Genomic DNA, 57182 nt, shown 5'->3' on the forward strand with positions numbered 1-57182 from the left:
CCTCGCCAATGAATGGGCCCCGCGTGCGCAAGAGCGCATGAAGCTGTTTGCAGACGCCGACCCACGCCATCCACTGGCCGTGACCGCAGCCAACGAGCACTTCACCGCGCTGCTGGCCGAATGGCTGCTGGCCCACCCCGAGGTGCTGCAGGGCGCCGAGCCACGCCTGGCCACGATGTGGCAGTGGCACTGCGCCGAAGAGTCCGAGCACAAGAACACCGCCTTCGACCTCTACCAGGCGCTGGGCGGCAACCATGAGTGGCGCATCACCTGGTTCCGCCGCATCACGGTGGTCTTCCTCGGCGATGTGCTGCGCCAGACGGTGCTGAACCTGCGCCGCGATGGCTCGCTGTGGAAATGGAGCACCTGGACTAGCGCCGCACGCACGCTGTTCGGCAAGGGCGGCCTGGTGCGTGAGACCTGGCGCCCCTGGCGCGAATACCTGCGCCCCGACTTTCACCCCAGCCAGCACGGCACCGACCTGTCGGCACGCTGGCTGGCAGAGCACAGCAACGCCTACACCCCCGTGGGTGCGCGCTGACAACCACGACCTGACACCATGACCCATCCCACCACGCCCCGGCACACAGGCCGGGCAGGCGCGGCTTTGCTCTGCCTGCTTGCATCGACCGCCTTGGCCCCCTTGACCCTGCTGCCCCTGCAGGCCCACGCTGGTCCCCTGGCATTTGATGCCGCTCTGCAGCAGCTGCAGCAGCGCTCCGACCAGCTGGCCGCATCGCGCAACGCCGTCGAAAGCGCCCAGCTGCGCCGCGACGCCATGCAGCGCCTGGGCGGCCCGGTGGTCAACCTGAGCGGCGCCGCTTACACCTACAACGCCAACCTGGACGTGGACCTGAACCCGCTGAACCGCGCCCTGCCCGGCGTGCTGTCGCAGCTGCCACCCCCGCTGGCGGGCTCGCTGGCCCAGTTGCCCCACCTGCCGTCCAGCTACACGCTCAACCGCAGCAAGAGCGACACCACGGCCTCGGTCTCCGCCATCTGGCCCCTCTACATGGGCGGGGCCAGCAATGCCGCCCGGGGCCTGCTGGATGCCCAGGCGCAAGAGGCCCAGGCCGACGCCGCCAAAACCAGCCACGAGGCCACCACCTTGCTGGTGCAGCGCTACTTTGGCGCCCAGCTCGCGCAGCGCGCTGCCGTGCTGCGTGAATCGGCCCTGGCGACCATCGAACAGCACGACGCTGCCGCGCAGAAGATGCTGGACGCCGGTGTGATCGCGCGCGTCGAACGCCTGCAGGCCCGCTCCGCCCTGGAAGAGGCCCGCCGCAATGCCCGCAAGGCCCGCGACGATGCCGAGCTGGCCGCCACGGCGCTGACCCGCACCCTGAAGGCGTCCGACCCTGTCACGCCCACCAGCCCCCTGTTTGTGCTGAGCCAGCCGGTCGAGCCCCTGCCCCACTTCATCGACACCGCTTTGGCCCATCACCCCGGCTTGGACAAGGTGGCCGCCAAGAAAGAACAAGCCACGCAACTGCACGCCGCCCAGGAGGCACTGCGCAAGCCCCAGGTGTTCGCGTTTGGCCAGCGCCAGCTCAAGACCGGCCGCGATGCCGACTGGGTGGCCGGCGTGGGCGTGCGCTGGACGCTGTGGGACTCCATCGACCGCAACGCGCTGGCCGAGTCGTCCAACCGCCAGATCGAGCAGGCCGAGCGCACCGGTGCGCAGGCGCAGAACGACATTGCCCTGCTGGTGGAAAAGCGCTGGCTGGCCCTGGAGCAGGCGCGCCGCGCCTACTTTGCGCTGCAGCCAGGGCTGGAGCTGGCCGACGAAGTGCTGCGCCTGCGCATCTCGGGCCTGAAGGCGGGCACCAGCACCACGCTGGACCTGATCGACGCCCAGGTCAACCAGGCCAAGGCCCAGACCGAACGCGCCCAGGCCGCCCACGACTACGTGAAGGCGCTGGCCGACCTGCTGGAGGCCTGCGGCCTGTCGGAAGACTTTGGCAAATACATGGCGCGCGCTGATGTGCTGAAAGTGGAGTGAAATCACTTGGAACACCCCCCTGAGCCGCCTCGCGGCTTCCCCCCGCTCTCGAACTGCTGCGCAGTTCGGGCAGGGGAACGCAGCCAGCGCGGCGGGGCGGCCCTTGCGCGGCTGCCCGCGCTGGGGTCGCGCCGGTTTCACACACTACAGCCACGAATCACTGAGAAGAGAGAGCAAACACCATGAGTAGCAAGACAACAAAAATCGCGGTCGGCACCGTGGCCTTTGTGGCCGTGGCAGGGTTTGTGGGCTTTGGCCTGTGGAAGGCCTCGCAGCCCGCGCCCGAAGTCTTTCAGGGCCAGATCGAAGCGCAAGAGGCCGACATCGCCCCCAAGGTCACCGCGCGCATTGCGCAGATCCTGGTGAAGGAAGGCGACCAGATCGCCGTGGGCGCGCCCCTGATCCGCATGGACAGCCCCGAGGTCAAGGCCAAGCTGGCACAGGCCACCGCCGCCCAGGAGGCCGCCCAGGCCGTGGCCGCCAAGGCCGAGAGCGGCGCCCGCCCGCAAGAGGTGGAGATGGCCCGCCTGAACTGGCAGCGCGCTGTGGCCGCTGCCGACCTGGCCGAGTCGTCCTTCAAACGCGTCGATGGCCTGGCCCGCGAGGGCCTGGTGGCGGCGCAAAAACGCGACGAGGCCGAGGCCAACTTCAAGGCCTCACGCGACCAGGCACTGGCCGCCAAGGCCCAGTACGACCTGGCCCGCGCCGGTGCGCGCAGCGAAGACCGATCCGCCGCCAGCGCCCAGGCGCGCCAGGTGGCGGGCGTGGTGGCCGAGGTGCAGGCCGCCCAGGCCGAGACCGAACTCAAGAGCCCCGTCGCCGGCGAAGTGGCCAAGGTGCTGGCCCGCACCGGCGAGCTGTCGCCCCAGGGCGTGGCCGTGGTCACGGTGGTGGATCTCAAAGACCAGTGGGTCGTGCTGAACGTGCGCGAAGACCGCCTGCAACGCTTTGCCATCGGCAACGAGTTCGACGCCACGCTGCCCGCGCTGGGCGGCAAAACCGTGAAGTTCAAGGTCTACCACACGGCTGCGCTGCCGGACTTTGCCACCTGGCGCGCCACGCGCGCAGGCCAGGGCTTTGACGCCCGCACGTTTGAAGTGCGCGCGCGCCCGGCGGCCCCCATCGAAGGAGCACGCCCCGGTATGACGGTGCTGGTGAACTGAAATGCGACACCCCCCTGAGCGCCTTCGGCGCTTCCCCCCGCTCTCGCAACGCTATGCGTTGCGGGCAGGGGGACGCAGCCCTCGCTGCGGGGCGGCCCTTGCTCGGCTGCCCTCGCCGGGCCGCGCCTGTTCCGAATTCCGCGACGGGAGTGGAGCGCGATGGAAAACAGATCCAAAAAAGTGCCTCCAGCGCTTATCTTACAAGCGCAAACAGCTATGAATTCAATAGCAAACAGCCTTCGCCGCGAGGCCCGCCGTCTGACAGCCGACCCGTGGGACCTGGCCATGGTCACTTGGGTGCCGCTGCTGGGCGTGGCGCTCTTGTGGTGGATCTTTTCGGCCGGCCTGCCGCGCCACTTGGCGGTGGGCGTGGTGGACGACGACCACTCCAGCCTGTCGCGCCAGCTGGTGCGCATGCTGGACGCCACGCCGGGCGTGCAGATCACCCAGCACTTCACCAACGCGGCCGAGGCCGAACGCGCGCTGCGGGCGGTGGACGTGTACGCCGTGGTCTCCATCCCGCGCGACTTTGCGCGCACCGTGAAGGAAGGCCGCGCCGCGCAGGTCACGCTGCTGCACAACGCGCAGATGTCCACCCACTCCGGACTGCTGCAGCGCGATGTGCGCACGGCCGTGGGCACCTTGTCGGCGGGTATCGAGATGGCCGCACGCAACAAGCGCGGCGAAAGCGCCCAGGCCGTGCATGTGAGCATGGAGCCCATCCATACGCAGATGGTGGCGCTGTTCAATGTGTCCAGCAACTACGAGCAGTTTCTGGGCGCGGCGCTGATCCCCGCCCTGCTGCACATCCTGGCCATGACGGCCGGCGCCTGGACGGTGGGCCGCGAACTGCGTGACCGCACGCTGGGCGAATGGCTGGGCGCGGGGGGCTGGGTGCGCACGGCAGGCGCGCTGGCCGGCAAGCTCGCCCTGCCCTGGGTGTCTCTCACGCTGGTGGGCCTGCTGGCGCTGGTGGGCATCACCTGGGGCCGGGGCTGGCACCCGCCGGGCAACCTGTGGTGGGTGGCTGCGGCGCTTGCGCTGCTGATGGCCGTGTCGATCACCGCTGGCGCTGCGCTGGCGGGTATCACGCGGTCGCTGCGCACCGCGTTGTCGGGTGCGGGCTTTTTTGCGGCACCGGCGTTTGCGTTCAGCGGCGTGGCCTTCCCACTCGCGGGCATGCCCGGCAGCGCCCGCGCCTGGGCCGAGGCCATGCCGTTCACGCACTACATCCGCCTGCAGATCGAGCAGTTGCAAATGGGGGCGCCCGTGGCCACCAGCGTATCGACCGTCGTGGCGCTGATCCTCGCCACCGCCGTGCTGTGGCTGCTGGGTGCCACCGCGCTCACGCTGGCGCACCAGCGCCCCGACACGTGGGGAGGCCGCTGATGAACACGACAACACAACCCGTGCCCGTGGCAACTCCCTCGCAGCAAGGCCTGCTGGGCGCTTGGCTGCACGCGCTGGCCACCGTGGTGCGCGACAAGGGCGTGCTGCTGCTGTTGGTGGGCGCACCCGTGCTCTACGGCTTTTTCTATCCCTGGTTCTATGCCGACGAGGTGCTGACCCGCGTCCCCGTGGCCGTCGTGGACTTGGACCACACCAGCCTGTCGCGCCAGATCACCCGCTTTGCCGACGCCGACCCGCGCATCGAGGTGCATCTGGTCACCGGTAGCGAGCGCGAGGCGCAGGAGGCCCTGTGGCGTGGCGAGATCGAGGGCTATGCGGTGATCCCAGCCGGGCTCAAGCGCAACGTGGTGCGCGGCGAAAACGCGGTGGTCAGCATCGAGGCCAACGGCGCCTACGCGCTGCTGAACAAGGCGGTGCAATACGGCTTTGCGGAAGCCGTCGGCACGGTGTCTGCCGGGGTTGAGATCCGCAAGCTGCAGGCCGGCGGCCAAAGCGCCCCACAGGCCCGCGCCAGCCGCGCGCCGGTGCAGCTGCAGATGGTGGCGCTGTTCAACCCTACCGAGGGCTACGGCAGCTTTGTGGTGCCCGCGGTGGCGCTGCTCATCCTGCAGCAGACCCTGCTGATGGGCGCTGCGATGCTCACCGGCACCTGGGTCGAAAGCGGCCAGCACCGCGCCCGCGCCACCACCTGGCTGGGCCGCCTGCTGGCGCTGTGCACGCTGGGCTGGGCCAGTGGGCTGTTCTACTTCGGGTGGATCTTTGTGCTGCACGACTACCCGCGCGGCGGCAACCCGCTGGGGGCGCTGGCGTTGTTGGCCTGCTACATCCCGGCCATCGCTGCCCTCGGCGCTTTGCTGGGCCTTTGGTTTGGCAACCGCGAACGCGCGCTGCAGGTGCTGCTGTTCACCACGCTGCCCATCGCGTTCGTCGCAGGCTTCTCGTGGCCGGTGGAGGCCCTGCCCGAGCCGCTGCAGTGGCTGCACTGGCTGCTGCCCAGCACCTCGGGTGTGCAGGCGTCGCTGCGGCTGAACCAGCTGGGCGCGCCGCTGTCCACCGCGCTGCCTTACCTGTGTGCATTGGTGGCGCTGGGTGCGGTGTGCACGGCCACCGTGTTGTACAAGGCAAGGCCTGCGCGCACGGCCCGGGCCGTCTGATGCAGCGCACGGCTCATCGCACTAAGAGCGGCTAACAAAACTCAGCGAAGCGGTTCTGGCTAGGCGCTGTGTCGCAGGCAGTACGAGCAGTACGACAAGACACAGCAACGACGCCAGAAGAGTTTTGTTAGCCGCTCTAAAGGCGCGCGGGCAGCCCGGCCCACACATCCATGGCCTGCCACTCCAGCGGCAGGCGCACCTCCACCCCGTCGCGCGCGCCACGGTCACGCAGAAATGCCATGGACGCGTCAAAGTCATCCAGCGGTGGTGGCATGGGCTGCATGGGCTGACCGGGCGGCTGCCAAAAGTCATCCCAGTGAATGGGGATGACGCGCCGGGCGCCCACAGTGGCGACCACTTCGGTCCACAGCGCGTCGCGGTAGCTTTCGGGCCGGGGGCCCAGCGCACCGATGCCCTGCAACACCACATCGGCCTGCACTCCGCGCAATGCCCCGGGTTCAAACCCCGCACTGCCTACGATGAGCAAGGTGCGGCCGCCATGCGCCACATGCAGTGCGTAGCTCTGGCCTTCTTTGTATTCGCTGGCACGTACGGGTGGGCGCAGCGGTTCAGTGATCTCGCCGCCGGTGAAACCCGTGGGCGCGTGGCGGCTGGGGTGCAGCGTGACGGTAAAGCGTCCAAACCGCATGGGCTCGCCCAGCTTCGCCACGCGGATCTGCGATTCGGCCAGCCCCAGGCCGCGCCCCACGTTGGCGGTGGACTCCGACCCCAGTAGCAGCGCACCGGTGCGGCGAGCCACTTCGGGCGCGTCCATGGCATGGTCGTAGTGCGAATGCACAGGAATCACGGCCGCAAGCCGACCTGCAGCGCCGGGCAAACCAGCGCGCTGCAGCCCCAGCGCAATGGCCTGCACATCGGGCTCAACCTTGCCCAGAAAAGCCTGCAGTTTTCCGGGTCGCGAGAAGAATCCGTCGGTCATCACGGCCGTCTCACCGTCGTCCAGCAAGACCGTGGAAACGCCCATGAACGTGACCTTGAGCGGCACCTGCCCCGCCCCGGCACCACTCGCTGGCGGCTGCCAGCGCAGGTCAGCGTACGGCTGCAGCGAAGGATGCTGCTGCAGCGCCCACACCAGCACGCCCAATGCCGCCAAAGCCAAGACCAGCAATGCCTGCAGCGTGCGCCGTAGCAGCCGAGAGCGCCTCACGCCGCCTTCCTCGTCTGCGCCATACCGTTGGGAGAGTTTGGGGTCTTCATGCAGTCGCCTGACCGGTACGCAGGCGCACCGGGCCGCTGCGCGCTTCCACCGCCGCCTGCACTTCCTTGCGCAGGCCCAGGGCAAACGCCCACTCCGCCACCACAAACAGCGGGCCCACGATCAGGCCGACCAGGTCGTCCACAAACGCGGGCTTGCGGCCTTCGTAGTAGTGGCCCACGAACTGGATCACCCAGCCCACCGCAAACAGGCCAATGCCCGTGGCCAGCCACACGGCCAGGGTCTGGGCGGCCACCCATTGCCCGCCCACCAGCATGGCCGCCAGCAGCGCGGCCATGGCCAGGCCAAAGCGCATGTCCAGGCGGAAGTAGAAAACACTGGCCGCCAGCGCAGCCAGCAGCGCCGGGCTTACCGGCACCGCCCCCACCATCCAGGTCGGGCGCGACAGCAGGATGACGACGGCAAACATGATCATGGGCACGCCCACAAAATGGGTGTGGATGTTGCGCGGGTCGCGGTGGTAGTCGGCGTATTGGGAGAGGTGGTCGATCAGGGTTTTCATGGGTGTCTCCGGCATGTGTTTTGCGCAGCATCAATACTCGCTCTCGGGCTGCGCCAGCGTCTGTCGTGCAGACGACAAAACCCCCGCCGCCCTCCTGCCCCGTTCACTCGCATCCCATGTCCACCCCTTCTGCCTATTTACCCGTCCTCCAGACTGGCCGCTGGTTTGCCCACCTGCCGCCCGACTTTGCCCAGCCGCTGATTGCCATGGCGCAGTTGCGCCATTTGGCGACGGGTGAGGTGCTGTTCCGGCGTGGTGATGCGCCCTGTGGCCTGTATGCGGTGGTGCGCGGCGCGGTCAGCATCTCGGGCACCCGGGGGCGGGCCGATGAGGCGCGTGCGGCACTGCTCATCCGCCTGGAGCCGCCGCACTGGTTTGGCGAGATCTCGGTGTTTGACAACTCGGCCCGCACGCACGATGCGCAGGCCACCGAACCCACGACCCTGGTGCACATCCCGCACGAGCGGCTGCAGCACTGGCTGCAGGCCCACCCGCAGCACTGGCATGCGCTGGCTTTGTTGATGACCGACAAGCTGCGCTCGGCCTTTGTGGCGATGGAAGAGCTTGCGCTGTTGCCCGCCCCGCAGCGCCTGGCACGGCGCCTGGTGATGATGGCCGAGGGCTACGGGCAGTGGACGGCCGAAGGACAGTCGCGGCGGGTGATCGAGATCTCGCAAGAGCAGCTGTCGTTGATGCTGGCGATCTCGCGCCAGACCACCAACCAGATCCTCAAGGACCTGGAGTCGCGCCAGCTGGTGCGCGTGCAGCGCGGCGAGGTGGAGATTCTGGACCTGGCCGGCCTGCGGGGCGTTTGCGCCTGATTACTATCGAATCAATAGCATCCAAGGCATGATGTACTAGCGCATCGGCCGGTTTTTACACAAATACTAAGCACACATTCCATTTCCGGGCAAAATGGCGGCCATGCAACTCAACTACATCGCCAACGCCTCGGTGCCCTCGTCCTCGGGCCGCACGATCCCTGTGATCGACCCGTCCGACGGCCAGCCCTTCGACGAGATCCAGCGCAGCAACGCCGACGACATCGACGCGGCGGTGCATGCAGCCCGCCAGTGCTACCACGCGGTGTGGCAGAAGCTGGCCCCGGTGGAACGCGGCCGCCTGCTGCAAAAGCTCTCGGCCAAGATCCTGGAGCATGCAGACGAGCTGACGGCGCTGGAGCAGCGCGACTGCGGCAAGCCCACCAAACAGGCACGGGCCGACGCCATTGCGCTGGCACGCTACTTCGAGTTCTACGCCGGTGCGTGCGACAAGTTCCACGGCGAGACCATTCCCTACCCTGACGGCTACAGCGTGCTCACCTGGCGCGAGCCCCACGGCGTCACGGGCCATGTGATCCCCTGGAACTACCCCATGCAGATCTTCGGCCGCAGCGTGGGCGGCGCGCTGGCGGCGGGCAATGTGTGCGTGGTCAAGCCGGCCGAAGACGCGTGCCTCTCGCTGATCCGTGTGGCGCAACTCGCGGCCGAGGTGGGCTTCCCCGCCGGCGCGCTCAACATCGTCACCGGCTACGGCCATGAAGTGGGCGACGCGCTGGCGCGCCACCCCGGCATCGACCACATCAGCTTCACCGGCAGCCCCAAGATCGGCACGCTGATCCAGCAAGTGGCTGCCGAGCGCCACTGCCCCGTCACGCTGGAGCTGGGTGGCAAGAGCCCGCAGATCATCTTTGCGGATGCCGACCTGGACGCCGCCATCCCCGTGGTCATCAACGCCATCGTGCAGAACGCCGGGCAGACCTGCTCGGCCGGCTCGCGCGTGCTGATCGACTCGCTGATCTACGAACCCCTGCTGGAGCGCCTGGGCAAGGCGTTTGAAAAGCTGCGCGTCGGCCCCGCCGCCATGGACCTGGACGTGGGCCCACTGATTCGCCAGACGCAACAGCAGCGCGTGTGGGATTTCCTCTCCGACGCGCAAGTGGCTGGCATCCCCATGGTGGCCCAGGGCGTGGTGGTGGACGAAGCCCCCGAGACCGGCTACTACCAGGCCCCCACCTTGCTGCGCGATGTGCCCGTGGGCCATCGCCTGGCGCAAGAAGAGGTCTTCGGTCCCGTGCTGTCTGCCATGGCCTTTCAGGACGAAGACCACGCCGTGGAACTGGCCAACGCCACGCAGTTTGGCTTGGTTGCGGGCATCTGGACGCGCGACGGCGCGCGCCAGTTCCGCATGGCCAAGCGTGTGCACAGCGGGCAGGTGTTCATCAACAACTACGGCGCTGCGGGCGGTGTGGAGCTGCCCTTTGGCGGCGTCAAATCCAGCGGCTATGGGCGCGAAAAGGGCTTTGAGGCGCTGTACGGCTTCACCACTCTGAAAACCGTTGCCATCAAGTACGGTTGAAGAGGCATTGCAGGGTGTCTCGCCTGCGCACGACAGTGCAGGCAGGCCCCAGTAGCCTTGGCCGCTTCTGCACGACGATTTTTCTTTTTCCATGCCGCTGAGTCCCCCCGCCCCCCGCACCCTGAAACATGTCCGCCGGGTGAACTACCAGGGCTTTGAACGCGACGATGGCCTGTGGGACATCGAAGGCGAGCTGCACGACAGCAAGGCCTACGACGCCACCTCCTTTCGCGACCCTACCAAGCAACGCCTGGCAGGCGAGGCCATCCACCACATGTGGCTGCGCGTGACCGTGAACCGCCAGCTGGTGGTGCAGGCGGTGGATGTGTCCATGGATTCGCATCCGCTCAAAGGCTGCACCGAGGCCCAGGCAGCGCTGCAGCGCATGGTGGGCTGCAGCATGGCACGCGGCTGGCGCCAGGCCATCCAGAAGCACCTGGGCGGCGTGGAAAGCTGCACACACCTGCGCGAGCTGCTGTTCAACCTGGCCACGGCAGCGTTCCAGTCAGTGCCTGCGGTGTTTTCGTCCAGCGATCCTGCCGAGCCGCCGCGCCACCTGGGCCAGTGCACGGGATGGGACTTCAATGGCCAAGGCGTGAAAGAGTTTTTCCCCCAGTTCTATGGCCGGCAGCCCAAGGCACCCGCCCCGGCTCCCTCTACGGCCGATACGGTTTCGGCCACTGAAATTTCAGCCCCATCGGGCGCTAGCGCTGTTTGAATATGCGCTGGTAGCTATCAATTTTGATATATCACCACAACCCATCGGAGACACCCATGCGTGTGCAGAACAAATCCATCATCGTCACCGGCGCTGGCAACGGCATTGGCGAAGGCATCGCCAAGCGCCTGGCCGCTGAAGGCGGCAAGGTCATCGTCAACGACATCAACGAGGTGGGCGGCCAGCGTGTGGTGGCCGAGATCACGGCCGCCGGTGGCACCGCCGCCTTCTTCAAGGCCGACGTGACGAAGTCCGCCGAAGTGAAGGCCATGGTCGACGAAGCCGTGCGCCTGTACGGCCGCCTGGACGTGGTGGTGAACAACGCGGGCTGGACGCACCGCAACCGCCCCATGCTCGAAGTGAGCGAGGAAGAGTTCGACAAGGTCTATGCCATCAACATGAAGAGCATCTACCTGAGCGCCATCCACGCCGTGCCTGCATTGCGCCAGGCAGGTGGCGGCAGCATCATCAACATCGCCTCCACCGCCGGGCTGCGCCCCCGCCCGGGCCTCACCTGGTACAACGGCTCTAAGGGCGCGGTGATCATCACCAGCAAGTCCATGGCGGCCGAGCTGGGCCCGGACAACATCCGCGTGAACTGCATCAACCCCGTGTTCAACCCCGACACGGGCCTGGCTGCCGAGTTTGCAGGCGGCCCGGTGGACGATGCGCGCCGCGCCAAGTTCCTGGCCACCATTCCGCTGGGCCGCTTCTCCACCGCGCTCGATGTGGCCAATGCGGCGCTGTACCTGGCGAGCGAAGAGGCATCGTTCATCAGCGGCGTGTGCATTGAGGTCGACGGCGGGCGCTGCGTTTAAGCAAGCACGCCAACAGGCGTCCTGGCATGCCCTGAAGCAGCCACTACGCCCCTTTTTTGAGCGCCCCAATCCGCACTAGGACAGTGCGGATTGATTTGACGGTGGTGGCCCTGCTGCCTATAGTGCCGCCGATGTTTGCGAGCCAGCCCCACACCCCAGCTGCCAGCGCCACCGCGCCGCTGCGCCGTGGCGCGCGCTCGCAGGCCACGCTCCAGGCCGGTGACCGCGCTCTCTGCACCTTCGCTGCAGATTCCTGAGCCCGGCGACACCCCTCCCCTCCGCATTCTTTTCGCGCACCTCCTGTCGCCGGGCCCCACGCCCAGCGCCAGCTTGCGCCTTGGCCACGGCCGGGGCGCGGACGTCAGGAGTGTCCATGCCCCCGTTCCCTTCGGGCGAGATTTCGCTCGCCCCATGCGCGCCCGCGCACCCACTTGCTGCCCCTGCGCTCGCGCGCGAGGGTGCTGTCGATCAGGCCATAACCCACGCAGCAGCCGCCGACATCACCCGCCAGTTCATCCGTGCCAAGCAGCCCTGCGCCGACGGCTACCGCTGGTACCTGCGTCGCCATGAGGGCGCCAGCAACTACCAGGCGTTGCTGGACGACCTGGTGCGCGAGGGCCGCGTGGAGGACGCGTGCTGGATGCTGGACCAGTTCGGCCCCACCAACGATGTGCTGGAGGTGGACCACCTGGAGGCTGACGCGCTGGTGTTTGCCGGCAGCGTGCGCTGCCGGGGCCATGCCGACGTAGAAGGTGTGCTGCGCACGGGCCGCAGCCTGAGCGTGCTGGGCGGCCTGCGGGTGGGCGGTGCACTGCGCGTGGGCGAAGACCTGCGCGTGGCGGGCGCGGTGCGCTGCGAGGGCAGCGCACGGCTGCAGGGCGATATGCGCGTGGGCTGGTCGCTGACCGTGGCGCAGCGCCTGCAATCCACGGGCAGCCTGCGCGTAGGCGGGGAGCTGGACTGCGGCGCCGCTGCCCAAATCGGCGGCCACTGCCGGGTGGCACAGGATCTGCGGGTGGTGGGCGACCTGGGCTGCGAAGGCGGTATCAAGGTGGGCGGCCACCTGCAAGCCGGCGCGGCCCTGCAGGCAGCCCGGGGCCTGTGGGTGGCGGGCGACGTGAACTGCAAGGGCCACCTGCAGGTGGGCTGGGGGGTGCGGGCCGGCGGGCATATCCATGCCGGCGGCGCCATCCGGGCGGGAGAAAGCCTGTGGGCGGGCGACACGATTGAAGCAGGCGAAGCCTATGGCGTGTATGCGGGCCTGGATGTGCCCTTGCCCGACTGGCCCCACAGCGCCCAGGTCAGCGCCCGCGAACAACCCGCGCGCCTGCTGAGCGGCTGCTGGGCGGACGGCCCTGGGAGCACGCAATGACGGCGAGCACCTTCTGCCTGCAACTGCCGGGCCCCGCCATCCCCACCACCAAAGCGCAGTCCAGCCCAGGCCTGCTGGGCCGCTGGGCCCTTTGGCTGACCGAGCTGCGCATCGACGTGGACCTGTCGGGCCGCGACATCCAGCGCGAGTTCGATGCGCTGTACGACCGCATCCGCACCAACCACCGCACGCGCGATGCGATGCGGCCGCTGCCCCTGCACCTGCGCGGGCTGGTGTTTCGTCTTCGCGAGGCCGATGGCGAATATTTTGTGTACGCCATCGATCCACTGCGCAACCGCATCGTGGCTTACACCGTGTTCAACCGGCTGGTGGAGGTGGACCGCCGCACCGACCGCCACCTGCGCGCACCCCACACCAAGGTGGCGCACGGCTACCGTCGCATGGGCATTGCCACGGCCATCTATCGCTGGTGGCTGGACTCGGGCCGTTGCCTCATGACCGGGGCACGCCAGTCTGCCGGCGCGCACGGACTGTGGATGGCCCTGGCGCGCGACTACGAGTTGGCCGCCGTGCGCATCGATGCAAACAAGCGTGTGCAGCGCCTGCAACTGCCCCCACCGCCAGGATTTTTTGACGCGCTGGACACGCGGCTGGTGCTGGTGGGGCGCGATTGCCGCTTGGCGGACTTCACGCAGCCCGCTGCCTGCAACGGCCAGTGACCCGATGGGCCAAGCCGCGCGGAGCCGATCAGCCCAGCACCTCGCGCAGGGCGGCCTCGTACAGGCCGGTGAGCTTGTCCATCACACCCAGCAGGCGCTCGCTGGTCGTTGCCACCGCATTGAGCCCGGCGTCGTCGGCCGGGCGGCGCAGGGCGGCGTCGAAGAACAGCCATTGCGAATCGGCCAGCTCCAGCTCGCTGCGGATGGCGGGCGTGGACACGGGGGCCGCCTTGAGCGTCTGCAGCGCCTGCCGGAAGTCGGCCGCATCGGCCGCCAGCTGCGCGTGCACCACCTTCGACTCCACCTTGGCAGCACTCAAGAAATAGTTTTTGGCCAGTCGCTGCGACAGCATGCGCTGGCGGCCCGCCAGGTTGACCAGGCGGGCGCTGGGCGCCTGCGCCATCTTCTCGATGGACTCGGTCACAGCCTGGGCCACCAGCAGCGTGCGGTCAGCCTGCTCGGAGGCCGCAACGACCAAGGCGGTCTGGGTGGCCGGCGCTGCAGTCAACTGGTTGAGCAGCGCAAACTGCTTTTGCACGTCTTCCAGCTGGCGCCCCACGTCGGCGGGCCAGCGCCCGGTCTGCATGCCCCGGGCCAGCTCGCTGCTGCCCGACTGCGCCATCTTGCGGGCCAGCCCCATCACATCCACCGCCGCGCCGGGCAGCACCTGCAGGTACTGCTGGCAATAGGCCTTGGCCATACGTTGCGACAACGCACGGAACCAGCCCGCATAGTTGATGGCGCCGGACAACCCCATCTGAGCCTGGGCCCCACCAGCCCCATTCGCCCAGGTGGGCAGCAGGATGCCTGCCGCCACCCACTGAACCGCCACACGGCGCTGGCAGGGCATGGCGTCGGCGGAGAACCTGTTCAATACCTCGCGAACTGGCATGGGAACCCCTTGAAATCGGATGCCTGCATTGTTGCGACGCAGCATTCCCATGCCCTGCGCCAGATCAAAGCGCCCCGCCATCCGCCGCAATCGTTTGCGCTGCAGCAACAAATCCGCCTTCAAGGTCATTCGCAGAAGGGCCCACACCTCCCCGCCAAACCTGACACACTGCGCCGCTCAGGAGACGAACATGTTGATACAACTGACCTATGCCAGCCGCACCTCCCGCGTGCTCGGCCCTGCGGACATCAAGGACATCTTGAGCGCCTCGCAGCGCAACAATGCCCGCGCGGGCATCACCGGCGCGCTGTGCCTGAACAACGGCATCTTCCTGCAGCAGCTCGAAGGCGACCGCGCTGCCGTCAACGCGCTGTACCACCGCCTGCTCAAGGACGCGCGCCACAAGGACACGGCCGTGCTGGACTTTGGCGAGATCCCGCACCGCCGCTTCACCAGCTGGTCGATGGGGCTTCTGGGCTCGGTGGACGCCAACCGGCAGCTGTTCCTCAAATACTCCAGCACCCCGGATTTCGACCCTTTCAGCATGAGCACCTTGATGCTGCGCAGCTTCTTCGACGAGATCCTGCAGAACGTGCGCTGGCTGGAGTGAGAAAATGCGGGCCATGCGCCCTCCCGCCCTGCTGAACGAGCCCACCCATGTCTGAACGCGTGATCCCGCTGGTCGATGAGCGGCTGGCCTCGCTGGCGGCCAAAGTGCCAGCGCAGCTGGTCAAACCCACAGGGCTGCTCACCGATGCCCGGGGCCGCCCGCTGCGCGACCTGCGCATCAGCGTGACGGACCGCTGCAACTTCCGCTGCAACTACTGCATGCCCAAGGAAGTGTTCGACAAGGACTACCCCTACCTGCCGCACGGGGCTTTGCTGAGCTTTGAGGAGATCACTCGGCTGGCGCGGCTTTTTCTGGCGCATGGCGTGCGCAAGATCCGCCTGACGGGCGGCGAACCCCTGCTGCGCAAGAACCTCGAAGACCTGGTAGCGCAATTGGCCCAGTTGCGCACCGTGGACGGCGTGGCGCCGGACCTCACCCTCACCACCAACGGCTCATTGCTCGCACGCAAGGCCCAGGCCCTGAAGGACGCGGGCCTGAACCGCGTGACGGTGAGCCTGGACGGCCTGGACGACACCATCTTTCGCCGCATGAACGATGTGGACTTTCCGGTGGCCGATGTGCTGGCCGGCATCGAGGCCGCGCATGCAGCGGGTCTGTCGCACATCAAGGTCAACATGGTGGTCAAGCGCGGCACCAACGACCACGAAATCTTGCCCATGGCGCGGCACTTTCGCGGCACAGGCACCACGCTGCGCTTCATCGAATACATGGACGTGGGCGCCACCAACGGCTGGCGCATGGACCAGGTGCTGCCGTCGGCCGAACTCATCGAACGCCTGCGTGCTGAACTGCCGCTGGTGCCGCTGGACCCGAGCAGCCCCGGAGAAACCGCCGAACGCTGGGGCTATGCCGATGCGCAGGGCAAGCACGATCCCGCACTGGGCGAGGTGGGCGTGATCAGCAGCGTGACCCAGGCCTTCTGCCACGACTGCAACCGCGCGCGCCTGTCCACCGAGGGCAAGCTCTACCTGTGCCTGTTTGCCAGCCAGGGCTACGACCTGCGCAGCCTGCTGCGCGGCGGCGCAAGCGACGCCGACATTGCCTCGGCCATCGCCCCCATCTGGCAGCAACGCAACGACCGCTATTCGGAGCTGCGCAGCAGCCTGCCCGCCGATACCGGCCAGGGGGCGCGGCGCGTTGAGATGAGCTACATCGGCGGATGACCTCGGACACCCCCCTGAGCGACTGCGTCGCTTCCCCCTTCTCTCGCACCGCTGCGCGATGCGGGAAGGGGGACGCAGCCTCCGCTGCGGGGCGGCCCTTGCTTGGCTGCCCTGACCTGCAGAGCGCCGTCTCAAAGGCCACGGGAAATTCCGGCCTGCATTCTTTTGAAGAGCATCCATGATTGAAACCCAAGACATCACCGGCCTGGTCCTCGCAGGGGGCCGCGGCTCCCGCATGGGCGGGGTCGACAAAGGCCTTCAGAACTTTCGCGGGCTGCCGCTGGCCCTGCACACGCTGATGCGGCTGCAGATGCAGACGGGCAACGTGATGGTCAACGCCAACCGCAATCTGGCGGCCTACGAAGCGTTTGGCACGCCGGTGTGGCCTGACGTGCTGAGCGACTACGCAGGGCCCCTGGCGGGCTTTCTGACCGGACTGGAGCGCTGCGAAACGCCCTGGCTGCTGACGGTGCCCTGCGACACGCCGCTGTTTCCGCTGGACCTCGCCCAGCGCCTGGCGGCTGCGGCAGACGCCGAGGGCGCCAACATCGCCATGGCCGCAGCGCCCGAAGACGACGGCCAGGGCCACATCACCGTGCGCCCGCAGCCGGTGTTCTGCCTGCTGCGTGTGGACCTGCTGGAAAGCCTGGTCGCCTTCACCCAGGCCGGTGGCCGCAAGATCGACGCGTGGACGGGCCAGCACCGCTGTGCCATCGTGCCCTTTGACCAGCCGGGCGACGACCCCCAGGCCTTCTTCAACGCCAATACGCTGGCGGAGTTGCACGCGCTGGAAAGCAGCAGCGCGCCCCAGGCCTGAACTACCCGCCCACCCCATGAACCATCGCCCTCCCGTGGAAGCAGTGGACCGCGTGGAACCAGCGGATGCTGGCGCGGTACACATCCGCCCCCTGGTCGCCGCCGATGCGGTGGCCTACAAAGCCCTGCGCGACGAGGCACTGCGCACGGCGCCGGATGCCTTCACCTCGGACTACGAGTCCTCTGTGGGCCGCGATGCCAGCGAGTACGTGGCGCGGTTTGGCGCGCTGGAGTCCGGCCAGTTCTTTTTGGGCGCCTTCGATGCTGCAGGCCAGTTGCTCGGCTGCCTGGGTTGCGAGCGCGAACAGCGCACCAAGCAGCGCCACTGCGCCGTGGTGGTGGGCATGATGGTGTCGCCCGCTGCGCAGCGCAGGGGCATTGGCCGGATGCTGGTGGAGGCCTGCGTGCGGGCCGCCAGCCAGGTGCCCGGGCTGACCCAGCTGGTGCTTACCGTCACCGCATCCAACCCGCATGTGGTGCGCCTGTACGAGCAGGCCGGGTTCCGCGCCTGGGGCCTGCTGCCCAACGCCATCGTGGTGGATGGCGTGGGCTACGACAAGCTGCACATGGTGCGGCTGCTCTCCCACTGAATTCAAGCCAATCCCACCCATGAAAACCATTGCCCAGATAGCCGCCGAGCTGCAAGGCTACGACCCGCAGGCCCTGAGCGCTGCCGATGTGAACCAGTTTCTGGACCGGCTGGTCGAGCCCGTCACCGCTACCGAAGTGCTGCCGCTGTTCAGCGCGCTGGGCCGCGTGCTGGCGCAAGACGTGATCTCCCCGGTGAGCGTGCCGCCCCACGACAACTCGGCCATGGACGGCTACGCCTTTGCGGGTGCGCAACTGGTGGCCGGGCAGCCGCTCACGCTGCGCGTGGTGGGCACCGCCCTAGCGGGCAAGGCCTGGGCGGGCACGGTGGCTGCGGGCGAATGCGTGAAGATCATGACCGGCGCCATCATGCCCGCCGGGCTCGACACCGTGGTGCCGCAAGAGTTCACCACCGCCACTGCCGACGGCCACATCACCATCGCCGCCGATGTACTGCGCGCCGGTGACAACCGCCGCTTCAAGGGCGAGGACATCATGGAAGGCAGCGTGGCCTTGGCCCGTGGCGAGCTGCTGACGCCTGCCGCCCTGGGCCTGGTGGCCAGCCTGGGCCTGCCCACCGTCACGGTGGTCCGCCGCCTGCGCGTGGCGTACTTCTCCACCGGCGACGAGATCCTGAGCCTGGGTGAGGCTCCGCGCGAAGGCGCGGTGTACGACAGCAACCGCTACACCGTGTTCGGCCTGCTCACGCGCATGGGGGTGGAGGTGATCGATCTGGGCGTGGTGCGCGACGAGCCCGCGCTGCTCGAAGCCGCCTTCCGCCAGGCAGCCCAGCAGGCCGACGCCATCATCACCAGCGGCGGCGTGAGCGTGGGCGAGGCCGACCACACCCGCACCATGATGAAAAAGCTGGGCGACGTGGCCTTCTGGCGCATCGCCATGCGCCCGGGCCGCCCCATGGCCGTAGGGCGCATCAACAACGCAGAAAATCAAGCCATTTCGGCCTCAAGCGTTAGTACATCAAGCGCTGGCAGCTATCAAAATGATATCAACACACCGACCGGTGGCGCCGTGCTGTTCGGGCTGCCCGGCAACCCGGTGGCGGTGATGGTGACCTTTCTGGCCTTTGTGCGCCCCGCCCTGCTGCGCATGATGGGGTGCACCCGCGCAGCGCCCCCACTGCTGCGAGCCATCAGCACCGAGCCCATGCGCAAGAAGCCCGGTCGCACCGAATACCAGCGCGGCCTGGTCACCACCGCCGCCGACGGCACGCTGCAGGTACGCACCACCGGCAACCAGGGCTCGGGCGTGCTCAGCTCCATGGTGCAGGCCAACGGGCTCATCATGCTGCACCACGGCCAGGGCAACGTCGCGGTGGGCGATGCGGTGGACGTGATGGTGTTTGAGGGCGTGATCTGACACGGCAATGCGCCGCCAGCCGGTGCATGGCATCGGCCGCCAAGGTAACCTGAAACCAGCTTCTCGCCCTGTTCACAGACCACGAATCACGCCATGCCCTACGCCGCCCAACACCTTGCACAACCCCCATCCCGAGACGATGTGGACCGCCTGCCCGGCGCCACGGTGGTCGAGTTCGGCACGCCCTGGTGCGGCCACTGCCAGCGCGCCCAGCCGCTGATCGAAGCCGCCCTGAAGGACCACGCGGACATTGCCCACGTCAAGGTGGAAGACGGCCCTGGCCAGCGCCTGGGGCGTACGTTCGGTGTGAAGCTCTGGCCCACGCTGATATTCCTGAAAGACGGCAAGGAAGTGGCCCGCCTGGTGCGCCCACAGGGCGGGCAAGAACTGCAGGACGCGGTGCAGTCGGTGCTGGCCTGAGTCGCCCGCGCCGCCAGCTCGACCCACACATCGTTCACGCATGCGCTGAAAAGCAGAAAGGGCCTGACGGGACCCTTTCTTGCCTTGTATGGTCTGTGTGGTTTTAACCGCCGGGCTTGTCAGCCCGCCCCCTATTGAAAGTTACTTGGCCACATAGTCGTGCGGGTGCAGCGGGTGTGCCGGCGCGTCCACCGCCACCGCAGTGTTGGCCCCCGGCACCGCCTTGCGGGCGAACAGCGTGTACATGGTGGGCACCACAAAAATGGTGAGCAGCGTGCCCAGCGACATGCCACCCACAATCACCCAGCCGATCTGGGTGCGCGTTTCGGCGCCAGCGCCCGTGGCCAGTGCCAGCGGGATGGCTCCCAGCACCATGGCACCCGTGGTCATCAGGATGGGGCGCAGTCGCTGGGCCGAGGCCTTGACCAGCGCGTCCACCATCTCCATGCCCTCTTCGCGCAGCTGGTTGGTGAACTCCACGATCAGGATGCCGTGTTTGGTGATCAGCCCCACCAGGGTGATCAGCCCGATCTGCGAATACACGTTGAGCGAGCCGCCGCTCCATTTGAGCGCCAGCAGCGCGCCGATCATCGACAGCGGCACCGACACCATGATGACGAGCGGGTCGATGAAGCTCTCGAACTGCGCCGCCAGCACCAGGAAAATGAACACCAGCGCCAGCACAAACACCACGCCCAGCGCACCCTGCGAGTTCTTGAACTCGCGCGAGGTGTCGTTCAGGTCGGTGGTGTAGCCAGGCTTGAGCACCTTGGCGGCCGTCTCGTTCATGAAGGTGATGGCCTGGCCCAGAGAGTAGTCGGACGACAGGTTGGCCGTGATGGTGGCCGAGCGGCGCTGGCCAAAGTGGTTCAGCTCGCGCGGGCTCACGCTTTCGCGCACGTTGACCAGACTGGTCAGCGGGATCATCGCGTCGTTGCGGCCGCGCACGTAGATGGTGTCGATGTTCTCGGGCGTGGTGCGGCCTCGCGCCTCGGTCTGCACGATCACGTCGTACTGCTCGGCATCGCGCTTGTAGCGCGTAACGGTGCGGCCGCCCAGCATGGTCTCGATGGCCTTGGCCACCACTTCCACGCTCACGCCCAGGTCGGCGGCGCGTTCACGGTTGACTTCGATGCGCAGCTCGGGCTTGTTCAGGCGCAAGTCCACGTCGGGGGACACGATGCCGGGGTTCTGCGCGATCTCGGCCATGAATGCGGCCACCACCTTGCTCAGGTTCTCGTAGCTGTCTGAGGTCTGGATCACGTAGGTGAGGGGTCGCGAGCGAAAGCCCTGGCCCAGCGACGGCGGTGTGATCAGAAAAGCGTTCACGCCGGGCAGGCCCGCCACCTTGGGCTGCAACTCCTTGGCCAGGGCCAGCGTGGTGCGGTCGCGCTTTTCCCAGTCCACGGTGCGGTAGATGACGCTGCCCTGTGCCACCGTGGGGTTGCCGATGTTGGCAAACACGCGGTCGAATTCGGGGTAGGTGTTGCCGATTTTTTCCAGCTCCAGCGCATAGCGGTTGGTGTAGTCCAGCGTGGCGCCGTCGGGTGCGGTCACGCTGGCCAAAATGGTGCCTCGGTCTTCCAGCGGCGACAGCTCCTGCCGCATGGTGGGGAACACCAGCACCAGCGCCGCACCGCTCAGGGCCATGACGCCCAGCACAATCCAGCGGGCCTGGAACAGCGCACCCCGCACACCACCGCGCCCCGAACCCGTGCCGCCCCAGCGGGCCGTGACGATCCAGCGCAGCAAACGGCCATAAGCGTCCGACAGGGCCGTGAGCCAGCGCTCCATGGAGCGGTCGAACCAGTTGGGATTCGGGTTGTGCTTGAGCAGCAGTGAACACATCATGGGCGAGAGCGTCAGGGCCACAAAGCCCGACACCACCACGGCCCCGGCCAGCGCCAGTGCAAACTCCACAAACAGGCGCCCCGTGCGGCCCGGCGTGAATGCGAGCGGCGCATACACCGCCACCAGCGTGAGCGTCATGGCCACGATGGCAAAGCCAATTTCACGGGCGCCCTTGATGGCGGCCGAGAACGGGTCGAGTCCCTCTTCGATGTGGCGGTAGATGTTCTCCAGCATCACGATGGCGTCATCCACCACCAGGCCGATGGCCAGCACCAGCGCCAGCAGCGTGAGCGTATTGATCGAAAAGCCCGCCAGTGCCATCAGCGCAAAACTGCCCACCAGGCTGACCGGGATGGTGATGATGGGGATGATGGACGCACGGAAGGTGCGCAAGAACACAAAGATCACCAGGGCCACCAGCACAACGGCCTCGATGATGGTGGAGTACACGCTCTTGATGGAGCGGTCGATGAACAGCGAGTTGTCGTTGGCAATGTCGATGCCGATGTCTGGCGGCAGGTCGGCCTTGAGCAGGGGGATCATGGCGCGCACGCCCTTGGACAGCTCCAGCGGGTTGGCCGTGGCCTGGCGGATCACGCCCACCGAGATGGCATCGCGCCCGTTGAGCCGCACGCGGCTGCGGTCGCTGGCGGGGCCTTCCTCGACCCGGGCCACATCGCGCACACGCACCGAGAACCCGTTGACCGTGCGAATCACGATGTCGGAAAACTGGGCGGGGGTTTTCAGGTCGGTCTGCGAGGTCACGCTGAACTCGCGCTGTTGCGACTCGATGCGGCCCGCGGGCAGCTCCAGGTTGTTGCGGCGGATGGCGTCTTCCACGTCCTGCGTGGTCAGGCGGTAACCGGCCATGCGTTCGGGGTCCAGCCACACACGCATGGCGTATTTGCGCTCGCCGTAAATCGGCACGTCGGCCACACCGGTCACGGTCTGCAAGCGGGGCTTGACGATGCGGTTGATGAGGTCGTTGACCTCCAGCGGGGTGCGCGTGTCGCTGCTGAAGGCCAGCCACATCACGGGCGAGGCGTCGGCCTCGACCTTGGCAATCACGGGCTCATCCACCGCGAGCGGCAGGCGGTTGCGCACACGGGCCGTGCGATCGCGCACTTCGGCTGCCGCGTTGTCGGCATCCTTCTCCAGCCGAAAGCGCACGCTGATCTGGCTTTGTTCGGCCCGGCTGATGGAGGTGATCACATCCACCGCGTCGATCCCGGCGATGGAGTCTTCGAGCGGCTTGGTGACCTGCGATTCAATCACTTCGGCCGACGCGCCCGCGTAACGCACGCTGACGGTGACCACGGGTTCGTCGATCTTGGGGTATTCGCGCACCGACAGGCGCGTGAAGCTCACCGCACCAATCAGCAGCACCAGCAGCGACAGCACGGTGGCAAACACCGGCCGGCGGATCGATATTTCAGCGAGTTGCATGGCAGTCCGTAGGCATCAGAGGGTGACGACAGGCAGCCCGTCAGACAGGCGCACGGTGGCCCGGGGCTATTGATCGGGTCGAGCTTCCAGCCGGCTGACAAGGGTTGGCACCTGGCAGGGGTTGGGCCTCACTGCGAACCGCCATCGCGCTCGGCACCGAGGGGGCTGTAACGGGAGATGAAGATGCCGACGCCGCAGAGGTGCTCGGCGCAGGCGCATCAGCCACTGCTGCAGCCTTTGGTCCCACCCCACCCGCAGCCCCTGAAGCGCCCGACGCCGGGCGCGCGGCTGCGGCCGCCGCGCCACCGTTGCCCTGCTTGCCCAGTTCCACCACGCGCACCTCGGTGCCGTCCTTGCGGATGCGCTGCTGGCCCGCCGTGACCACCAGGTCACCTGCGCTCAGGCCGTCCAGAATCTCCACCCATCCGGGCGAGCGCACGCCCAGCTGCACCGGGGTGCGGCGAGTCACCTTGCTGCCGGGCTCGTTGCCCTCCACCACCTTGAGCACATAGGGGCTGGAGCCGTCGGGCACGATGGCTTCTTCGGGCACCACGCGCGCGTCGCTGCGTTCGGAGAACACGGTCGTCACCCGCGCGAACATGCCGGGGCGCAATTGCAGCCGGCGGTTGTCGATGCAGCCGCGCACCGCAATGGCCCGCCCATCCGCATCGATCTGCGGGCTGATGGCCTGCACCCGGGCGGCGTAGCGCACGCCCGGCAGTGCGTCAAACGTGACTTGCGCGGTCTGGCCCGGGCGCACTTTGCTCTGCAGCCGCTCGGGCAGACGGAAGTCCACGTACACCGCATCGAGGTCTTCAATGTTGACGATGTCGGCCCCGTCCTTGAGGTAGTCGCCCACGTTCACACCCCGAATGCCCGCAATACCATCGAACGGGGCCACGATCTTGAGGCGCTGGGCGGTGGCCTGGGCCAGCGCCAGCTTGGCCTGGGCCACTTCCAGGTTGGCAGCACTCTCGTCCACAGAGCGTTGGCTGATGAAGCCCTGGGCCACCAGCTCCTGGTTGCGCTTGTGGTTGGCCTGCGCAATCGACAACTCGGCCTGGCTTTGCTGGATTTGTGCACGGGGCAACTGGTCGTCCAGCTGCACCAGCACCTGCCCACGCCGCACGCGCTGGCCATCGTGAAAGTTCAGCTGGGTGATGCGCCCCCCCACCTCGGGGCGCAGCATGACGCTCTGGCGCGACTTGAGACTGCCCACAGCTTCGGCATCGTCGCGCAGCGCCATCTTCCGCACGGTCACGGCCTCCACGGCCACGGGGCGGCCAGCCCCCGCAGCGGCACCACCGCCCGCAGGTGTACCCGTCCCGCTCGCCCCGGCCTCGGTACGCTGCGGTGGCTGGGCTGGTTTCTGCAACCACCAGGCAGCGCCCGATGCAGCCGCGATGCCAATGACAGCGAAAACGAGGTACTTGTTCTTGGACGCCATGGGTCAGTCAATCCGTTGAGGTGGGAAGCGCAGTCACACAATGTAACAGTGGGTACATGCAGCCGCTGCCATGCGCGGCAATATCCCAGGGCTTTGGCCGCTATCGGGGCAGACAGTCCCCGGCGCAGGCATGAAAAAAGCCTCCGAAGAGGCTTGTACGGCACGCTGCATCAGCGTTGGGCTACCTGCGGCCCAGGGCTTGGTCTACGCCCCGGTTGGCCAATGCATCGGCCCGCTCGTTGCCCGGGTCGCCCGAGTGCCCTTTCACCCAGCGCCACTCAATGCGGTGACCGCCGGTGCTGACCAGCGCATCCAGCCGCTGCCACAGCTCCACGTTCTTGACCGGCTGCTTGGAGGCCGTGCGCCAGCCCTTGGCCTTCCAGCCATGGATCCACTCGGTGATGCCCTTGCGCACGTACTCGCTGTCCAGGTACAGCGTCACGGCACAGGGGCGCTTCAGGGCCGAGAGCGCTTCGATCACCGCCATCAGCTCCATGCGGTTGTTGGTGGTGCCCAGTTCACCACCGAACAGTTCTTTTTCGGTCGCGCCCGAGCGCAGCAACACGCCCCACCCGCCGGGGCCGGGATTGCCCTTGCAGGCGCCATCGGTGTAAATCTCTACCTGGTTCAAACTCTGTTCCTGACAATGTGATGGATGGTTGCAGCACCGGGGATGGATCTGCCGGGCAACCGGATACGAATGGGCTCAAGGCTCGTGCCGGGCTGCCGGCGGGGCGGCCCGCGAGGAACTCACCCCGCGTCGTGACGCCCGGTTGGCGATGGGCACGGTGCCGGCCGCACGCTGACGATGGGTGCGCCAGGCAGGCTCCAGCAAACGCATGCCATGCACCCGTTTGACGGCCACCAGGAAATACGCAGCGCCCAGGATGGGCCACCACCTTTCACCCAGAGGGTCCATCCAGCCAAAACGCTCCAGCCAGTGCGCCGTGCGCACCGCTGGACGATAACAGCCAAAACGGGCCGATTCGACTTCGAAATTCAAAAGCCGCAGCCAATCGCGCAGGCGCCGATAACCAATGAACTCGCCGACATCGGGCAGGTACAGGTTACCCCGCCCCAGGCGCTGGTACAGCCGCGCACGCCGCTGCCGCAGGCCCCACAGGCTGGTGGGGTTCAGGCCGCTGATGACCACACGCCCCTCGGGCACCAGCACCCGCTCCACCTCGCGCAGCGCGGCATGGGGGTCGATGCTCAGTTCCAGCGTGTGCGGCAACACCAGCAGGTCCAGACTGGCAGCCGGGAAAGGCAGTGCCACGGGCTCGGTGAGCAGGTCCACCGCGCGACGCTGCAGCGGGCCATCGACACCCCCAGTCTCCACAAAGGCGATGGAACCTTCAACCGCCTCCTGGCCCATGGCCAGCCATTGGTGGGGCATGCGGTTGGCACGCAGGCCGTCCAGCAGCGGCATGCCGAGCTGCAGGCTGTGGTAGCCAAAAATATTGGCCACCGCCTCGTCAAAACGCGCCTGCTCCCAAGCGAGCAGATAGCGGCCGGGGGGGGAGTCGAACCAGTGGTGCAAACCTATAATTTGATCGCTCATGAACTTGCTACCGCTGCCCGCCTTTACCGACAACTACATCTGGATGCTGCACGACGGCCGCCAGGCCATCGTGGTGGACCCGGGAGAAGCCGCGCCGGTGGAGCAGGCCTTGCACCGCTGGGGCCTGACATTGCAGGCCATTCTAGTCACGCACCACCATGCCGATCATGTCGGTGGAGTCGACGCCCTGCGCGCCGCCACTGGCGCACAGGTGTATGGCCCTGCACGGGAGCGCATCCCCGAGCCGCTGGTGCGGCTGGCGCAGGGCGATACCGTCAACGCGCTGGGGCTGCAGTTCCAGGTCATCGATGTGCCGGGGCATACGGCCGGCCACATCGCCTACTACTGCGCCGACATGGACGGCTCGCCCCTGCTGTTCTGCGGAGATACGCTGTTCTCGGGTGGCTGCGGGCGGCTGTTCGAAGGCACGCCCGCGCAGATGCTGGACTCGCTGGACCGGCTGGCTGCGCTGCCCGACAACACCCGGGTGTGCTGCACCCACGAGTACACCCTGTCGAACCTGAAGTTCGCACGCGCTGTGGAACCTGGCAACGCCGCCCTGCTCCACTACAGCAGCCAATGCGAGGCCTTGCGGGCCCAGAACCAGCCCACCCTGCCCTCGCAGATGGCACTGGAGCGAGACATCAACCCCTTTCTGCGCGTGCGGCAGGGCCAGGTGGCACAAGCCGCCCAGGGCTACGACGCGCAGGTGCCCCTTGACGACGCTGTAGCGGTGCTGGCCGCGCTGCGTCAATGGAAAAACGAGTTCCGATGAAAATTTTGCACATTGCCTGCCTGGCTGGCCTTTTGTGGCTGACAGGTTGCGCCACCACGGGTTCGATGCCCGACCAGGCCGCTGCTGGCGGCAGCACCACCAGCACCAAAGCCCCTGCCGCCCCCCACACTCCTGTCATCCCCAACGGCCCGCTCAAACCCATCACCGCCGCGCAAGCCGCGAGTGGCGAGGTGGCGTCGCTGTCGGCCCCGGCCGACCTGTGGGACCGCATCCGGCGCGGCTTTGCCATGCCCGACCTGCAGCACGAGCTGGTGCAGGACCGCGAGCAGTGGTATGCCACCCGCCCTGACTACATGCAGCGCATGACGGAGCGGTCCAGCAAATACCTGTTCCACATCGTTGAAGAGCTGGAACGCCGGGGCATGCCCACCGAGCTCGCACTGCTGCCGTACATCGAGAGCGCGTTCAATCCCCAGGCCGTATCGAGCGCCAAGGCCGCAGGCATGTGGCAGTTCATGCCTGCCACGGGCAACTATTTCGACCTCAAGCAGAACGCCTTCCGCGACGACCGCCGCGACGTGTTGGCGTCCACCCGCGCAGCGCTGGACTACCTGCAAAAGCTCTACGGCATGTTTGGCGACTGGCACCTGGCCCTGGCTGCCTACAACTGGGGCGAAGGCAGCGTGGGCCGCGCCATTGCCCGCAACCAGAAGCTGGGGCTGGGCACCAGCTATACCGACCTGAACATGCCGGCAGAGACCCGCATGTATGTGCCCAAGCTGCAGGCAGTGAAGAACATCGTGGCCAACCCTGAGGCGTTCAACACTGAATTGCCGCTGATCGAAAACCACCCCTACTTCCAGACCGTGGACATCACGCACGACATCGACGTGTCGCTGGTGGCATCGCTGGCAGGTATCCGGGAGGAAGACTTCCGCGCGCTCAACCCTTCGTTCAAGCGGCCTGTGATCCTGGCGGCGGGCACACCACAAATCTTGCTTCCCTGGGACAACGCCAAGGTGTTCCAGCGCAATCTCGAAGCCAAGCGCGAAGGCCAGTACGCCAGCTGGACCGTGTGGTCCGTGCCCACCACCATGAGCGTGGCCGAAGCGGCCCAGCGTGCAGGCATGAGCGAAGCCGACTTGCGCAGCATGAACAACATCCCGCCGCGCATGCTGATCAAGGCGGGCTCGGCCCTGATGGTGCCACGCTCCACAACCACGCGGCAAGACGTGTCGTCCCACTTGGCCGACAACGGCCAGCTGAGCCTCACCCCCGAGATCGTCACCCGCCGCACCACGGTGCGCGCTGGCAAGGGCGACACGGTGGCCAGCATTGCCCGGCGCTACAAGCTGGCAGCCGCCAGCGTGGCCGACTGGAACGACGTGCGGGCCAATGCCGCATTCAAGGTAGGCCAGCAAGTTGTGGTGTACCTGCCGGTGCGCCAGGGCCAAGCGCGCAGCGGCAGCAGCGCCCGTGCCTCGGTCGCCACCGCGGCCAAACGCCAGGCACCCGCGCCCTCCCGGCGCGGAGGCACACCCTCCAAAGTCAAGCGCCGCTGACCCGCGCCCCTGCAGGCCGTAACGGCTGGCATGACATCGCTGGACTGGGCGTGGCTGGGGCGGTGCTCAGAAACGGAGCGTGTGCATGCCCAGCAACCCCAAAATGCCCATGATGATGAGGTAGAGCGCCACGATGGTGCTGAGCAGGCGCGGCATGACCAGGATAAGAATGCCTGCGATGAGGGAAACGAGCGGGCCGATGCTGAGGCTCAGCGACATGGTGATGGGTCCTTGAAAAATGGCTCGGGAATGGCACAGCACAAGCGCTGCATGCGTGGCCTGCGCAATGCCGGTGGCGCGGAGTGATCGCGGTGCAGTGGCGGGTATCTGTGCAGGCGGCTGACACTGTAGTCGATGCCAGAGGACTCAGCCTCAACCCCCACAACCGCAATTCGTCAGACGCTGTACTTCTGGCGCGCCTTGCGCACGAAGTCGCTGGTGGAGGTGCGGGCCAGTTCGATCTTGGCCTCGGCCAGTTCGGGCAACACCCGCGACAGCACCCGCAATGCGGTGGCAGGGCCTTCGTCCGGCATCAGACCGTTGGTGGAGTAGGTCTCTCGCACGCGGCTGAACGCCGCCAGGTATAGCCCCCGGTCGCCCATCAGATAGGCAGGCGGCACCGCTTTCACCAAGTCGGCCGGCGCCGCCGTCTGCAGCCACTTGAGCGCATGCACAACGCCATTGACCAGGGCCTGGGCCTGGGCAGGCTGTTTCTGGATGAACGCCTGGGGCGCATACAGGCAACTGGCGGGCATCGTGCCGCTGAACATGTCCTGCGCGGCCTTGAGCGAGCGCAGGTCCCCCACGATGCGGGTGTCCGCCTTTTGCTCCAGCAGGGTCATGATGGGATCGGCATGGCACAACGCCTGCACTTGGCCGGAACGCAGCGCGTTCATGGCATTGGTGCCCGAGCCCACGCCCACAAACGAAACCTCCCGCAAGGGCACGCCTGCGCGCATCAGCATCAGGCTGGCGGCCAAGTGGGTGGAGGAGCCCACCGACGACACGCCCACCTTGCGCCCTGCGAGATCGCCCAGATCCTTGTACGCCGGTACCGACCGCAGGGACACACCAAGCGCCAATTGTGGCGCCCGACCCTGCACCACCAGCGCACGGTAGGCATGACCGCGCGCCTGCGCACGCAACACATGCTCGAACGCACCGGAACAGACATCGGCCGCACCGTCCTGCACCGCCTGCCAGGCCAGAGCTCCCGCCGAATAGTCGCGCACCACCACGTCCAGGCCTTCCAAGCGGAAGTACCCCAACGCATCGGCCAGCGCCAGCGGCAGGTGGTACAGAACGCCCTGGCCGCCGACCGCCACGGTCACCCGCCCCAGCGCCGCGCCATCGGTCTGCGCACGCACCCCGACGGCAGGCGCCCACACCGCAGCTGCCGACAAGGCAGATACGGCGCCAAAGGCGCGGCGGGTGAGTGGAGGCAAGGACATGGAATCAGCCAAAAAGACAATGCTGCATTGCAACAATCGTGCCGCAGCACAGGCAAAACCGCATCAGGGTGAATCCCTGCGGGTTACTACGTACCACCCTGTGCAGGCGTCCACTGCGGGGCACCACCGGTGGAGCGAAAAGCCCCCGGCGCGCTCAACGGTATCCGATGAAAAGGATGGCGATATTGACCAGAAAACCACCGGCCCAGACCGCGCTGCGCGCCGTTGGCATGTCCGCCACATACATCATCACGTAGAAGATGCGCAGAAACACATACAGTAGTGCCAGCAAGTCCAGCAGTGTCTGGCCTGCCCCCAGCAGGTGGGCGATGATGACCGCGCCGATGAAAAAAGGCAGCGCTTCAAAGCTGTTCGCCTGCGCTGCGTTGGCGCGGCCACGCCAGTCGGACTGCCGCGAGAGCCAGCCGCGCGGGTCGTGGTTGTCAAAACCGCCCTCTTTGCGGGACTTGCCCAAGTTGCCGCTTTTGGCCAGCCAGGCGCAGGCAATCGGCAGCAGTGCGGCAAACAGCACACACCAATAGGCCACAGTAAACCGTGCGACGTGCAGGGTGGTATTCATTTTTGAAGCTTTTGAGGCCCCAGCGCAGCAAATACAGGCGCTGGCAGCTATTAAATTGAGAGTATTTTAGCCGCAGGCCTTTGCCAGCCAGCGGACTGGCTCACAGGCAGGTAGGCACATCCAGGTCACCGGCGATCCACCAGCGCATGCGCAATCGTGCCCAGGTCCACATACTCCAGCTCGCTGCCCACGGGCACGCCGCGCGCAAGCCGCGTGACATGGAGCCCCCGGCTCTTGAGCGCCTCGCTGATCACATGGGCAGTCGCCTCGCCCTCGGCATTGAAATTGGTCGCCAGAATCACCTCCTGCACGGTGCCGTCCGTGGCGCGGTCCATGAGCTTGTGCAGGCCTATCTCCTTCGGCCCCACCCCATCCAGCGGACTGAGCCGCCCCATCAGCACAAAGTACAACCCCTTGAAGGCGCCCGTGCGCTCCAGCGCCGACTGGTCCGCTGGCGTCTCGACCACACACAGCCGCGTGGCATCGCGCTCAGGGTCCAGGCAGGTGCTGCACACCTCGGCCTCGGTGAACGTATGACAACGCGCGCAGTGGTGCACGGAGCCCACCGCCTCCCCCAGGGCGCGCGACAGCGCCAGCGCCCCTTCACGGTCATGCTGCAGCAGATGAAACGCCATGCGCTGCGCAGACTTCACCCCCACCCCCGGCAGCCGGCGCAGCGCCTGGATCAGAACATCGAGGGAGTTGGTGGTGGACATGGGAGCGAGCGATGCAGAAAGGATGTGAGGAGCGCGCAGAGCCGGGCTTCGACAAGATCAGCCCGAACAGATGTGGAAGAGAACGCCAGGACTGCCTTTGGAGCGTTTACACCCCACCCTCAAGGGCGTAGCGAGCGCCTGCCAGGCTAGGCGGACGGAGCACAGCAACCGGAACGTACTTCCTGTACGTGAGGATTGCGAGCACCGTCCAACGACGCATGGCTGGCGCGCAGTAGCCAGTCCTCAGAAGGGGAATTTCATGCCGCCGGGGAGGCCTGGCATGCCCGCTGTGAGCTTGCCCATCTTCTCTGCCGAAGTCTCCTCGGCCTTACGCACCGCCGCATTGAACGCAGCTGCCACCAGGTCTTCCAGCATGTCCTTGTCTTCGGCCAGCAGGCTGGGGTCGATGGTGATGCGCTTGACGTCGTGCTTGCAGGTCATGACCACCTTCACCAGGCCCGCGCCCGATTCGCCTTCGACTTCGATGAAGGCCAGTTCGTCCTGGGCCTTCTTGAGGTTGTCCTGCATGGCCTGGGCTTGCTTCATCAGGCCGGCGAGTTGTCCTTTGTTGAACATGGTGTGGTTTCCTTTTCGGTTTCTAGTCTAGTGAATGGGTAACAGAGCTTGTGAGGGCTTCAGGGTCGGTCACGCAGGCTTGATGCTGCCCGGCACGATTCTCGCGCCATAGTCCCGCATCAACGATTGCACGAAGGGGTCGTTGTGCACGATTTCCTCGGCGCGGCGCTGGCGCTCGGCCGCAGCAGCGGCATTGCGGCGGGCGGGGCTGTCGATGACCACACCCACCTCGACGCTGATCTGCGTGGCGTGGCCGGCCGCCTCCAGCGCAGCGCGCAGGCGCTCGCGCGCCATGGGCTGGTTGAGGGACTCGCGCTCCACCCGCAGCAGCCAGTGCCCCCCATCGCGCGCCACCAGCTGCGATTGCAGGGCTAGCTCGCGCACCAGCGCTGTGATCGCTTCGGCTGCGATCAGTTGCTGCACGGTGGTGTGCCAGACATCGCCCTCTTCGGTGGGCGTGTAGCGGGCAGAGACGGGGGTGGGTGCAGACAGCGGAAGCGGCTGCAGCCGCTCGCCAGGCTCCGGCGCTTCGCGCACCGGAATTGCTACATACTCAGGAGCACCCTGCGCTTTGACGGATTGCACTGCACCGGGGTTTTGCCCCAACCTCTCGGGCGTGCGCACGGGCAGCGCCGTTGCGGTAGGCGCTGGCGCCGTAGCCACCGCACCCGGTTCATCAGATCCTGGCCATGGGGGTGGCTCGGAATCGTGCACCGATGCAGCCGCAGGGTCATCCGCTGGAGCGGGGACAGGGCGCGCCAACGCAGCAGACGCTGGCGCGGCCACCGGAGCGGGCGCAGGGACTTTGGGTGCAGGTGCTCCAGACGAGGCCTGCGGAGCCGCAGCGATCGGCGCAGCAAAGGCGGCCGATGCACCCACGGTACCTGTCAAAACAGGGCTGGAGGCTGTCGTTTCAGCCCGCGTCAGAGTTTTTTTTTCAGCCGATTCGCCAGCGCCACCTGCACCGCCGGCGGGCTTGAAGGCCAGCAGGCGCAGCAGCACCATGGTGAGCGCCGCGTACTCGTCGGGCGCGAGGCCCAGTTCGCCGCGCCCGTGCAGGCACAGGCTGTAGAGCAATTGCGTTTCGTCGGCGGGCATCAGCGTTGACAGGCGGGCGGTTTCGGCGGCTTCTGGATCGTCGGCATCCACAGCACCAGCCATTTGCGGCACGGCCTGGAACACAGCCATGCGCTGCAGCACGGCACTCATTTCTTCGAGCGTGGAGGCGGCCGACAGACCGTTCATGCGCAGCGCGTCCGAGGTTTCGACCACGGTCTTGCCATCCCCCTGGGCCAGCGCATCAATCAAGCGGAACACGTAGGAGCGGTCCACCGCGCCCAGCATCTGGCGCACACCCGCTTCTTGCAGCTGGCCGCTGCCAAACGCTATGGCCTGGTCGGTCAGCGACAGCGCATCGCGCATGGAGCCCCGCGCGGCACGCGACAGCAACCGCAGCGCCTGCGGTTCGGCGGGCACGTTCTCATTGGCCAGCACGCGGGTCAGGTGCTCCAGCACCGTCTCGGGCGCCATAGGGCGCAGGTTGAATTGCAAGCAGCGGCTCAGCACCGTCACCGGCACCTTTTGCGGGTCGGTCGTGGCGAGCACAAACTTGAGGTATTCGGGCGGCTCTTCCAGCGTCTTCAGCATGGCGTTGAACGCCGTGTTGGTGAGCATGTGCACTTCGTCGATCATGAAGACCTTGAAGCGCCCCTGCACCGGCTTGTAAACCGCCTGCTCCAGCAGGCTTTGTACCTCGTCCACACCCCGGTTGGAGGCAGCGTCCAGCTCGGTGTAGTCCACAAAACGGCCGCTGTCGATGTCGGTGCAGGCCTGGCACACGCCGCAGGGCGTGGCGGTGATGCCACCGTTGCCATCGGGCCCCTGGCAGTTGAGCGACTTGGCCAGAATGCGCGACACCGTGGTCTTGCCCACACCGCGCGTCCCGGTAAACAGGTAAGCGTGGTGCAGGCGCTGCTGCGTCAGCGCGTTCGACAAGGCCTGGACCACATGCTCCTGCCCCACCATCTCGGTGAAATTGCGAGGGCGGTACTTGCGGGCGAGCACGAGGTAGGACATGCGGGCGATTCTACGGGCTGGGCCAGGCGCCCCTGGCACCGCCAGGGCAAACAAAACAGCCACTGAAAAATCAGGGCCTTCATCCGACGTACAATCACTGGTGACGGGCCTCCTCGCATGGTGAAGCGGCCAACCGGGTCAGGTGGGGAACCAAGCAGCCCTAACCGTGGAGTCAGTGCCGGGGGTAAGGCTCGTCAACTTCTTCTTTCTTTTTGCGCGGTCGCGCAAAAAATCACCTCTCTTCAGTATTTCCGCAGCACGCAGTGGCAGGCCGTATTGGCTTGCGCAAGGCCCTGCTTGCCACAGCGGCTCTAGCGTCAAGCCGACAAGCCACGCAGCCAGCGCAGCGCGCCCTCCCCCGCCACCCGGCCGCTGGCCATGCTGGCAGTGAGCAGATAGCCGCCGGTAGGCGCCTCCCAGTCCAGCATTTCGCCAGCGCAGAACACGCCCGGCAACGCCGTAGTCATCAGGTGCGCGTCCAGCGCCTCAAACGCCACGCCGCCCGCCGTGCTGATGGCCTCGTCCAGCGGTCGCGCAGCCACCACGGTGATGGGCAAGGCCTTGATTGCGTGGGCCAGGGCTACAGGGTCGTTCATGCCGTCCTTGCCCATGTGCTCGTACAGGATGCCCGCCTTGATTCCGTCCAGGCCCAAACGGCTCTTGAGGTGGCTGGACAGCGAACGCGAGCCGCGCGGGTGGCGCACTTCCACCAGCACGCGCTCGGGGCTGTGGTCGGGCAACAGGTCCAGATGGAACGTTGCGTGCCCATGGGCTTGCACCTCGTCGCGCAACAGGTGCGATGCGGCATAGACCAGGCTGCCCTCCACCCCCGTGGCCGTGACCACAAACTCGCCCCGACGGCTGAAGCTGCGGCCCTGGCTGTCGGCGAAGCTCAGCGCCACGGTCTTGAAGGGCTGGCCCACGAACTTCTCGGAAAAATGCGGCGTCCAGCCCACCGTGGGGGCGGGCGTGCGGCCCAGCAGCTCTTGCAGAAAGGCGCGGCGCGTTTCGCCGACGGGTGCGTCAGCACGCAGCACATCAAAACCGCAGTTGGACGGACGCAGCGGCGCCACCGCCACCCCGCGCTGCGCCAGCAGCGGCACCCAGGCACCATCCGACCCCAGCCGCGCCCAGCTGCCGCCACCGAGCGCCAGCACCACGGCCTTGGTGGCCACACGCACCTCGCCGGCCGGAGCAGCAAAACGCAGCGCGCCCTCGTCGGTCCAGCCCAGCCAGCGGTGGCGCATGTGGAACAGCACCCCCTGCCCGCGCAGGCGCTGCAGCCAGGCGCGCAGCAGGGGCGCGGCCTTCATATCGGCGGGGAACACACGGCCCGATGTGCCCACGAAGGTCTCCACCCCCAGCCCCTGCGCCCAAGCGCGCAGCTCGGGGCCGCCAAAGGCGCGGACCAGTGGCTCGATCTGCTGCTCGCGCCCGGCATAACGTCCCACAAAGGGCTCGTGCGGTTCGGAGTGTGTGAGGTTGAGCCCGCCCTTGCCTGCCAGCAAGAACTTACGGCCCACGGATGGCATGGCGTCGAACACATGCACGGCCACGCCCGCCTGGGCCAGCACCTCAGCGGCCATCAGGCCCGCCGGGCCGCCGCCGATGACGGCCACATCGCACTGCAAGGTCTCCGCAGACAGGGTGGGTGTATCGGAAGGAGAAAGGGGGTGGGACACGGAAGGGCCTTGCTGAAATGAGGAACGTTGCGCTGCCTGAGGGTTGAAGAAACGGCTCAGAACAAGGAGCCTTGCGGTGAATCCTCGGGCCCTGGCGCAGTGCGGACGCGTGCGAGTTTTACCGGGGCGACCGGCGCAGCGGGGGCCGAAGTATGCCCCACCGCAGACGGCGTGGCGACCGATCCCCCTGCAACATTCGGCGTATCGCCCACCATCACCAAACGCCCATCGCCGGTCAGGAAGGCAGCGTGCACGGCCTCGCCCGGCATCAGAGCCCCAACGGCTTCGCGGTAGCGCTCCAACTGCGCCACCAAGGCCTGCTGGCGCTGGGGCTGCGTGGCGCTCTTGTAGTCCAGCACCCACCAGCCTGCCAAGGCGTCATCCGCCTGCACGGCGCGGCGCTGCACCAGCCGGTCGATGCGCAGGCTCTGGCCCTGGTAGTGCAGCGGGGCTTCGTTGATGGCGGTCTGGATCAGCGCAGGGTCCCACGCCCACGCACCCTCGCCCGCCAAGATGGCTTGCGCCATGCGGGCGGCCTGTTCGGCAGCAGCGGGGGTGATGTCGTGGTCCGCAGCCAGGCGGTCCAGTCGCGTGGCGGGCCAGCCATGGGCACGCACATCGGCCAGCGGGGCGCCGGCCACACCCGCCTGCTCCAGCAGCTGGTGCATTGCGTCGCCCTGGCGTGAGAGTGGGGTCGATTCCGCATCGCCCGGCATGGCCACGGGGGCGTCGCCCTCCAGCCCGGCAGCGGTGTGCACGCGGGCGGTTTGCAGCGCCTCGGGCAGCGCGGGCAGGCTGGGGATGGTGAAGGTTTGCGGTGCATCAGCGGGGGCAGCGGCTTCTGCGCCAAGCTCTGCCGGGGCCTGGGCTTGCCAATCGACCTCCGTAACCAGCGGAGCCAGCCGGTTCCACCAGCTGCCCAGGGCCGCGTTGCTGGGCTGCACCGACGACAGCGCCAGGCAGTGCTTGGCGCGCGTCATGGCCACGTAGAGCATGTTCAGCTCCTCGCGGCTGCGGGCCTGCTGCTCGGCGGCCAGCGTGGTCTCCGCACTCGGCGGCGGGTTCGATTCGCTGGCCAAGAAGATGAAGGTCGAGGGCGCGGGCTGCTCGCCGGGCCAGTCCACCAGCACGCCCATGGTTTCGGCCTTTTGCGGGCGGGTGTCGGTGTCCAGCAGCAGAACGCAGTCGGCCTCCAGCCCCTTGGCACCGTGCACCGTCAGCAGGCGGATGGCCTGCGCATCGGCCCGGCCGGGGGCGCGCACGCCGCCCTTCTTCATGGCCCGCACAAAGGCATACGGAGTGAGATAGCGCCCCCCGTCGTGCTGCAGCGCGGCGGCCAGCAGCGCGCGCAGGTTGGCTTGCACGGCCTGGCGCTGGGTAACGGGCGCGGCGGCGGCAAAGCGGGCCAGCACGTCGCCATGCTCGTAGATGGCGTGCAGCGCATCGTGCGGTGGCAGGCGCTGCACCCAACCTTGGTATTGAATCAAAACAGGCCCCAGCGCTTGTAAATCGGGCGCAAGCAGCTCACTTTTCAATAGCAAATCAAACCAACTGCAGCCCGCATGCTCTGGCTGGCGGCGCAGCACGGCCAGCGCCACCAGCGCGTCGTCGCCCAGGCCAAACAGCGGCGACTTGAGCGCACGGGCCAGCGACAGGTCGTGCGTGGGCGAGACGAGCGCATCGAGCAACGCCACCATGTCCTGCACCTCGGGCGCGTCGAACAGGTCGGACTTTTCGGGCTGCACGCAGGGCAGGTGCAAGGCCCGCAGGGCCTCTTGCATGGTGGCCAGACGGTCGCGCTTGCGGGCCATCACCAGCACCTCTTTGGGCGGGGTTCCGCTGGCGATTTGGGCAGCCACCCAGGCAGCGGCCTGCGTGCATTCGCGCATGCGCTGGGTTTCTTCGGCCTCGTGGCGGGGTTCGGTCAAGCTGTCGCGCCAGGCCAGCGGATCGCGGGTGGCACCTTGGCCGTCGTCGTCCGCATCGGTGATGGCGGGTAGGCGCAACAACTGGCCGGGGTGTTTCGATTCGGTGGTGTGGTCGCGGAAACCGCTGGTCTCATGCTGCGCCTGGGCCTGGCCCATGACAGCGTTGACGGCGGCAATCACGCCCTGCGCGTTGCGACGCGTGTGGTCGCAGCTGAGCAGGTCGCCGCCCAGCCCATCGCGCACAAAGGCCTGCGCGGCAATGAACACCTGCGGCTCGGCGCGGCGAAAGCGGTAGATGCTCTGCTTGGGGTCACCCACGATGAACACGCTGGGCGCAGCCGAGCCCCCGCCCGAGCCCGCATAGCCCGCCAGCCACGCGTGCAGCGCCTGCCACTGCAGCGGGTTGGTGTCCTGAAACTCATCGACCAGCAGGTGGCGGATGCGGGCATCGAGCCGCTCCTGCACCCAGCCGGAGAGGACGGGGTCGGCCAGCATGACCAAGGCCGTGCGCTCCACATCGTTCATGTCCACCCAGCCGTGCTGCTGCTTGACGGCAGCAAACTGCGCGATGAGGCAGCGCGCCAGCCGGGCCATGCGCTGCTGGTGCTGCCAGGCCTCGTGCTGGCGACGGGCCACCAGCAGGCGCTGCAATTCGGGCTCGGCCTCTTGCGCGGCGGGGAACTTCTCCAGGTTCTTCGACAGGCGGTCTTCCTTGGCCACGAACATGGCTTTGCGGAGCATGTCCAGGCGCTGGTTCAGGTCGGTGCAGGCCAGCGCATCGATGATGGCGTCCGCTGCCTTTTGCGGGGTCTTGTTGGACTCGGCCCCCAAAGCGCTGGCACGGCTGCGCCAGCGTTGCAGGGCGGTCTCGGTCTGCAGGGCCTCGGCGGGCTCGGCCAACGCAGCCAGGTCGGGGTAGGCCTGCTGGAACGGCGGCACCGAGGCATCCACCACGCCCGCCGCGTCGGCCAGGTCAAACTCCACCCGCTTGGCCAGCGCGGCGGCCAGCGCCTTGTGCGTTTGCGAGCGGCCGTGGCGGGCCACCACGGCTTCATAGTCGGCGCACAGGCTGGCGCTCTCGGCCACGGTCTGCAAAAACGGCGGCCAGACTTCGCGCACGGCCTCGGCATCGTCTTCCAGCAGCTCAAAGTGGGCGGGCAGGCCTTGTTGCTGCAGCAGCGCCAGCGGGGCCGTGCCCAGCAGCGCGGCAAACCAGCTGTGGAAGGTGCGGATCTGCACCGGGCGGCCAGCCTCCAGCAGCTGGCGGTATAGATTTTGTAGCACCTCGCGCTTATCCAGTGCGCCCTGGGGGCTGATTCCGCGTGCAACTAGCTCGGCCGTCAGCTCCTCCAGCGGCTTGTGGCTGAACTGCTCCAGCCACTCCTGCAGGCGCTGGCGCATTTCGCCCGCCGCTTTTTTGGTGAAGGTGATGGCCAGGATTTCGTGCGGCGCGCACCCGTCCAGCAGCGCCCGCAGCATGCGCGAGACCAGCATCCAGGTCTTGCCCGCGCCCGCGCAGGCCTCCACCGCCACGCTGCGGGCGGGGTCGCAGGCAATGGCGTAGAAGGCCTCGCGCGAGACGGGGCGGCCGTTGTGTTCGTAGGCGGCCTGGGCGGCAGGGGAATTACTGGCGGTCATGGCGTCTCAGGCGCGGGCGGTGCCTGTTCGGCATCTGCCCAGTAGTCTTTGCGGCACAGGCCGCGCACGGCGCAGAACTCGCACACCGAGCCTTCGCCCAGCGCGGGCAGCGGCGCACCCGCGGCAATGCGGGCCATGTCGTGCTGGATGCCTTCGATGAGCACATCACGCAGGTGCACCACCTCGCCCTGCTCGTGCAATTGCGTCTCGCCGCGTTCGCCGACATTGACATAGGCGGCACGCAGCGTGTCGTGGTGCAGCAGCGCGGCGTAGAACGGCAACTGCGTGTCTTCCGCGCCACTCTTGATGCGCTGGCGGGTGACGCTGTCGCTTTCGGTCTTGTAGTCGATCACCAGCACCGTGGGCTCGCCCGTGCTGGAAACGCCGTCAATGCGGTCGATGGTGCCGATCAGCTCCAGGTCGCCCAGGGGCTGGCGGGCCTTGACCTCGGCCTGGCGGAACATCGCGCCCTGCTGCTCGTGCTCGCGCAGCCACTGCAAATAACCGTCGCGCAGTTGCGCCCAGCCTGCGGCAAAGGGCAAAAAGTCGCCGTCTTGCAGGCGCTGCTCGCGGGTGACGGCCTCTGCGGCGGCGTCCATGCGGGCGCTGCGCTCGCCCGCGTCGTCGGTGGGTTGGTCGCGCAGGTCTTCGTGAAAGCGCTGCAGCACCGCATGCAGCCAGTTGCCGAAGTCGCGCTTGTCCACCTCGGCGTCCAGCTCGTCGGCCTCACGCAGACCCAATTGGCGCTGGGCAAAGAAGCGGTAGGGGCAGTGGCGCAGGTCGGAATACGCAGTGGACGAGAGTTGCCGCACGGGCAGGGCCTGGCCTACGGGCAGGGGGCGCAGCGTGGGCGTTGCCACCACCTCACGTGCAGCGCGGTGATCCGCGCCGGGTAAGGCTGCGCCATCCAATTGCAGGGCCAGCACCAAGGCACTGGCCAGCAGGGGCTCACCACCTTCGTCGCCCGAGCGCCACAGCACATCCACCACCGGCACGCGCAGGGCATAGGCCCAGGCGGCCCGCTGCGCGGCCTCCAATGACTGGCGCGTGGGCAAACCCCAGGCCTCACGCTGGGCCTGGGACCAGTCTCCGGTGGGCTCCGGAGCGGCCTGCAGTCGTTTTTCATCGCAGCCGGGGAGCACGGCGGCGGCAAAGGGGCGCCCCAGCAATTGGGGCAGCGGCAACACCACCACGGGCGCATCAGCGGCCTGCGAGGCCACGTAGCGCCCGGCCTCCAGCACGTCCTTCACCCACCGGTTGAACTCCGCCAGCGTCATGCGGCGGCCCGCACTGTCGCCCCAGCCTTGCAGCTCCGCTTGCTGGCCGTCTTGCAGGCGCAGCGCCGCCAGAACGCGCATGCCTGCCGGGTCGGCCTGCAGGCCCTGCCATTGCCCCGCTTGCTCCAGCACGGCGCGCAGAGCGGGCAGCCACTGCGCCAAGGGACGCGCAGCGCGCAAGGCGTCGCGCCAGGTCTCCACCGTGGCCACGGTGCGGGCCAGGTGGGGCTGCGCGCTCAGGTCTTGGGCGGAGGCTGCGCTCCAGTGCTGTAACACGCCTTTGCGCAGCCACAACTCCAGCCGGTTGATCTCGCCCGGCGTCAGCGCGGGGGTGTGCTTGAGCCAGTCCAACACGTCGTTGGACGAGGCATTCCACGAGGCGGCCTGCAGCGCGGCCATGACGCGAGACGCCGCACGGGTGGTGGACAGAATCCATCCACTTTCATCGCGCACCAGCACACCGCTGCTGTCCAGATGGGCCAGCACACGGCGAATGAGCGCGCGGTCGGTGGCCGCCAGCGCAACCGGCACCCGGCCATCGCGGATGTGGCGGAGGACACAGGCTGCTGCGCGGTGGGCTTCGTCTTCGGCGTCAGTGGCAGCATGCAAGGCCCGTTGGGGTGGCGCCGAAGCGTCTTCCAGCAGCGATGGCAGCACGATGCAGGCGCCCCGTTCGCCCCATTGGGCCAACAGGGCCTGGGGCAAAGCGTCGGACTGAAAGCCCTCCAGCACCACCAGCGCATCCACGGCCTCCCGCACACCGGGCTCAAACAACACATCGGTGGCATGCCGTGAGGCCAGCGCCCATTCCAGCGCCAGGCGCGCGACCAGAGCCTCGTAGTGCAGGCTGCTGCCTTCATCCGCAGTGGCCAGGAGTTTGCGGGCCTCGTCGCCCCAGGCTGCCCGCTGCGCGGGGGGCACGGCCGCCACGGCGGGTGCCAGCTGGGCGGCGGCTTCTCGCAGTGGCGTGGCCAGCATTTCACGCAGGGCGCCCTGCCCCACGCGGTCCAGAAGGGCGCGGGCCGTGAGGGTGTCGCGCGCAGCGTCGCCCGCAAAATCATCGGCCGACGGCTCAAAACCCTGCAGCTGGCGCGCCCAGTTGCGGGTCGTCTCGAAACGCGGAGCAAAGCCCTGCGGGAACTGCTGCCCCCACAGGCGTTGCCCCCAGGGCATGAGCTGGGCATAGGGCACCAGCACCACGGTGCGGGCCAGATGAGCGCCCCGGGCACTGGCATGGGCCGCCACCTGGGCCAGAGCGCGTTGCCACAGGTGCAGGCTCCAGCCTGCACCATCATCGCTTTTCGCTATGACAGTCATAGCGTCGCAGGCCCCGGCCATACCGGTGAATGGGGGATTGGTTTCTGTCACAATGCCCAGACTTTATACGTACACCGGTCCCAACCTGATCAAAAACAAGGAATCCGCCATGGCCAGCGAACTCATCAAACATGTCTCTGACGCCAGCTTCGAAGCCGACGTGCTGAAAACAGGCACCCCCGTGCTGGTGGACTACTGGGCCGAGTGGTGCGGCCCCTGCAAGATGATTGCCCCCATCCTCGACGAAGTCGCAGGCACCTACCAGGGCAAACTGCAGATCGCGAAGATGAACGTGGACGAGAACCGCGAGATCCCCGCCAAGTTCGGCATTCGCGGTATTCCCACCCTGATGCTGTTCAAGGACGGTCAGCTGGCCGCCACCAAGGTCGGCGCGATGAGCAAGGCCCAATTGACCGCCTTCATCGACCAGCAACTGGCCTGACCCACACCCCAAGCCCCTCGGCAACACCGCCGCTGGGGCTTTTTTCGTTGAGCGATAGACCTGCGGGTGAACAACCAGCGGACAGCCTTGCAAGGCAAGGCGTTGCGCCTCTGAAGCCCCCGCATTTTTTCCTGTCATAATTCCTACAGATCACCGGGCTGCATGCATTGGCAGCCGGACCAAGATCCCTGGCGAGCCGGAACTGCAAACAGCAGCCCATTCGGCATCAGCCCACCTCCCCCAAGATTCATACCAGCTCCGCCAAGGAGTCAATCCATGCACTTAAACGAACTCAAGGCACTGCACGTGTCTGAAGTCCTGAAGCAGGCCGAAGAACTCGAAATCGAAAACACGGGCCGCATGCGCAAGCAGGAGTTGATGTTTGCGATCATCAAGAAGCGCGCCAAGGCGGGTGAGCAGGTGTTTGCGGATGGTGTGCTGGAAATCCTGCCCGACGGTTTCGGGTTCTTGCGCAGCCCTGATACCAGCTTCACGGCCAGCACCGACGACATCTACATCAGCCCCAGCCAGGTGCGCCGCTTCAACCTGCACACCGGCGACATGATCGAAGGTGAAGTGCGCACGCCCAAGGACGGCGAGCGCTACTTTGCCCTGACCAAGCTGGATTCGGTCAACGGCGGCCCGCCGGAGCAGAACAAGCACAAGGTGATGTTCGAGAACCTGACGCCCCTGTTCCCCAAGGAACAGATGCGCCTGGAGCGCGACATCAAGGGCGACGAGAACATCACCGGCCGCATCATCGACATCATCGCCCCCATCGGCCGTGGCCAGCGCGCGCTGATCGTGGCGCCGCCCAAGAGCGGCAAGACGGTGATGATGCAGCACATCGCCCACGCCATCACCGCCAACAACCCCGACGTGCACCTGATGGTGCTGCTGGTGGACGAGCGCCCTGAAGAAGTGACCGAAATGCAGCGCACGGTCAAGGGCGACATCATTGCCTCCACCTTCGATGAGCCCGCTGCCCGCCACGTGCACGTGGCCGAGATGGTGATCGAGCGCGCCAAGCGCCTGGTCGAGCTGAAGAAGGACGTAGTGATCCTGCTGGACTCCATCACCCGCCTGGCCCGCGCCTACAACAACGTCGTGCCATCGAGTGGCAAGGTGCTGTCGGGCGGTGTGGACGCTGCTGCACTGCAACGCCCCAAGCGCTTCTTTGGCGCAGCCCGCAAGGTCGAAGAAGGCGGCTCGCTCACCATCATCGCCACCGCGCTGGTCGATACCGGCAGCCGCATGGACGAAGTGATCTTTGAAGAGTTCAAGGGCACGGGCAACTGCGAAATCCACCTGAACCGCCGCCTGTACGAAAAGCGCGTGTTCCCCGCCATCGAACTCAACAAGAGCGGCACGCGCCGCGAAGAGCTGCTGCTGGCGCCCGAGATCCTGCAGAAGACCCGGATCCTGCGCCAGTTCATGTACAACATGGACGAGATCGAGTCGATGGAGCTCATGATCAAGAACATGAAGGCCACCAAGACCAATGTGGACTTCTTCGACATGATGCGTCGCGGGGGCTGATTCTCAGCCTGTGCAATAATAGAGGGCTTTTTCTTGCGGAAAGTACATTGGACTGGCCGGTGCGGCTCCCGCAGTTGACTCAAAGGAAGATCATGAAAGAAGGCATTCACCCCAACTACCGCGAAGTTCTGTTCGTGGACCTGTCCAACGGTTTCAAGTTCGTGACCCGCTCGTGCGTGAACACCAAGGAAACCGAAACCCACGAAGGCAAGGAATACCCGCTGTTCAAGCTGGATACTTCTTCTGAATCGCACCCCTTCTACACCGGCACGCAAAAGTCGGTGGACAACATGGGTGGCCGCGTGGAACGCTTCCGCAACCGTTTCGGCAAGACCGCAGCGAAGTAATTCGCCCCTGCGATCCCGCCAAAAAGGCAGCCCGGGCAACCGGGCTGCCTTTTTTCATGGGTTTTGCCTTTATTCTCGGTGGCTCCTTTGCCCAGCCGCCCACTGCCGCGTGACTCCACCCACCCCCGCCATCGTTACCCAGAACGCCGTCAGCCCGCTGCCCCGCTGGGCGCTGCTGCTGCTTTGCATTGCCTACGTAGTGCCCGGCTTCGTGGGCCGCGATCCGTGGAAAAACGCAGACGTCACCGCCTTTGGCTACATGCTGGAGTTGGCCCAGGGACGCACTCCCTGGCTCAGTCCGCTGCTCGGTGGCATGCCCCCAGAGACCGAAGGTCTGCTGCCCTACTGGCTGGGCGCCTGGGCCGTGCAGATGGCGCCTGGGTGGCTGTCACCGGAGATGGCGGCCCGCATGCCGTTCATCGCGCTCCTGGTCATCACCCTGATGGCCACCTGGTATGGCGTGTACTACCTGGCCCGCAGCCCGGGTGCCCAACCGGTTGCGTTTGCTTTTGGCGGCGAGGCTTCCCCACTGGACTATGCGCGTGCTATTGCCGATGGCGCCTTGCTGGCGCTGATCGCCTGCCTGGGCCTGGCGCAGCTGTCGCATGAGGTCACAAGCTATCTGGCGCAGCTGGGCTGCACCGCTTTGCTGTTTTTTGCGGTGGCCGCCATGCCGCACCGCACCGTGGCGCCAGCCGTGGCATTGGTGCTGGGTATGGCCGGGCTCACGCTGTCAGGAGCCCCCGCCCTCACGGCCTTGCTAGGCGTGGGCGGCGCGGCGCTGGTGTTGTTTGCGCCTGCAAGCAACACCGACCGCCGCTGGCGCTGGGCTGCCGTGTTGGCAGCTTCCACCCTGGTAGCGGCTGTACTGGCCCAGGGCCTGGACCTGTGGCGCTGGCGGGTTGTGGGGTTCGATGGCGGCGGCAAAGACTGGCTGAGCCTGGCGCGCCTTCTGCTGTGGTTTGGCTGGCCGGCCTGGCCACTGGCCCTGTGGACTTTGTGGCGCTGGCGCCAGCAGATCTTCAGCCGCCCGGGCCAACGGCACCTGCTGGTGCCCCTTTGGTTCACCCTGGTGTCCATCGGCGCCACCATCACTACCCAGCCGGCGGACCGGGCCTTGCTGCTGGGCCTCCCCGCCCTGGCTGCGCTGGCAGCTTTTGCACTGCCCACGCTGCGCCGCAGTGTGGGGGCTTTGATTGACTGGTTCACGCTGTTGTTCTTCACTGCCTCGGCCCTCGCGATCTGGGTGATCTGGATCGCCATGCAGACCGGGGTGCCTGCCAAGCCCGCCGCCAACGTGGCCAAACTGGCACCCGGGTTTGTGCCCCAGTTTTCGGTGCTGGCTTTGCTGGTGGCCGTGGCGGCCACGGTGGGCTGGTGCGGTCTGGCGTGGTGGCGCGCATCCCGCAACCGGGCCCCCATCTGGAAGAGCCTGGTACTGCCCGCTGGCGGTGCCGCCCTGGGCTGGCTTTTGCTGATGACCCTGTGGCTGCCCCTGCTGGACTACGCGCGCAGCTACGGTCCGCAGGTGCGCAGTGTGATCACCGCCCTGGGGCCGGAGCCCGGCTGCATTCAGACCGTGGGACTGAACCGCGCCCAGGTGGCGGCGCTGCAGTTCCATGGACAGCTGTCGCTGCAGCGCGCGGGCCTGCAGGATGAATGCCAGTGGCTGCTGGTGGACAGCGCCTCCTGGCCCGCGTCCGAACGCATGGTCCGCGCTGAACTGTGGGAGCCCCGGGCCACCCTGCCCCGCCCCACCGACAAGAACGAAAACCTGCTGCTGTTCCGCCGCGTGGCCCCGGCTCGCTGATGTCGGAGCTGTCCACCATCACCCGGCACGCCGTGACCGTGCTGGCGGGTCAACTGGCGGTCATGGCCTTCGGGGTGACGGACACCATTGTGGCGGGGCGCTACAGCGAATCGTCGCTGGCCGCGCTGTCCGTCGGGTCGGCCATTTTCATCAGTGTGTACGTTGCCCTGATGGGCGTGCTGCAGGCCCTGCTCCCCGTGTGGGCCGAACAGCGCGGGGCGCAACAGCCCGAAGCCGTGGGTCGGTCACTGCGGCAAGCCCTGTACCTGTGCGCAGCGGCGGCTGTGCTGGGCATGGCGGTGCTGCTGTCGCCGGGCCCGCTGCTACGCTGGACGGAGGTGCCGCCTGCGCTCCGACCGCAGGTTGAAAACTATCTGGCCGTGCTCGCCCTGGCACTCCCGCCCGCCCTGCTGTTCCGCATCTACAGCACCCTCAACCAGGCCCTGGGCCATCCGCGCCTGGTCACGTGGCTGCAGGTGGGCTCGCTGTTCATCAAGCTGCCGCTGTCGGTGTGGTTCACCTTTGGCGGCGGGGGCCTGCCTGCACAGGGGGTGGTGGGCTGCGCCTGGGCCACGCTGGTCGTCAACTGCAGCATGCTGGCCCTGGCGGTGTGGCTGCTGCGCACGCAGGACATCTATACCCCCCTGGGGCTGTGGCGCCGCATGGAGCCCCCGCACTGGCCCACCATTGCAGGCTTTGCCAAGCTCGGCATTCCGGCAGGCCTGGCGGTGATGGTGGAAGTAACCTCCTTCACCCTGATGGCTTTGTTCATCGCGCGCCAGGGCACCACGTCGGCGGCAGCCCACCAGATCGCTGCCAACATGGCCGCTGTGCTCTACATGGTGCCGCTGTCGCTGTCCATCGCCACCAGTGCGCGGGTGAGCTACTGGCTGGGCGCACGGCAGCCGCAGCGGGCCCGCCAGGTGGTTTTGATGGGTTTTTCGCTGGCTGCGCTAGTGGGTATTGCCCTGGCAGCTACCTTATTAATAGCAAGATACTCGATCAGCCAGATTTACACCGACAACGCCAGCGTGGCCGCCGTGGCCGGCGCGGTGCTTGTCTGGGTGGCAGCGTACCACGCTGCCGATGCGGTGCAGACGCTGTGCGTGTTTGTGCTGCGGTGCTACCGCATCACGCTGGCGCCACTGGTGGTGTACTGCGCGCTGCTGTGGGGCGCGGGCCTGGCCGGCGGCTACTGGTTGGCTTATGGAGGCAGCGGGCCTTGGTCGGATGTGGCTTCGCCCACCCCCTTCTGGGCGGCCAGCGCTGCGGCACTTGCAATCACCGCACTGCTGTTCGCCGCCATGCTCTGGCGAGCCATCAGCCCGGCAGGGCAAAACCCCGCAAGCGGTTGGCCGGGAAGGTGACCGAAAACACCGAGCCCTTGCCCAGCGTGCTCGCGATGTCCAGCGTGGCGCCGTGGCGCTGCAGCACATGCTTGACGATGGCCAGGCCCAGCCCGGTGCCCCCAGTCTCGCGCGAACGGCTGCGGTCCACCCGATAAAAGCGCTCCGTCAGGCGCGGGATGTGCTCGGGCGCAATGCCGGGACCGGTGTCGTGCACGGAGAACACGGCACTGCCGTCCTCCTTGCGCAGCCACTGCACCTCGATGGAACCACCGCCGGGCGTGTAGCGCACCGCGTTATTGACGAGGTTGGACAAGGCACTTTGCAGTTCGGCAGGCACGCCCGCGATTTCGCCTTCGGCCCGCAGCAGGTCAGCCGCAGGAAAGCGCATCGCATGCGGGCGCTGCTGGTTCTGCGTGAGCAGTACCGACAGGGCGCGGCCCTCCTCCTCGCAGCGCTGCATCAGTGACTGCACCGGCGTCCATTCAGCCATGCCGGGCAGCGGGCTGCCCTCCAGACGCGACAGCGTGAGCAGGTCCTGCACCACGCTTTGCATGCGCTGTGCCTGCTGCGCCATCATGCCCAGGTAGCGCGAGCGCTCGTCGGCGCTCAGCGGCAGGGTCTGCAAGGTTTCGACAAAACCGGTGAGCACGGTGAGCGGTGTGCGGATTTCGTGCGACACATTGGCCACAAAGTCGCGCCGCATCGCGTCGGCCTGCTCCAGCGCCGTCACATCACGCGACAGCAGCAGCGTGCGCCCGTCGCCGTAAGGGTGCAGGTGCACCGAGATGCGTACGGGCCGGGACGGCGTGCTCAACCGCCCTTCCAGCACCACGTCGCTGGTGAAGTCCTTGGCGGCGAAGTAAGCCGTGAATTCGGGGTTGCGCAGCAGATTGCCGATGGACTGCATGACGTCGCGCTGCGCGTCAAAGCCAAACTGGTTGGCTGCCATCTGGTTGCACCATTCGATGCGGCCCTGCGCATCCAGCAGCACCACGCCGTTGGGGGAGGCCTGCAGTGCTGCCAGGATCTCCTGCAAACGGTCCTGGCTGTCGCGTATCTGCGCCTCCTGCTTGCGCAGCAGACGCCGCGCACGGTCCGCCGCCTCGCCCCAGATGCCGCGCATGGACGGCACCGATGCCAGATCGCCCGTTCGCAGCCAGCGCAGCACCCGCACGCCCCGCAGCAGGTCCCACACGAACCACGCCCAGGCAGCAATGGCGGCCCCCAGTGCGGCACCCCAGGGCCCGCCTTGCCACCACCCCAGGCCACCACCCGCCAACTGCCATAGCAGGAAAAACGAAATACGCCACAGCATGCGGATTGCAAAGCCTTCTCAGAAACGCCAGGGGCGCGACACTCGCGCCCATTGATCCATCACATCCATCCATCGCCACCACCGATGCACGCCGACCGCAGTGGCCCGCTGCACAGCAGCCATCGAGCGCGTCGCAACACTCACAGGCGGGAGCCCGCCTGCCTCATCAGGCCGACAGCGGCACCTGGGGTTGTGCAGTGAGCCGGTAGCCCGCGCCGCGCACCGTTTCCACCATCACGGAGGCTGCACCCAGGGCCTCGCGCAGGCGCTTGACATGCACGTCCACCGTGCGCTCCTCGATGAAGACATGGTCGCCCCACACCTTGTCGAGCAGCTGTGAGCGGCTGTGCACACGCTCGGCATGCTTCATCAGGAAATGCAGCAGCTTGAACTCGGTGGGCCCCACCTTCAGGGGCTGGCCCTGGAAGGTGACCCGGTAGGTCGCGGCGTCCAGCACCAGCTCGCCAATGCTCACGCTGTCGCTCACCTGCTCGGGTGCGCGGCGGCGCAGCACCGCACGGATGCGGGCCAGCAGCTCTTGCGTGGAGAAGGGCTTGGTGATGTAGTCGTCCGCACCGGCGTCGAGCCCCGCCACCTTGTCAGGCTCATCACCACGCGCAGTGAGCATGAGGATAGGGATGGGCTTGGTGCGGCTGTCGGCACGCCACTTGCGCGCCAGCGACAGACCACTCTGCCCGGGCAACATCCAGTCCAGCAGGATCACGTCGGGCAGCACGGCATCCAGCTCGCGCTGCGCGCTGTCGCCGTCTTCCGCCCAGAAGGGCTGGAAACCGTTATGGCGCAGGTTGACCGCAATCAGCTCGGCAATCGCGGGTTCGTCCTCCACGATGAGGACACGGGGAAGCTTTCTCATGGTGAATCAGTGCCCCGTACTTACAGCACTGCCGACTCGATCTCGTCGAGGGCTGTGTGGCGCACGTCCTTGCCCTTGACCAGATAGATGATGAGTTCTGCCACGTTCTTGGAATGGTCGCCAATGCGCTCGATCGCCTTGGCGAGGAACAGCAGGTCCAGGCTGGGCGAGATGGTGCGAGGGTCTTCCATCATGTAGGTGATGAGCTTGCGCACGAAGCCGTCGAACTCCTTGTCGATGAGGTCGTCCTCCTTGAGGATGGCCACCGCCGCCTTCACGTCCAGTCGCGCAAATGCATCCAGCGTCTTGCGCAACTGGCCCGAGGCCAACTCGGCCGCCACACGCAGGTCGCTCGATGGCAACGAACGCGGCGCACCGCCTTCGATGATGGAGCGCACCATGCGCGCCATCTTGTTGGCCTCGTCGCCCATGCGCTCCAGATTGGCCGTGGCCTTGGAGAAGGCCAGCAGCAGGCGCAGGTCTCGCGCGGTGGGCTGGCGGCGGGCAATGATGGAGGACAGCTCCTGGTCGATCTCAACCTCCATCGCATTAATGCGGGTCTCCATCGAGGCCACCGTCTCCACGGCCTCCAGGCTGAATTGCGACAGCGCGTACACCGCCTGGCGAATCTGCGACTCCACCAAGCCGCCCATTTCCATGACGCGGGCAGAGACGCTGTTGAGTTCGCTGTCGAACTGGGACGAAAGATGTTTATCGGGCATCTGCTGTCTCCTTAGCCGAAACGGCCGGTGATGTAGTCTTCGGTTTCTTTACGCTCGGGCTTGAAGAAGATCTGCTCGGTCGCACCGAACTCGATCATCTCGCCCAGGTACATGTAGGCGGTGAAGTCGCTGCAGCGGGCGGCCTGCTGCATGTTGTGGGTCACGATCGCAATGGTGTAGTCGTGCTTGAGCTCGTCGATCAGCTCTTCGATCTTGGCGGTGGACAACGGGTCCAGCGCCGAGGTGGGCTCGTCGAGCAACAGCACCGAAGGCTTCACCGCCACGCTGCGCGCAATGCACAGGCGCTGCTGCTGGCCGCCGGAGAGCGACAGGCCGCTCTGGTGCAGCTTGTCTTTCACCTCAGTCCACAGAGCGGCTTTGGACAGTGCCCACTCCACGCGGTCGTCCATCTCGCTCTTGCTCAGCGTCTCGTAAAGCTTCACGCCAAATGCGATGTTGTCGTAGATGGACATGGGGAACGGCGTGGGCTTCTGGAACACCATGCCGATGCGGGCGCGCAGCAGGTTGATGTCCTGCTTGGGGTCCAGGATGTCCTGGCCGTAGAAGCTGATGGAACCCTCGGCGCGCTGGCCGGGGTACAGGCTGTACATGCGGTTGAGCGTGCGCAGCAGCGTGGACTTGCCACAGCCCGAGGGGCCGATGAAGGCAGTGACCTTGTGCTCGGCGATGTCCAGGCTCACGTTGCGCAGGCCCTGGAACTTGCCGTAGAAAAAGCTCAGGTTACGCAGCTCCAGCGCGTTCTTGCTGGCGGTGGCGGTAGCAGTGGCGTTCATTGTCAATTCCTGAAAATGGAGGCAGTCTTGTCGATGGCGTTGGCCGGATCAGCAACCGGAATCACACGCGATTCTTTTCGCGCAGGAACACCCGCGCCACGACGTTGAGGATCAGCACCGACAGCGTGATGAGCAGCGCACCGCCCCAGGCCAGGCGCACCCAGTTTTCGTAAGGGCTCAGCGCAAACTGGAAGATCACGACCGGCAGGTTGGCCATGGGCGCATTCATGTTGGTGCTGAAGAACTGGTTGTTCAGCGCGGTGAACAGCAAAGGCGCGGTCTCGCCGCTGATGCGGGCCACAGCCAGCAGCAGACCGGTCATCACGCCGCTGCGGGCAGCGCGCAGGGTGACCATGGTGGAGACCTTCCAGCGCGGTGCACCCAAGGCGAAGGCGGCTTCGCGCAGGCTGCCGGGCACCAGGCGCAACATGTTCTCGGTAGTGCGCACCACCACAGGCACGGCGATGAGCGAGAGCGCCAGGCTGCCCGCCCAGCCCGAGAAGTTGCCCACGGTCGCCACCGCGATGGCATACACGAACAGGCCCAAAACGATGGAGGGGGCAGACAGCATGATGTCCGTCACGAATCGGGTCAATTCTGCGGTCTTGCTCTGGTCGCCGTACTCGGCCAAGTACACGCCCGCCAGCACGCCGATGGGTGTGGACACCAGCACGGTGAAGCCCACCATCAGGAGGCTGCCCACGATGGCGTTGGCCAAGCCACCGCCGTCGGAGCCAGGGGCTGGGGTGGACTGCGTGAACATGTTCCAGTCCAAGGCAGCAAAGCCGTTGGACAGCAGCACGCTCAGGATCCAGAGCAGCACGAACAGGCCCAGTGCCATGGCGCCCAGTGACAGGGTCAGGCCAATGGCGTTGGAACGCTGGCGCTTTTTGTAGAGTTGTTGATTGAATTCCATTGAGCTCGTCTCTGAAGAGGGTCGGGAGCGGGCTGCAGGGCTTACAGGCCCTTGGCCTTCTCGGCGCGCAGCAGCATGATCTTGGCGGCCGACAGCACCACAAACGTGATCACGAACAGCAGGAAGCCCAGGGCGAACAGTGTGGACAAGTGGAAGTCCGCCGCTTCGCCGAACTCATTGGCCAGCGTGGATGCGATGGACGTGCCGGGCGAGAACAGCGAGGTGGGCATGCGGTTGGCGTTGCCAATCACGAAAGTGACGGCCATCGTCTCACCCAAGGCCCGGCCCAGACCCAGCATCACACCGCCAATCACGCCCTTTTGCGTGTAGGGCAGCACCACCCGGCGCACCACCTCCCAGGTCGTGCAGCCCAGTCCGTAGGCGGACTCGCGCAGGATGGGGGGAACGATCTCGAACACATCGCGCATCACGGCCGCCACAAAGGGCAGCACCATGAAGGCCAGCACGATGCCCGCGGCCAGGATGCCAAAGCCGTTGGTACTGCCGCCAAACAGGAAGCCGATCAGCGGCATGGAACCGAGCAGTTTCTGCACCGGTACCTGGAAATGGTCTGCGAACAACGGTGCAAACACAAACAGACCGAACATGCCGTAAATGATGGACGGCACGGCTGCCAGCAACTCCACCGCCGTACCGAGCGGGCGGCGCAGCCACACGGGGCAGGTTTCTGTCAGGAAGAGTGCAATGCCAAATGCCAGCGGCACGGCAATCAGCAGTGCAATCCCCGCACTGGCGAGGGTGCCGACGATGGCGATCGCCGCTCCAAATTCTTCATTGATGATGTCCCACTCAACGCGCCAGATGAACTGGATGCCAAACTTGTGGAAAGCGGGCCACGCGTAAATGAACAGCGAGACGATGATGCCCAGCAGCGCTACCAGCACCAGCAGCGACAGGCTCTGGGTCAGCCGATGGAAAACGATGTCCTGCAGCCGCTGCCGTTTGGCAATCGACACCATGGACGGTGTGGGGGCGTCCGTCGTCTTGACGGACACGGGTTGCGAACTCATGGTGGTTCCCACGCTCATGTTGACTCCCATCTGGCTTCTGGAGACCCCACAAACCAGCGCCCATCGGCCAGACCTGCCGGCCGATGGGCACTATTCTGGGGCAAACCGCTTTACTTCTTGATTTGCGACCAGACCTTGGAGCGGATCTGCGCCGTCAGGGTGTCAGGCAGTGGCACATAGTCCAGGTCTGCTGCCATGGTCTTGCCGTTCTTGAAGGCCCAGTCAAAGAACTTCAGAACTTCGGCCGACTGGGCCTTGTCTGCAGGATCGGCGTACATGAGGATGAAGGACGCCGTGCTCACGGGCCAGCTGTTGGCACCCTTGGCGTTCACCATCGAAATCCCCATGCCAGGCACGCTGAACCAGTCAGCGCTAGCGGCTGCCGCAGCAAAGGTGGCATCGTCAGGCGACACGTACTTGCCATCGGCGTTCTGCAGCTGCAGGAACGTCATGTTGTTCTTCTTGACGTAGGCGTACTCCACGTAGCCCAGGGCGCCCTTCACACGGGTCACGTTGGCCGCAACGCCTTCGTTGCCCTTGCCGCCCACGGAAGACTGAGCAGGCCACTTCACCGCAGCGCCCTTACCCACCGTATCAGCCCACTCCTTGCTGACGGAGCTCAGATAGTCGGTCCAGTTGAACGTGGTGCCAGAGCCATCGGCGCGGTGCACGATGGTGACGTTCTGGTCGGGCAGCGTCTTGCCGGGGTTCAGGGCTGCCAGCTTGGCATCGTTCCACTTGGTGATCTTGCCCAGGTACATTTCGGCCAGCACGGGACCGGTAACGCGCAGTTCGCCGGGCTTGAAGCCGTCCAGGTTCACCACAGGCACGGTGCCGCCGATGATGGCAGGAAACTGCACCATGCCGTCTTTTTCCAGCTCAGCGCCCGACAGTGGGGCATCGGTCGCGCCAAACGCTACGGTCTTGGCGCGGATCTGGCGAATACCGCCCGAGGAACCGATGGACTGGTAGTTCAGACCCACGCCGGTTTCCTTCTTATAGGCTTCTGCCCACTTGGCATACATCGGGAAAGGGAACGTGGCGCCGGCGCCGGTGATGTCTGCCGCAAAGGCGTTGCCCACTGCCAGGGCGGCCAGTGCTACTGCGACGGTTTTGAGAAATACGCGTTTCATGAGGTACCTTTCGGCGGGGGTTAACAGGAACACAGCGAACTCTAGAGACCTATCGTGACAATTCAGTGACACAAAAGACCACTCTCGGAGCATTGCGACAACCGCCATGACGCCGTGCACCCGACGTCATGGATGTGTCACACAACCCCATCACACTCCCTCCACACCCCGATCCGTGCCTGCCCAGGCATTAGCGGCCTACACCCCGGATCGGGGCACGCGCATCGCGGTACGATGCCGCACGCAGCTCCCACCCAACACACATGCAGAACGGCACACGCCTCGCCGCAGTCGACCTCGGCTCCAACAGTTTTCGCCTGGAAATCGGGCGCTATGAGTTCGGACACATCCAGCGGGTGGAATACCTGAAGGAAACAGTGCGCCAGGGCAACGGACTGGACGAAGACCGCAACCTGACCCGCGACGCGATGGAGCGGGGTTGGGCTTGTCTGGCCCGCTTTGGGGAGCGTCTCGCGGGTTTTCCCCGCGCCCAGGTGCGCGCTGTGGCCACACAGACGCTGCGCGAAGCGCGCAACCGCGAGGAGTTCCTGTCACGCGGCAGTGAGGTGCTGGGATATCCGATTGACGTGGTGTCCGGGCCCGAAGAGGCCCGATTGATCTACCAGGGCGTGGCGCGACTGTTGCCCCAGTCCGACGAGCGCCGCTTGGTCGTAGACATCGGAGGACGGTCCACCGAACTCATCCTTGGCGAGCAGTTCACGCCCCACGCGGTGGCCTCTTTCCGGGTAGGCAGCGTGGCCTGGTCACAACGCTATTTTTCCAATGGAGAGTTCTCCTCCCAGGCCTTTCTGGGGGCAGAGATTGCGGCCAAGGCAGTGCTGGACGAGGCGCTCGCGACCTTTCGCCCCGATGCATGGGACATTGCCTATGGGTCGTCGGGCACGGCGGGCGCCGTGGGTGACATTCTGTCCGCCGCTGGAGGATTGCCGGGCCTGATCACCCGAGATGGACTCAACTGGCTGCGGGAGCGTTTGCTCCGCGCCCAAAGTGCCGACCGTCTGCGCCTGGACGGGCTCAAGGAGGAGCGCCGAGCAGTCATCGGGGGTGGCATCAGCGTGCTGCGTGCCGTGTTTGATCTGCTGGATATCCACGAAATGCAGGTTGCACAAGGTGCCCTGCGCCAAGGGGCTTTGTATGACCTCCTGGATCGCGAACAACCCGGCACCGACCTGCGCACCGCGACCGTCCAAGGGTTGATGCAGCGGTTTGGCGTGGACATGGAGCATGCAGACCGGGTTGCGCGCACTGCCTGCGCATTGTTTGACCAGGCTGCCCCGCCCGGTAGCGAACGCGCCAGCCGCAAGCTGGACTGGGCCGCCCGCCTGCACGAGATTGGCTGCCGCATTTCACACAGCGACTACCACCGTCACGGCGCCTACATCCTGGACAACACGGATGCCGCTGGGTTTGCGGTGCCCGAACTGCACCGCCTCGGAGTGCTTGTGCAGGGGCAGCGGGGCAAGGTGCGCAAACTGGGGGTGGAACTGGACGATCCGATTTTTGTGCTGCAACTGCTGTGCTTGCGCTTGGCCGTGGCCCTGTGCCACGCTCGCCGGGAGCCTGATAGCAAAGGGCTGTCATTGCAGGCGGACGGACAGCGATTTCAGGTCAGCGCGCGCCCAGGATGGGCCATCGCATACCCCCAGTCGGCCCACCTTCTGCGCGAAGAAGTTCAAGCCTGGCAAAAAACCCCCTGGGAGCTGACTGTGGACATGCCTTGAGGGGAAACAACAAACGGTATAAACTGTTTATACCGTTTATCAATCTTCTGCCATGACCACTGCCTCCACAACCCCCAGCCCCATCGTCACCCCCGCCGCTGAGCCAGTCAAAGCTGCCAAGCCAACCAAGCCGGTAACGGCACCCAAGGCTCCAAAGGCATCCAAGGCTGCAAAGCCCGCCAAAAAGGCTGCGGCAGAAAAGGCGCCCGCCTCCAAGCCAGCCACCGCGACCAAGCCTGCCAAGGCAGCTGCCGCAGTGAAACCCACCAAGGCCACCGAGCCCAAGGGCAAAAAGCCCAAGCTGGTCCGTGACAGCTTCACCATCCCCAAAGACGAGTACGCGGTACTCGACACTCTGAAAGACCGCGCCACGGCACTGGCCCACCCTGTCAAGAAAAGCGAGCTGCTGCGCGCAGGGCTCAAGGTGCTCGCGGGTCTGTCAGACAGCGCGTTGCGCAGCGCCTTGCAAGCTGTGCCGTCGATCAAGACCGGGCGCCCCAAGGCCGATGCGGCAGAACCCGCGCCAGCAACCCCAGCCAAGCCAGCGACCAAGGCCAGCGGCAAAGCAGGCCGCAAGTAAATCTGCCCCAAGAGACACGGCGTGTCCAGAGCGAGCGCCTTCGCACTCGGACATCGCCGGGCAAGTTACAGAAATTCTGGGGACTGCACCGCTATCAGGACGGTCTGGCTGTGATCCCAGCGCTGGCGCTGGCGCAACCACCACACGGAGCCCTTGCGCACGGGGCATTCAGGTGCCTGGAGTTGCAGCAAGTGGGCAATGGTCTGGCCTAGCATGGGCTGGTGGCCCACCACCAGCACCGCCCCTTTGGCACGAGGCCACTGCACCAGCTCCAGCAAATCCTGGGGCGTTCCTGCAGGCAACAGCTCAGCGCGCATCTTGAATTTGCGTCCCAGGGCATGGGCCGTCTGCTCAGTTCGCCGCGCGGGACTCGCCACCACCCTCAGGCCCTCCGGCAACTGCCGATCCAGCCAAGCGGCCATCCGCGCTGCCTGCTTCTCGCCCCGGGGCGTGAGCGGGCGGGCCAGGTCGTCCCCGCCGTCCTGGGCTTCCTCCGCCTCGGCGTGACGCCAGAGAATCAAGTCCATCATGCGGCCCCTGGCTCCTTGCGGCCAAGGACTGGGCGCGGCCCGTAGCGCACCATCAAGGCGTTCTGTGCGCCATGACCATCCACAGGATGTGCTGCGCGGTCGTAAATGCCGGCTGCATTCAATGTCCAGGCATCCCGGTCATCGCACAGGTACGCCACCAAACACTCGTCAATGATCTGCTGCCGCAGCTTGGCGTCCGTGACGGGCCACGCCAGCTCCACGCGACGCATCATGTTGCGGTTCATCCAGTCGGCGCTCGACAGGTACAGGTCTTCTTCATCCCCCGCGCAGAAGTAGAAAACACGGGTGTGCTCCAGAAACCGTCCTATCACCGAGCGCACGCGGATGTTGTCAGTCACTCCCGGCACCTGGGGCGCCAGCATGCAGGCCCCTCGCACAATCAGATCGATGCGCGCACCGCGCTGCCCGGCGAGGATCAACGCACGCATGAGCCCCTCATCTGTCAGGGCGTTCATCTTGGCCACGATCCGCGCTTCTTCGCCACGGCTTGCCGCCAGACCTACGCGCTCGATTTTTTCGATCATGCGGCGGTGCAGATGGAACGGCGCCAGCATGAGCTTACGCAGCTTGGGAGGCCGGTTCTGGCTCGCGAGGTGATTGAACACACCATCCATGTCGGCCGTGGTTTCTTCATCGGCCGTGAGGTAGCTCAGGTCGGTATACAGCTTGGCTGTGCGCACGTTGTAGTTGCCGGTGGACAGGTGTCCATAACGGCGCAACTGCCGCCCCTCGCGTCGCGTGACGAGCAGCATCTTGGCGTGGGTCTTGAGGCCCACCACGCCATAGACCACCTGCGCCCCGATTGACTCCAGCGCCTCAGCCCAGTTGATGTTGGCCTCTTCGTCAAAACGTGCCTTCAACTCCACCACGGCCATCACCTCTTTGCCCCGGC

51 protein-coding genes and 1 other RNA gene (2 of these 52 only partly in view) are annotated in these 57182 nt (G+C 66.4%); 27 read left to right on the forward strand and 25 right to left on the reverse strand.

Annotated elements, in window-relative coordinates:
* The 5 genes from DNK89_RS04295 to DNK89_RS04325 all read left to right on the forward strand — a co-directional run.
* Positions 1–541, forward strand: partial view of a metal-dependent hydrolase gene (locus tag DNK89_RS04295; protein WP_110959019.1) — the 3' portion only. 281 nt of this gene lie to the left of the window's left edge; only the last 541 of its 822 coding nucleotides appear in the window; its start codon lies beyond the left edge, outside the window; its stop codon occupies positions 539–541.
* Positions 542–559: 18 nt separating this feature from the next.
* Positions 560–2002, forward strand: coding sequence for a TolC family protein (locus tag DNK89_RS04300; RefSeq protein ID WP_238990683.1), 1443 nt, complete (start codon positions 560–562; stop codon positions 2000–2002).
* A gap of 182 nt (positions 2003–2184) precedes the next feature.
* Positions 2185–3165, forward strand: coding sequence for an HlyD family secretion protein (locus DNK89_RS04310; RefSeq protein ID WP_110959020.1), 981 nt, complete (start codon positions 2185–2187; stop codon positions 3163–3165).
* Between the two features lie 216 nt (positions 3166–3381).
* On the forward strand, positions 3382–4554 hold the full coding sequence (locus DNK89_RS04320) for an ABC transporter permease (protein WP_110959021.1): 1173 nt from the start codon (positions 3382–3384) through the stop codon (positions 4552–4554).
* A complete protein-coding gene (locus tag DNK89_RS04325) occupies positions 4554–5729 on the forward strand; it encodes an ABC transporter permease (RefSeq protein WP_203422187.1) in 1176 nt (391 codons plus the stop codon). Before DNK89_RS04320 ends, DNK89_RS04325 begins: the two co-directional genes overlap by 1 nt.
* Positions 5730–5865: 136 nt before the next feature.
* Here the strand turns inward: DNK89_RS04325 and DNK89_RS04330 are convergent, their stop codons facing one another.
* Together DNK89_RS04330 and DNK89_RS04335 are read right to left on the reverse strand one after the other, a co-directional pair.
* Positions 5866–6897, reverse strand: a complete 1032-nt coding sequence (locus tag DNK89_RS04330; protein ID WP_203422188.1) for an MBL fold metallo-hydrolase — start codon at positions 6895–6897, stop codon at positions 5866–5868.
* A gap of 46 nt (positions 6898–6943) precedes the next feature.
* Entirely contained in the window at positions 6944–7468 is a 525-nt protein-coding gene (locus DNK89_RS04335; RefSeq protein WP_110959022.1) for a DUF962 domain-containing protein, read from the reverse strand.
* Positions 7469–7584: 116 nt separating this feature from the next.
* Between DNK89_RS04335 and DNK89_RS04340 the strand changes: the two genes are divergently transcribed.
* From DNK89_RS04340 to DNK89_RS04365, 6 genes are all read left to right on the forward strand, one after another.
* Positions 7585–8289, forward strand: a complete 705-nt coding sequence (locus DNK89_RS04340; RefSeq protein ID WP_110959023.1) for a Crp/Fnr family transcriptional regulator — start codon at positions 7585–7587, stop codon at positions 8287–8289.
* 103 nt (positions 8290–8392) lie between these two features.
* Positions 8393–9826 (forward strand): aldehyde dehydrogenase family protein, encoded by a 1434-nt coding sequence (locus DNK89_RS04345; protein WP_056067777.1) that lies wholly within the window; start codon positions 8393–8395, stop codon positions 9824–9826.
* A 91-nt stretch (positions 9827–9917) separates the two neighbouring features.
* A complete protein-coding gene (locus DNK89_RS04350; RefSeq protein WP_110959024.1) occupies positions 9918–10544 on the forward strand; it encodes a DUF2889 domain-containing protein in 627 nt (208 codons plus the stop codon).
* A gap of 56 nt (positions 10545–10600) precedes the next feature.
* Entirely contained in the window at positions 10601–11362 is a 762-nt protein-coding gene (locus DNK89_RS04355; RefSeq protein WP_110959025.1) for an SDR family oxidoreductase, read from the forward strand.
* Positions 11363–11735: 373 nt separating this feature from the next.
* On the forward strand, positions 11736–12734 hold the full coding sequence (locus tag DNK89_RS04360; RefSeq protein WP_110959026.1) for a hypothetical protein: 999 nt from the start codon (positions 11736–11738) through the stop codon (positions 12732–12734).
* Complete coding sequence (locus DNK89_RS04365) at positions 12731–13414, forward strand: hypothetical protein (RefSeq protein WP_110959027.1); 684 nt, start codon at positions 12731–12733, stop codon at positions 13412–13414. Before DNK89_RS04360 ends, DNK89_RS04365 begins: the two co-directional genes overlap by 4 nt.
* Before the next feature lie 28 nt (positions 13415–13442).
* Here DNK89_RS04365 and DNK89_RS04370 read toward each other — a convergent pair whose 3' ends face one another.
* Entirely contained in the window at positions 13443–14306 is an 864-nt protein-coding gene (locus tag DNK89_RS04370) for a type IV pili methyl-accepting chemotaxis transducer N-terminal domain-containing protein (protein WP_238990684.1), read from the reverse strand.
* Between the two features lie 190 nt (positions 14307–14496).
* Between DNK89_RS04370 and DNK89_RS04375 the strand changes: the two genes are divergently transcribed.
* From DNK89_RS04375 to DNK89_RS04400, 6 genes are all read left to right on the forward strand, one after another.
* Positions 14497–14916: a BLUF domain-containing protein gene (locus tag DNK89_RS04375; RefSeq protein WP_110959029.1), complete on the forward strand. Its 420-nt coding sequence runs from the start codon at positions 14497–14499 to the stop codon at positions 14914–14916.
* Between the two features lie 47 nt (positions 14917–14963).
* A complete protein-coding gene (gene moaA / locus DNK89_RS04380; RefSeq protein WP_110959030.1) occupies positions 14964–16100 on the forward strand; it encodes a GTP 3',8-cyclase MoaA in 1137 nt (378 codons plus the stop codon).
* A 178-nt stretch (positions 16101–16278) separates the two neighbouring features.
* Positions 16279–16917: a molybdenum cofactor guanylyltransferase MobA gene (mobA, locus tag DNK89_RS04385; RefSeq protein WP_110959031.1), complete on the forward strand. Its 639-nt coding sequence runs from the start codon at positions 16279–16281 to the stop codon at positions 16915–16917.
* 16 nt (positions 16918–16933) lie between these two features.
* The gene (locus tag DNK89_RS04390) at positions 16934–17506 is read left to right on the forward strand and encodes a GNAT family N-acetyltransferase (protein ID WP_203422189.1); all 573 of its coding nucleotides are present in this window, start codon (positions 16934–16936) and stop codon (positions 17504–17506) included.
* 19 nt (positions 17507–17525) lie between these two features.
* Positions 17526–18881 carry a gephyrin-like molybdotransferase Glp gene (gene glp, locus DNK89_RS04395; protein WP_110959032.1) on the forward strand — a complete coding sequence of 452 codons (1356 nt, stop codon included), beginning with the start codon at positions 17526–17528 and terminating at the stop codon, positions 18879–18881.
* Positions 18882–18974: 93 nt separating this feature from the next.
* Positions 18975–19301, forward strand: a complete 327-nt coding sequence (locus DNK89_RS04400; protein ID WP_110959033.1) for a thioredoxin family protein — start codon at positions 18975–18977, stop codon at positions 19299–19301.
* A 141-nt stretch (positions 19302–19442) separates the two neighbouring features.
* Here the strand turns inward: DNK89_RS04400 and DNK89_RS04405 are convergent, their stop codons facing one another.
* From DNK89_RS04405 to DNK89_RS04420, 4 genes are all read right to left on the reverse strand, one after another.
* Positions 19443–22598, reverse strand: a complete 3156-nt coding sequence (locus DNK89_RS04405; RefSeq protein ID WP_110959034.1) for an efflux RND transporter permease subunit — start codon at positions 22596–22598, stop codon at positions 19443–19445.
* A gap of 40 nt (positions 22599–22638) precedes the next feature.
* The gene (locus DNK89_RS04410) at positions 22639–24045 is read right to left on the reverse strand and encodes an efflux RND transporter periplasmic adaptor subunit (protein WP_110959035.1); all 1407 of its coding nucleotides are present in this window, start codon (positions 24043–24045) and stop codon (positions 22639–22641) included.
* Positions 24046–24226: 181 nt separating this feature from the next.
* Positions 24227–24676: a ribonuclease HI gene (rnhA, locus tag DNK89_RS04415; RefSeq protein ID WP_015013609.1), complete on the reverse strand. Its 450-nt coding sequence runs from the start codon at positions 24674–24676 to the stop codon at positions 24227–24229.
* 75 nt (positions 24677–24751) lie between these two features.
* Complete coding sequence (locus DNK89_RS04420) at positions 24752–25606, reverse strand: class I SAM-dependent methyltransferase (protein WP_110959036.1); 855 nt, start codon at positions 25604–25606, stop codon at positions 24752–24754.
* Between DNK89_RS04420 and gloB the strand changes: the two genes are divergently transcribed.
* Both gloB and DNK89_RS04430 read left to right on the forward strand, forming a co-directional pair.
* Positions 25605–26381, forward strand: coding sequence for a hydroxyacylglutathione hydrolase (gene gloB / locus DNK89_RS04425; RefSeq protein ID WP_110959037.1), 777 nt, complete (start codon positions 25605–25607; stop codon positions 26379–26381). The two genes, DNK89_RS04420 and gloB, sit on opposite strands and share 2 nt — an antisense overlap.
* Complete coding sequence (locus DNK89_RS04430) at positions 26378–27904, forward strand: transglycosylase SLT domain-containing protein (RefSeq protein WP_110959038.1); 1527 nt, start codon at positions 26378–26380, stop codon at positions 27902–27904. Before gloB ends, DNK89_RS04430 begins: the two co-directional genes overlap by 4 nt.
* A gap of 66 nt (positions 27905–27970) precedes the next feature.
* Here DNK89_RS04430 and DNK89_RS04435 read toward each other — a convergent pair whose 3' ends face one another.
* The 6 genes from DNK89_RS04435 to dnaX form a co-directional block, all read right to left on the reverse strand.
* The gene (locus DNK89_RS04435; protein WP_015013605.1) at positions 27971–28123 is read right to left on the reverse strand and encodes a DUF3096 domain-containing protein; all 153 of its coding nucleotides are present in this window, start codon (positions 28121–28123) and stop codon (positions 27971–27973) included.
* 176 nt (positions 28124–28299) lie between these two features.
* The gene (locus tag DNK89_RS04440) at positions 28300–29355 is read right to left on the reverse strand and encodes an ABC transporter substrate-binding protein (protein WP_110959039.1); all 1056 of its coding nucleotides are present in this window, start codon (positions 29353–29355) and stop codon (positions 28300–28302) included.
* A 154-nt stretch (positions 29356–29509) separates the two neighbouring features.
* Positions 29510–29935, reverse strand: a complete 426-nt coding sequence (locus tag DNK89_RS04445; RefSeq protein WP_015013603.1) for an MAPEG family protein — start codon at positions 29933–29935, stop codon at positions 29510–29512.
* Between the two features lie 125 nt (positions 29936–30060).
* Complete coding sequence (gene recR, locus DNK89_RS04450) at positions 30061–30651, reverse strand: recombination mediator RecR (protein ID WP_110959040.1); 591 nt, start codon at positions 30649–30651, stop codon at positions 30061–30063.
* Between the two features lie 243 nt (positions 30652–30894).
* Entirely contained in the window at positions 30895–31227 is a 333-nt protein-coding gene (locus tag DNK89_RS04455) for a YbaB/EbfC family nucleoid-associated protein (protein WP_015013601.1), read from the reverse strand.
* A gap of 69 nt (positions 31228–31296) precedes the next feature.
* Positions 31297–33303 carry a DNA polymerase III subunit gamma/tau gene (gene dnaX / locus DNK89_RS04460; RefSeq protein WP_110959041.1) on the reverse strand — a complete coding sequence of 669 codons (2007 nt, stop codon included), beginning with the start codon at positions 33301–33303 and terminating at the stop codon, positions 31297–31299.
* 102 nt (positions 33304–33405) lie between these two features.
* Between dnaX and ffs the strand changes: the two genes are divergently transcribed.
* Positions 33406–33502: signal recognition particle sRNA small type (gene ffs / locus DNK89_RS04465), an RNA gene on the forward strand.
* 118 nt (positions 33503–33620) lie between these two features.
* On the opposite strand, the gene DNK89_RS04470 is transcribed toward ffs, so the two are convergent.
* The 3 genes from DNK89_RS04470 to DNK89_RS04480 are packed head-to-tail and all read right to left on the reverse strand — an operon-like array spanning position 33621 to position 41145.
* Entirely contained in the window at positions 33621–34985 is a 1365-nt protein-coding gene (locus DNK89_RS04470; protein WP_203422190.1) for a TIGR03862 family flavoprotein, read from the reverse strand.
* A gap of 56 nt (positions 34986–35041) precedes the next feature.
* Positions 35042–38551 (reverse strand): exodeoxyribonuclease V subunit beta, encoded by a 3510-nt coding sequence (locus tag DNK89_RS04475; RefSeq protein ID WP_110959042.1) that lies wholly within the window; start codon positions 38549–38551, stop codon positions 35042–35044.
* On the reverse strand, positions 38548–41145 hold the full coding sequence (locus tag DNK89_RS04480; protein ID WP_110959043.1) for a PD-(D/E)XK nuclease family protein: 2598 nt from the start codon (positions 41143–41145) through the stop codon (positions 38548–38550). The genes DNK89_RS04475 and DNK89_RS04480 overlap by 4 nt, the downstream gene beginning before the upstream one ends.
* 109 nt (positions 41146–41254) lie before the next feature.
* Here DNK89_RS04480 and trxA point away from each other — a divergent pair, with 109 nt between their 5' ends.
* From trxA to DNK89_RS04505, 5 genes are all read left to right on the forward strand, one after another.
* Positions 41255–41587 (forward strand): thioredoxin TrxA, encoded by a 333-nt coding sequence (trxA, locus tag DNK89_RS04485; protein ID WP_015013596.1) that lies wholly within the window; start codon positions 41255–41257, stop codon positions 41585–41587.
* Positions 41588–41863: 276 nt separating this feature from the next.
* The gene (gene rho, locus DNK89_RS04490) at positions 41864–43126 is read left to right on the forward strand and encodes a transcription termination factor Rho (protein WP_060987513.1); all 1263 of its coding nucleotides are present in this window, start codon (positions 41864–41866) and stop codon (positions 43124–43126) included.
* A 92-nt stretch (positions 43127–43218) separates the two neighbouring features.
* Positions 43219–43473 carry a type B 50S ribosomal protein L31 gene (locus tag DNK89_RS04495; protein ID WP_015013594.1) on the forward strand — a complete coding sequence of 85 codons (255 nt, stop codon included), beginning with the start codon at positions 43219–43221 and terminating at the stop codon, positions 43471–43473.
* A gap of 109 nt (positions 43474–43582) precedes the next feature.
* Positions 43583–45283 (forward strand): hypothetical protein, encoded by a 1701-nt coding sequence (locus DNK89_RS04500; protein WP_110959044.1) that lies wholly within the window; start codon positions 43583–43585, stop codon positions 45281–45283.
* Positions 45283–46650, forward strand: coding sequence for an MATE family efflux transporter (locus DNK89_RS04505; protein ID WP_110959045.1), 1368 nt, complete (start codon positions 45283–45285; stop codon positions 46648–46650). The genes DNK89_RS04500 and DNK89_RS04505 overlap by 1 nt, the downstream gene beginning before the upstream one ends.
* Here the strand turns inward: DNK89_RS04505 and phoR are convergent.
* The 7 genes from phoR to pstS form a co-directional block, all read right to left on the reverse strand.
* On the reverse strand, positions 46604–47947 hold the full coding sequence (phoR, locus tag DNK89_RS04510) for a phosphate regulon sensor histidine kinase PhoR (protein ID WP_110959046.1): 1344 nt from the start codon (positions 47945–47947) through the stop codon (positions 46604–46606). The genes DNK89_RS04505 and phoR overlap by 47 nt on opposite strands.
* Before the next feature lie 166 nt (positions 47948–48113).
* Positions 48114–48821, reverse strand: a complete 708-nt coding sequence (gene phoB, locus DNK89_RS04515) for a phosphate regulon transcriptional regulator PhoB (RefSeq protein WP_015013590.1) — start codon at positions 48819–48821, stop codon at positions 48114–48116.
* Between the two features lie 20 nt (positions 48822–48841).
* Positions 48842–49543: a phosphate signaling complex protein PhoU gene (phoU, locus tag DNK89_RS04520; RefSeq protein WP_010457902.1), complete on the reverse strand. Its 702-nt coding sequence runs from the start codon at positions 49541–49543 to the stop codon at positions 48842–48844.
* Between the two features lie 11 nt (positions 49544–49554).
* The gene (pstB, locus tag DNK89_RS04525; RefSeq protein WP_056067255.1) at positions 49555–50337 is read right to left on the reverse strand and encodes a phosphate ABC transporter ATP-binding protein PstB; all 783 of its coding nucleotides are present in this window, start codon (positions 50335–50337) and stop codon (positions 49555–49557) included.
* A 61-nt stretch (positions 50338–50398) separates the two neighbouring features.
* Positions 50399–51253 (reverse strand): phosphate ABC transporter permease PstA, encoded by an 855-nt coding sequence (pstA, locus tag DNK89_RS04530; protein WP_056067253.1) that lies wholly within the window; start codon positions 51251–51253, stop codon positions 50399–50401.
* Between the two features lie 41 nt (positions 51254–51294).
* Complete coding sequence (pstC, locus tag DNK89_RS04535) at positions 51295–52314, reverse strand: phosphate ABC transporter permease subunit PstC (RefSeq protein ID WP_110959047.1); 1020 nt, start codon at positions 52312–52314, stop codon at positions 51295–51297.
* An 80-nt stretch (positions 52315–52394) separates the two neighbouring features.
* On the reverse strand, positions 52395–53417 hold the full coding sequence (gene pstS, locus DNK89_RS04540) for a phosphate ABC transporter substrate-binding protein PstS (RefSeq protein WP_110959048.1): 1023 nt from the start codon (positions 53415–53417) through the stop codon (positions 52395–52397).
* Positions 53418–53680: 263 nt separating this feature from the next.
* Here pstS and DNK89_RS04545 point away from each other — a divergent pair, with 263 nt between their 5' ends.
* Positions 53681–55159: a Ppx/GppA phosphatase family protein gene (locus DNK89_RS04545; RefSeq protein WP_110959049.1), complete on the forward strand. Its 1479-nt coding sequence runs from the start codon at positions 53681–53683 to the stop codon at positions 55157–55159.
* Between the two features lie 52 nt (positions 55160–55211).
* The gene (locus DNK89_RS04550) at positions 55212–55739 is read left to right on the forward strand and encodes a hypothetical protein (protein WP_110959050.1); all 528 of its coding nucleotides are present in this window, start codon (positions 55212–55214) and stop codon (positions 55737–55739) included.
* A 65-nt stretch (positions 55740–55804) separates the two neighbouring features.
* Here the strand turns inward: DNK89_RS04550 and DNK89_RS04555 are convergent, their stop codons facing one another.
* Together DNK89_RS04555 and ppk1 are read right to left on the reverse strand one after the other, a co-directional pair.
* Positions 55805–56269, reverse strand: a complete 465-nt coding sequence (locus DNK89_RS04555) for a histidine phosphatase family protein (protein WP_110959051.1) — start codon at positions 56267–56269, stop codon at positions 55805–55807.
* On the reverse strand, positions 56266–57182 hold the 3' end of the coding sequence (ppk1, locus tag DNK89_RS04560) for a polyphosphate kinase 1 (protein WP_110959052.1). Its footprint extends 1144 nt past the window's final position; 917 of the gene's 2061 nt are visible here — the last part of the coding sequence; its start codon lies beyond the right edge, outside the window — the gene reads right to left on this strand; it ends in the stop codon at positions 56266–56268. The genes DNK89_RS04555 and ppk1 overlap by 4 nt, the downstream gene beginning before the upstream one ends.

The organism is Acidovorax sp. ST3 (assembly GCF_003231145.1).
Lineage (GTDB): Bacteria > Pseudomonadota > Gammaproteobacteria > Burkholderiales > Burkholderiaceae_C > Acidovorax.

Coding starts and splice junctions, on each gene's coding strand:
- DNK89_RS04300 (WP_238990683.1), top strand. CDS start 560: ATGACCCATCCCACCACGCCCCGGCACACAGGCCGGGCAGGCGCGGCT.
- DNK89_RS04310 (WP_110959020.1), top strand. CDS start 2,185: ATGAGTAGCAAGACAACAAAAATCGCGGTCGGCACCGTGGCCTTTGTG.
- DNK89_RS04320 (WP_110959021.1), top strand. CDS start 3,382: ATGAATTCAATAGCAAACAGCCTTCGCCGCGAGGCCCGCCGTCTGACA.
- DNK89_RS04325 (WP_203422187.1), top strand. CDS start 4,554: ATGAACACGACAACACAACCCGTGCCCGTGGCAACTCCCTCGCAGCAA.
- DNK89_RS04335 (WP_110959022.1), bottom strand. CDS start 7,468: ATGAAAACCCTGATCGACCACCTCTCCCAATACGCCGACTACCACCGC.
- DNK89_RS04340 (WP_110959023.1), top strand. CDS start 7,585: ATGTCCACCCCTTCTGCCTATTTACCCGTCCTCCAGACTGGCCGCTGG.
- DNK89_RS04345 (WP_056067777.1), top strand. CDS start 8,393: ATGCAACTCAACTACATCGCCAACGCCTCGGTGCCCTCGTCCTCGGGC.
- DNK89_RS04350 (WP_110959024.1), top strand. CDS start 9,918: ATGCCGCTGAGTCCCCCCGCCCCCCGCACCCTGAAACATGTCCGCCGG.
- DNK89_RS04355 (WP_110959025.1), top strand. CDS start 10,601: ATGCGTGTGCAGAACAAATCCATCATCGTCACCGGCGCTGGCAACGGC.
- DNK89_RS04360 (WP_110959026.1), top strand. CDS start 11,736: ATGCCCCCGTTCCCTTCGGGCGAGATTTCGCTCGCCCCATGCGCGCCC.
- DNK89_RS04365 (WP_110959027.1), top strand. CDS start 12,731: ATGACGGCGAGCACCTTCTGCCTGCAACTGCCGGGCCCCGCCATCCCC.
- DNK89_RS04370 (WP_238990684.1), bottom strand. CDS start 14,306: ATGCCAGTTCGCGAGGTATTGAACAGGTTCTCCGCCGACGCCATGCCC.
- DNK89_RS04375 (WP_110959029.1), top strand. CDS start 14,497: ATGTTGATACAACTGACCTATGCCAGCCGCACCTCCCGCGTGCTCGGC.
- moaA (WP_110959030.1), top strand. CDS start 14,964: ATGTCTGAACGCGTGATCCCGCTGGTCGATGAGCGGCTGGCCTCGCTG.
- mobA (WP_110959031.1), top strand. CDS start 16,279: ATGATTGAAACCCAAGACATCACCGGCCTGGTCCTCGCAGGGGGCCGC.
- DNK89_RS04390 (WP_203422189.1), top strand. CDS start 16,934: ATGAACCATCGCCCTCCCGTGGAAGCAGTGGACCGCGTGGAACCAGCG.
- glp (WP_110959032.1), top strand. CDS start 17,526: ATGAAAACCATTGCCCAGATAGCCGCCGAGCTGCAAGGCTACGACCCG.
- DNK89_RS04400 (WP_110959033.1), top strand. CDS start 18,975: ATGCCCTACGCCGCCCAACACCTTGCACAACCCCCATCCCGAGACGAT.
- DNK89_RS04405 (WP_110959034.1), bottom strand. CDS start 22,598: ATGCAACTCGCTGAAATATCGATCCGCCGGCCGGTGTTTGCCACCGTG.
- DNK89_RS04410 (WP_110959035.1), bottom strand. CDS start 24,045: ATGGCGTCCAAGAACAAGTACCTCGTTTTCGCTGTCATTGGCATCGCG.
- gloB (WP_110959037.1), top strand. CDS start 25,605: ATGAACTTGCTACCGCTGCCCGCCTTTACCGACAACTACATCTGGATG.
- DNK89_RS04420 (WP_110959036.1), bottom strand. CDS start 25,606: ATGAGCGATCAAATTATAGGTTTGCACCACTGGTTCGACTCCCCCCCC.
- DNK89_RS04430 (WP_110959038.1), top strand. CDS start 26,378: ATGAAAATTTTGCACATTGCCTGCCTGGCTGGCCTTTTGTGGCTGACA.
- DNK89_RS04435 (WP_015013605.1), bottom strand. CDS start 28,123: ATGTCGCTGAGCCTCAGCATCGGCCCGCTCGTTTCCCTCATCGCAGGC.
- DNK89_RS04440 (WP_110959039.1), bottom strand. CDS start 29,355: ATGTCCTTGCCTCCACTCACCCGCCGCGCCTTTGGCGCCGTATCTGCC.
- DNK89_RS04445 (WP_015013603.1), bottom strand. CDS start 29,935: ATGAATACCACCCTGCACGTCGCACGGTTTACTGTGGCCTATTGGTGT.
- recR (WP_110959040.1), bottom strand. CDS start 30,651: ATGTCCACCACCAACTCCCTCGATGTTCTGATCCAGGCGCTGCGCCGG.
- DNK89_RS04455 (WP_015013601.1), bottom strand. CDS start 31,227: ATGTTCAACAAAGGACAACTCGCCGGCCTGATGAAGCAAGCCCAGGCC.
- dnaX (WP_110959041.1), bottom strand. CDS start 33,303: ATGTCCTACCTCGTGCTCGCCCGCAAGTACCGCCCTCGCAATTTCACC.
- DNK89_RS04475 (WP_110959042.1), bottom strand. CDS start 38,551: ATGACCGCCAGTAATTCCCCTGCCGCCCAGGCCGCCTACGAACACAAC.
- DNK89_RS04480 (WP_110959043.1), bottom strand. CDS start 41,145: ATGACTGTCATAGCGAAAAGCGATGATGGTGCAGGCTGGAGCCTGCAC.
- trxA (WP_015013596.1), top strand. CDS start 41,255: ATGGCCAGCGAACTCATCAAACATGTCTCTGACGCCAGCTTCGAAGCC.
- rho (WP_060987513.1), top strand. CDS start 41,864: ATGCACTTAAACGAACTCAAGGCACTGCACGTGTCTGAAGTCCTGAAG.
- DNK89_RS04495 (WP_015013594.1), top strand. CDS start 43,219: ATGAAAGAAGGCATTCACCCCAACTACCGCGAAGTTCTGTTCGTGGAC.
- DNK89_RS04505 (WP_110959045.1), top strand. CDS start 45,283: ATGTCGGAGCTGTCCACCATCACCCGGCACGCCGTGACCGTGCTGGCG.
- phoR (WP_110959046.1), bottom strand. CDS start 47,947: ATGCTGTGGCGTATTTCGTTTTTCCTGCTATGGCAGTTGGCGGGTGGT.
- phoB (WP_015013590.1), bottom strand. CDS start 48,821: ATGAGAAAGCTTCCCCGTGTCCTCATCGTGGAGGACGAACCCGCGATT.
- phoU (WP_010457902.1), bottom strand. CDS start 49,543: ATGCCCGATAAACATCTTTCGTCCCAGTTCGACAGCGAACTCAACAGC.
- pstB (WP_056067255.1), bottom strand. CDS start 50,337: ATGAACGCCACTGCTACCGCCACCGCCAGCAAGAACGCGCTGGAGCTG.
- pstA (WP_056067253.1), bottom strand. CDS start 51,253: ATGGAATTCAATCAACAACTCTACAAAAAGCGCCAGCGTTCCAACGCC.
- pstC (WP_110959047.1), bottom strand. CDS start 52,314: ATGGGAGTCAACATGAGCGTGGGAACCACCATGAGTTCGCAACCCGTG.
- pstS (WP_110959048.1), bottom strand. CDS start 53,417: ATGAAACGCGTATTTCTCAAAACCGTCGCAGTAGCACTGGCCGCCCTG.
- DNK89_RS04545 (WP_110959049.1), top strand. CDS start 53,681: ATGCAGAACGGCACACGCCTCGCCGCAGTCGACCTCGGCTCCAACAGT.
- DNK89_RS04550 (WP_110959050.1), top strand. CDS start 55,212: ATGACCACTGCCTCCACAACCCCCAGCCCCATCGTCACCCCCGCCGCT.
- DNK89_RS04555 (WP_110959051.1), bottom strand. CDS start 56,269: ATGATGGACTTGATTCTCTGGCGTCACGCCGAGGCGGAGGAAGCCCAG.